Below are 57,671 nucleotides of genomic sequence, written 5' to 3' on the forward strand. Positions count from 1 at the left end.
TAATTAACAACAGTCTTATATTCATATAAACAAAAAAACATATGTCTACCCATATTATAGGGGCTATGATGCTTTTTATACAGTCATTATATAACTGGATTTGCTCTATGTTGATAGAGTAAAAAGGTATTAATCCACATGGGATCATAAGGCATGTTTTAATCACTTATTCTAGCATGTAAAATTATTTTTCCTTTTCCATTTTTACCTCTTAAATGAATTTGTAGACAAAACTCCTTATTTTCGTTGTTGCAAAATACTTTTAAATTCCGACCTCTCCTTGTCTCCTTCCTACTTTCCAGAATTTCTGCTAACAAGAAATCTGTATTTCTTTAAGGAATGACCTCCGACCCCTGTATCAAAACCATTGTTTCCAATCATCAGCGAAGCCATAACAGGAGGTAGAGATTTAGACAGCACAAAAATAAACAGAGAAATAAAAATTAATACCATGCAGTCATTATGCTTTAACACGGTGATACCATCCTCATAAAGTCGGGTTGCTTCAATAACATCATTAAGAATTCTGCAGCCTGCCTTAGTTATAATTAGAACTGTAATCAGTTCAAGCCCCTTTGAGATCAGAAGCTTCAGATAATTCACCGCAAGATATCTTGTGGACCTAAAACCACCGAAACCAAGTACAAATACACCGATTACACATAAGATCTGAGCTGTAAGATAAATACTGACAAAACGCAGGATCACAAAAAACATCACAACAGAAAAGACAATCATGCAGATGATGATCTGAACCTTAGAGACAAGACCTAAAACATTTGAGGTTGTAAGATTGGTGATCTGCCGGTCGATATTGAACACCAGATCAATAAGTTCCGATGGTCCCATATAGTCGTTATCAACCATGGTTACAAAGGAATCAATAATTGACTTACCGATTGCATAGTCATTACTCAGAAGATAAAAGAAGATTCCAGTAAAGAGTACCCCTGTAACTAAAGACAGAAAGAATTCCGACATATCCCCATTAAAGGCGCAGCGTATGCCAGTCATAACCAGACTCATTGGCACTAAAAACCAGAAAAGTCTCATAGCTGCCTGATGAATAGGAACTGCACTGTCATTTACACAGGAGACAAACTCATCGATAAGAGAATTTAGAATTCCGTCCGCACTAAGTTCAACGGCTGCACTCGCTGGACCAGATATAAAAAGAAGCAGGATCAATAAAGTCTTCACAAAGTCACGTCCCTACATGGTTACATCAAGATGACGCGATTTTGTCTTAGTCTCATTTCGTAAAAAGAGCTCATCAGCCTTCTCTTTTATCTTCTCCTTTTCATGAGCCTTGGTGATTTCACTTGAGGAAATTCTGTTGAGATCAGTTATCTGGGCTGTAAGTTGCACCAGAGCATTAGCCTGAGTAGCATTCACCTTTGAAAGAGTATCAATAGAATCATTAAGCCCGAGCGATTCCTCAGACTGCATAGAAAACTCATTAAGTCTGTCGATACTTTCAAGCAGAAGCTTCTGTGTTTTTACGGCATTCTCTTTTGTTCGGGCGGAGACAGATAAGGCCTCATTATCAATCATCTGATTTAGCTTTCTGAAATTACAGTTTTCGCTTTTAAGACACTTAAGCCAGGCCTCCGATCTGATTGCATCCTCTGAATAGAGCGCAGTTGATTCAGTATTCTTGGCAAAAGCATAACTGGCCTCTAAAAGCAGCATGGAGTTCTGATTGAGTTCATAAACCTCCTTCCAAGCCTCCTTGTTCTGAAAGCTGGAGTTATTCTCCTCTCGGGAATTCTCCTTTACAAAATAAGACTCAAGTCTGTTGGCCTTACGTGTATTATCCTCAGACCAGGACTTAATAGCCTGATAGGTTGCATTAAGCTTTTCAATCATCTCATTGCCCTGACTTTGAGAGATCCCTCTATCTTGAGCAACTGCCAAATTGATAAAAACAAAACCTGCAAGACACAGAATAATAAAATTAGTATTTAATAAAGTACTCTTCATGATTAGCTCCGTAAGGCTCCTTAAAAAAGATGTCCTTGGTAAGAGAAATGGTGAATTTGTAGCCCGGCTGAACCATCAGAGTCGGAGCGAGATTGATATTGCGCTCAATGATGCGGCTTAAAGCCTCAGAGACGTCAGAGGACAGCTCTCTTGCCTGAGTGTTATACAAGGTTCCGACTCCAGATGAGTTACCATAGGTCTGCTGTACTGAAGAGGCAGCCGTGGTAATTGAGGAGAGGAAAAAGCAGTTGCTTAAGATTCTGAAGAAATGATTGTCCACATCAGCATCAAAACCGGCAAAACCATCAGGTGACTGACCAGGCATTGAACCAATGTTAATAGAGAGCCCGTTAGGAAAAATAATACGGTTAAAGCCTAGAAACAGACGCTGAGAGCCGAAGGCGGCAGTAGAGCCGTACTGTCCTAGAAGCTTTGAGCCCTTTGGAATTAAAAGGAACCTGCCGCGGATACTGTCCTTAATATCACGGGTAACCATGGCACTTATCTGCCCTGGCAGCTCAGAGTTGATGCCAGTGGAGAGAACTGCAGGAATTGCAGTTCCCTGCATCAGCGCAAAAGGAGTCTTAGGCTTTATCACCTCATTATCAAGACTGAAGCTGTCACGTTCAAAAACCTCATATTTTGTGAGGGTCTGATTAGCCTTATCAAAGGATGAACTTCTCTCATCAGAAGTTGTAAAAACATCAGAATCACCTCTGTTAGATGAGGAGGAAGAAACTTCATCTCTACGACTTGCTGGTGCAGCCGCCTCATCATGATTAAAGCGAAGCTCCACTCTCGTTGGTGCCGCTTTGGCCTTGCGATATTCAGAAGCACGGTTTAGATCAAGCTCATTTACCTTCTGTCTCTTATCCTTTACTCTTTCCTCGGAGGCCTCCGCAGTATAGGAGTATTCCTCGTTTTTTTCATTTCTATCTAAAAGATTACCTCTCTCTCTGTACCTTATATACTCTCTTATATAATCCTCAGAGGATAATGGGCTTTCACGAGACGACAGTCTGTCATCCAGTGAAGCTAGAGACTTTGAGCTGTACCCTGAAGACTCTTTTGAATTATCCGAAAAGGCCTCTTTAGCATCATATTCTGCTGACTTTGTCCTGTTCTGTTCCTTTACTTTCTCTGACTCAAAGGCGGTATTTGCAGCAAGTCCAGAGGCGATCCTATCAGCATATTTAAGATTGTTCTCCACGCTATAGCGTCTCTCCTCAGCCTTTACCTCTATCCTGCGCTGATAGTTAAAAAAATAGCCGGAGAGAACGATCAAAAGAATACAGGTACAGGCGCCTATTATGATGATATAGCCCCATTTTTTTGAGACCTGACCGGTTCTGATCCTGTCAAACATACCCTAGCTCTCCTTAACAATATCCGCGCAGACGGATTTATCATCAGAACCGCTGACCAGTCGCAGATGATCGTATACACCGTCAATAACAAAGGTATGGTCCTCTAGTCGGAAATTCAGAATTGCGGTTTTCTCTCCTCCTATTAAAGGCATACCGTCAGATGTGACTCTGAATACTGTAGGCAGATCCTGATTATTCAGGTCTGAGGGGAGCTGAATATAGGTATTCACTCCATCATCAAAGGCGTTTAATGGTAGAAGAGAATCATCGCCATCTATGGAATAGGCATAGTTGAGTCGACCACCGGCAATATTATTACCTACGGATTTACCTCCCTCCACAGGATCATACTGATAGGAAACAGCAGAAACTCCAGATGAACTCTCTGAATTTGAAGCAAGCGAGTAATCAAAACGAGGTCTTGGTTCTGAGCCCTCATACAGAGGAGAATTAAGTTTGAGGCTTTGTCCCGGATAATTGAAGCTTACCGCCGGCATAAAATCTTTCTGGGAGGATTTTAAGGCAATATGATATGTACGGCGGTTAGTGGTGATGATAAGTGATGTTTTAAGTCCGTTATCCAAAGCCTTAACCACGATATGTTCAGTTCTCTGCGCTCCGCTTCCGGATACTGCGCTGTCTATAAGCCAGCGGGTAGAGTCTCCTAGCTGTACAGTAAAGACACGCTCCCCCTGCTCCATTGAGATATCCGTTATTTCAAACAGCGCACAGACCACTGTAGGTATACCACTGCCGAAGGTAAAGACTACCTGTCCTGGCAGTATCGCCTGGGCTGAAACCTGTCTTCTATCAAGAGAATCAAGTTTCTGTATGGTATTAAGATCACGCGCATCAAGATTACTATCCTCCATGGTATATTCATTGTAGTCCTGCGCATGACATGCAAAGGAGAGAGACAGAAAAGTCAGAACTGCGATTTTTTTATGCATGATTCATCTCCTTTACAAGCTTTTTTGAGGTCTTTATTTCATAAATAAGAACTGAAAGCGGATTGAGCCTTAACTCCTCCACATTCTCAAAGCTGATATTGCCTATTCGGTAGCTTAGAACCGTTTTGAAGTGCTTTTCAGTGCTCTCATCAAATCTCTGACTTATCACCGTATAATCCACCTGAAAGCTGTTGTCAGAAAGCCTTGAGACACTGTCGATTTTTACGGATGATAAAGTGTTAGCACCTGTCCTGAAAAGCTGTGAGTCATTGTAGTACTCATCAAGATAACGGCGGGCAGGACTCTCAAGATCAACCATGGAGTAGATCTTGCGGATGTACTCTCTTTGAAGATCGCCATCTTGGCATATAGAAAACACCTTTTCTGTAAACTCACACATAAAGGCTGCAAGTGCTGTTTCAGGAATACTCTGTGAAGGCTTAAGTACTTCTGAGGCTAGCACACTGCCCTGACGGTCCACGCTCACAATATAAGGCAGAACCTGTGGTTCTCTGTTTAACATCAGAAGATAACCTAAACAGAAAAATCCCATTGCCAGTCCGCCAAGCCCCAAAATCAGAGGCAGAGCATTTTTTGTATAATTAGCAGAGGCAATGGAGTACTGAGTTACAGAGGCTCTTTGCACCTTTTTCTGAAATAAATGTCTTAGAGTTCCCATATAAAATCACCTCCTTCATTGTTAAATCTCAAATCAAGCTTTTTCCTGTCTTTTGCTACAAAGGAAAGCAGCTTAAGCTCACTTTCAGACAGAGCAAGCTTAAAGGGCATAAAATTTCCTTCCTTATGTAAAAAGAGATCCTGTTTGGCTTTTCCCTTGAATATTTCTTCACGCTGCAACCCATTAAGACCAAGCTTTGAGTAAAGCTCCATTAAGGCAGGACTTTTAATATCCGCATTAGGCAGATAGATTCTAGTTTTAACGCAGTCGAGGATGTCCTCAAGCATCTGTGAACGTGCAAAGTCATTTACTGACTGAGTTGCAAGAATCACCATGGTATTGTGTTTTCTTACGGTCTTAATCCATGATAAAAGCTGAGCACAGAAATAAGGGTTAGAGAGCATCAGCCAGGCCTCATCAATAATGATGGCTGAGCATTTAACCTTCATAATCTCAGAGTTAATCAAACTAAAGATGCAGTCTAGAACCGGATAAAGATTCTTATTACCGCTCTCAAAAAAACTACCGCACTCAAATACAGTAAGAGCAGATTCAAGATCCGGATTGGCAGTACCGTCAAGCGGACTGTCAGGATTTACACTGACAAGATAGTTACGCAGAGAAAGCTTGAGTTCTCTGTTATTTAAAAGATTGTAAAAATCTGTAAGCGAGTGTCTTACTGATGGCTGCTGAGATAAAAGCTTAACCGTACTGAAGATTAGTTCACGCTCAGCGTCAGTAAGTTTTCTTCCGGTATATTCAAACAGTTTTTCAACAAATAAAGCTCCGGCACTTATCTTTGATGGCTCAGATAAATCATATAAAGGACAGAATCTATGAGTTGAGGTATCATCAAGACTTAAATGATTTCCTTTTAAATAACGGCTTAACGCATAGAAGGACTGGCCCTTGTCAAAGGCAAAGATCTTCATGCCGTCATACTTCAAAAGGCTTAAAAGCGTTGCTCCTAAGAACACCGATTTACCAGAACCGGGAGGACCTACCAGAAGACAGTTGGCAAGATCTTTTACATGCAGATTGAGATAGGCTCGCTCATGATCTTTTGAGACAACACTCATAAGATAAGGAGCTCCCTTTCCGTAATTCGGATTAGGTGAGACTCTCTCTCCACAGTAGTTTTTATGCAGAGGAAGTAAATCGGCTATAACCTCACCTGAAACCATGGCTCGTCTTAAGTTCTCAATACTGTGTCCAGGAAGTGAGCCCAGATAAGCATCCGTGGCATTTACCGATTCAACTCTACCGGTAAAGCCTAGACTCTCAAAAAGCTTAAGACACTGTCTTGCCTTATCATCTAAGGCTTTAAGAGATTCATCAAAGATTATCAGTGTTGAGGAGAGAGCTCCGAAATTATGCTCCTGCTGTGCCATGGATTTTCTGGCCTCATCCACATTCTCCACCATTTCCTCGGCATCTTTGTCCACCTCGGTATTAGAGGAGGATGAAAGCATGGAGAGAAAAGATTTACGTTTCTGAATCCACAGACGACGTAAAAGTGCCAGTTTAAGAGAAGACTCCACTTTTGAATAGGAGATAAAGCGGTTAGAGAAACGGTACTCAAAAGGTAGAGAGCAAAGAGCCTTAAGCATTCCAAAATCAGAAGCTAAAGGAAAACCGTCAATACTGATGACACCTATATATCTGTTTCCAAGTTTGGGACATAAGCCAGGAGTGAAATCCTCAGATGATAACAGCAAATCTAAAAACGGATGCTTTTTAGGATATAAAAGCTCTACCTTCACACCTTTTATACAACTAAAAAGATAGTTAACAGTCTCATGAGTCTGTCTTATCGGTAATGAAGGAACCTCTGACAATGAAAATCCTGATTCGTAAGAAGATCCCGATGTCTCTGATGATATATTCGAATCCGCACAAATAAACGGCCCCCCACACTCTCTCTTATCCATTTCTTTAAGATCTAATTCCCTTATCTCACAGAATGAGGAGAATCCGTCAATAAAGCTTCTGGCATCCTGATTAAAGGATTCAATTGAAGAAGAAAGACTGAATGGCAGCTTTTCATCATCTCCGAGAAGGGAGGCAATATCCTCTGAGGTAAGATTGCAGTTAAGCTTGGTGAAGCTTATAAAAAACTCATTGGAAAAGGTAGTGTTTTTCTCAAAGAACTCTACCCTTCTCTCATAAAGAGTACGGGCTTCATTAGAGCCATAAAAACACTCATCATTATTATGCAAATATGACATATCCTTAGAGCGAATCACATCACAGTTGAAGATGTAGGACTTATCCAGTTTTCTGATGCTTCTCATGATCATGGAGTGCAGTTTTTCAAGCTCCTGTTCTGATAAATAGGAGGTGCACCTCGGGGTGATTTTATAGCACTTCATCAGGGCTCCGTTTTTGAGGAGCACTGTATTCTGTGGACCGAGAATGGCGTAATCCAGAAGGTCGGTAAAACTGTAATTTCTGCAAAACTTTTTATAAGGCAGAAAAGTTCCTGCACTAAGGCTGATACAAAGCACGGTTAAAAGAACGCCTGTCAGCATAAAGAATGAAACAAGAAGCATAATCAGCGGTTATATTTTGAATGGTATTTTGAATATTCAGAGCCTTGAGCCTGATAAAAAGATCTATAGCGGATGTTTCTTACATACACCTGTCTGAACAGTGGATCAATTCTGCTCATACGTGCTATGACCGCCCAGCCTAAACCTAGCATTAAAAGAGTCTCTATGGAGCCTAAAAGCGAAATGTTCAGAATAAAGCCAAGCATACATAGCATCAGCCAGAGAAGAAAAAGAGTTCTCTCAGCACCGAAAATGGTATGAGTTCTTAATAGTGAAGGATAGAGCTGATGTTTTTTATTCATAACCTATGGAGAAGAAAACGAAGTCAGACTTTACCAAACTACCTCACACAAAAAAAATGCAGCCTGCCTGGAATAAAAACAGGCTGCAAAATTAATTTCCCTAAAGGAATCGGGACTTACAGGATGACAGGAATAATAGCTCCTGTAAAAAGTCCCTAGGAGGTATGTATATGTAAATAAGACTTTAAAGAAAAACGTTAAAACTAAGCTAAAGCCTTGTAATCATCAGCAGGCAGACAGATATTCTGTCTTTTAAAAGCTGAGCTTATATGGTTAAAAATGCATTGTCTTGAATAGTCAGAAAAGACTCTGTTGACCACACGATCCTTATTATCGGAGTTAGCTATAGTTGCCCCATTGAAGACACTGGACATAAAACTGTTGGCGCCCACAAGAAGAGTCATCACAAAAACAAGATAAACCACGGATTTCATAAAGCGATTAATCTCACCGCCGGTAAAGATCAGAGTCACTCCGCAGGAGATAATACCAATGATAGAAACAGAAAAAGCAACCGGACCGGTCAGTGATTTCTGAATAGTTTTAAGCCAGTCCTCATAAGGCAGAACTGCACTTGAGGCTGTATCTGCAGCATAGGCTGAAGTCATAACCGTACACAGTGAAACCAGAGCAACCAAAGTAATTAAAAATCTGTTCATTTCATACCTCTTAAAAAAAGGAGTCCTATCGTCATTAAGAAAAGTCAGATCTGATCTAAAACTTATTAAGTTTTTTCAATTAAAAAGGAAAATAAATGCAATCTTAAATATCTAAACCAGATTCTTTCTGTAGCTGCTAAGCCTACACTTCTCTAAAGACCTATCTCTTCAAGAACATACTGTCCCTGAGAATAGCCTTTGACTAAAACAATACTCTCCACATGACGATAAGGACGTTTCCCTAAAACAATGACTGCATCTAAAGACAGAGCAATAAGCTCGTCTATTCCCTTTTTAGGAGCATAAGGATGTCTTGAGATTAAAAGCTTTAATCTGTCCAGACACTGAAGGGCTGAACCTGCATGGATAGATGCAACTCCTCCCTTATGCCCAGTTGAAAAGGCATCAATCATATCTAATGCTTCAATGGAGCGGATCTCGCCCACGACGATACGGTCTGGACTTAACCTTAGGGAAGCCCGAAGAAGATCGCTCATTGAAGTTCTGTTACAGGTAAAAAGATTTACACAGTTATCTGCACTTAATTTCAGTTCTGGAGTGTCTTCAATACAAATAATGCGGCAGCTAGGATCAAATATTGCAATTCTATTTAAGATAGAATTGATAAAACTGGTCTTGCCACAGCCTGTCTGACCACAGATCAGAAAATTCATACGTCGCTCTATAAGAGAGTTTATTGCTCTTAACTGACTCTCATTCATAAAACCAGAAGAGAGCAGCTCCTCAAATGAGAGATTTAGAGCTTTAAGAACTCTTAAGCTAAAACAGGTGCCTCTGGATAAAGGAGGCATCAGTGCGGAGAATCTTGCACTAAAGCGTTCAAGCTCACACTCAAGCATTGGAGATGATTCATCAATATCTCTTTCATAAAGAGAAGCTACGGTTCTGACAACAATCTCGGCACGTGCCTTTGAAAAGTTATCCTCCTGCACAACATGTCCGTCGGTATACTTCACAAAGAGTCTGCCGTCAGGATTAAGCATCAGTTCTTCAACCTCTCCTGAATCAAGAGCACTGACAAATCTCTCCCCTAAGCTCTCATATAGAGAACTGTACAGATTTTCAGTAATTCTCATGTGGTCCTTATTCATTTTTACCTCGGGGCACATTATCAGGCATAAAAAAATGCACCTCCGCGTAAGGGGGTCCTTTTTTTCCGGAATTCCGAATAGCGCTTTGAAAATAAAGAAAAAAGATTTTTTTAAACAGGGGTATTTTTTGGATAAGTAAGTATACAAAAAGGTGATTCTAAGTCTGTTCTAAGTAACAAAAGAATATGCAATTTTTTCTCAGAAACGGCAGAACTAATAGAAAATGACTTAACAAAAGCTCATGCTTAGAGCCGCAGGGGGAGGCCAAACGTTTTCGTAACTTTCATAATAGTAATAGTTACTACTTTTGATAATTTTAGGCAAATTTATTTTTTTAATGCATTTTTTTGTATAAGGTATTTGTATAATATATTATTATAAATCCAAATACAGTATTTTAGATTTTGTTATATTTCAGTGCATTACTGCGTAAACATAGTGCAGACTTATAAAAAAATGAAATAATTATCCCAAACAACAAAAGTTTAAAAAATAGGATAAGGCAATTTTTAAAAACTGAACTATTCTTAAAATGCAAGGTGGAAATATTTTTGCTTTAGATTTTTTTGCTTTTAACTTTATAAGTTTCCACAGCAGTCAAACAAACATAAGTAGCTACTGGAGGTCGATATGACTATAACCAACAGATTAATTGCTCCAGAACACATGCAATCTTCTGACTGGCATTTTGAGATTCCTAAGAAGAAAGTTCAGATTGCAGGATATGACGATGATCCATTTGCAGACGATCAGTTCTTTCCTGATGATGAGAACGTCGACGTTATCGAGGACTACAGCTTCGTATTTGCCTTCTTCAGGAATCAGATCAGCTGGAGCGAGTTCAAGGCTGAGTTCAATAAGCTGAATATGTCACAGAAGCTAAAGGTACCATTTGTATACTGCGGTTCTATGATTCAGGACTTCGGATACATTATCAGAGATATTTTCTCCATTGCTGTACCTATCCTCTTGCTTGCATGTTTAGGCTACGTTGCATGGTCACTGATGTTACAGTATTTCTTCTGATATCTTCTAAAGGAGGATTATAGATGCACGGGAAAGAGCGAGAGTTCTTTCCCGTTTGCATTTATAAGGTGTGTTGAAAAATGACAGGAACTAACCTCTATAACTTAAGATTTGAAGAGAGAAAGATTCAGGAATTGAGGTTATACATTTACGCTTATGATTGCTACTGACTTACAGGCTTGCCGTCATCTCCAATCTGCATGGATTTGGCAGTTCCTAGATTGCTCTCTTCACTCTTCTCCTCAGTAGTCATGATTGGCTTACCATCTTCGCCAATTGAAGCGGCACCGCCACCTGGTTCAAATGGTTTTATTGTAGGTTCTGGTTCAGGTTCTGGCTCTTTCTTCTTCTCGGGTTCACTTACAGGCTCAATAGAACCGTCATCCTCATCTTCCGTAGCAGTTAAGCCGTCAGAACCTGGCTTAGGTTTTACAGAGTAATCCTTAGGAGCAAGGCCTTTAGGTTCTCTTGAAATATAGTCTGGAAGCAATGCAACCGGACCACGGTGATCTTTTGCCAGTGAACTTAAATTCTTACAGTCATCCAGAACAGTTTTGGAAATATCAAAGAAGCCTTCAAGAGGGATCTTATAGATTCGAGGATCGGTATTCTCTCCCTGCAGCACAGCAATCTTAAGATGACCGCCCTCGGAGATCTGTAAAAAGAGATCGGAGAGTTTCTTTTCCTGAGCGGCGGTTAGAGGTGCAAATATTATCCTTGCAGGAGGAATGATTTCTCCTCGAAGAGAATACTCCTGACCACTGTCTACAATCACTCTGGCATAGACAAAGCCGCGCTCAAGATCACGTATGCCAATATCAAGAGTTGTCAGATCAAGTCCTAGTGCAGGAGTCTGACTCTGATACATACACCCTACTCTGAAGGAAAACTTTTTTGTTAAAGACTGGACAACATTAAGAACAGCCTGTCTATGACGGATGGTTCGGTCCATCTGCAGAATCTTAGCAGGAGAACCTTTAGTGAAAACAAAATCTGAATCGTCGTTAAGTCTCCAGATATATGAAGTTGACAGTTCCCAGCCAGACTGCATCGCTGCATATGAAGGAGACATACACAGTGCAGGAATTAACAGAATAGTTTTTAAAAATCTGGATCTGAACTTCATAATATTGATAAACCTTATGCTGCAGAAGAATAATCAGGCAGTCTGCAATAAAAATATCTGTTATTTTCAGAGCTAACTAAGGATACTGTTCTTGAGCTCTGATATTTTCATTATAGATGATAGAAAAAGTTTTTTGATAAAAATTGCTGAAATAACAATAAGAAAAAGAGAAGTATTACATTTTAAGAGGGATCAATACGTAGTATGCTCTGAGCATCGACATGACATGATCAGAGCATAAAAGCAATGCATTACTGTTTGCTGCCTAAAGCTTTCTGAATCTTCTTGTCGGTGTTATAGCCATTTAAAGCAAATACAGCCCAGATTGTAGCTGGCAGCCAGCCAATCAGTGTGATCTGCAGAATCAGGCAGATAATGCCGGATAATGGTCTACCGATTGAGAAGAAAGTTAGCCATGGCAGGATTAAAGCGATAATTAGACGCATAGTATTTTCCTTTTTTAATTCAAAAATAAAACAAGTTGATATTTTGATTTTTTTTAGATAATTCTTAATTCGTTTGAGTTCATAACATTAATGCCATCCATAATTGCACTCTTTAAGAAGCATTTGTTCTTCTATACATTTTTTTATACTCTGAAAGACTTGTTCAACAGTAGCCGAAGGACATATGTTTTCACATGGATACACTTCTGAGCAGAGGGTACCGATTATTCTGTATTTACATTTTTTTCTATCCGAGGCAGGCTCAATTTCCAGCGCAAGCTTTAATACATGACCGGGATCAAGTTCTATTCCATAGTTCTGTCTTACAAAGCCAGGATTAGTTGGAGTATGACCGCTGACTGAAAATACCTCTTTACCATTTAATATGTGTGGCTCATAAAAATACCTTTCTGCACTACACTTAGGTCGCCACCAGAGAAAAGAATCGTCATAGTTCTCGGTATCAAACGGATCTTCATAAAACTTAACCTCACCATGGAGAGGAATACCTGAATGCGTGCAAAGAATATTTCCGCAAAGATAATGAGACTGACATCTTCTGATGTATTCGTCATAGATTTTTGGAAACCTGATTTTGTTCTTGTTCTCGATGTAATCAGCACCTTCTGCAATAGCCTTTTCAAAGGAATCAAGAGTCTTATCTCCACCGTTTACGGTATGCCATAGCGGAGCCCCGTTTTTGTAGTAAACCGTCTCTGGATAAAGAGCTTCTAAGGACATGAATTCATGATTTCCAAGAATACACAGGGCATCCAGCTCCAGAAGTTTTTTAACGACACCGTAGCTGTCGGGACCACGATCAATTGCATCCCCTAGAAATACGAGCTTTGATTTACCGTCATAATGCTTAAGCAGACGTGACATAGCCTGACTACAGCCATGCAGGTCAGTCATAACAAAAAGTTTTTCTGTAGGACTGAAGCCTTTAACCTCGTAAAAAGGGGTAACAAATGTTTCTTTTTCTACTGTCATTTGCGCATTATCCTTTGTGTTTAAAACATCTTTTAATGCTATTTAGAGCAAACATCATTAAACTGTTTAACAAACTCAATTACTGTCTTAAGCTCGTAATGCAGCATCTTTTCATCAAGGCATACGCCTTTCTCTCTGTCATACATATGATTCAGATCCACTCCAAGAAAGATTAGGCCTTCAAAAAGATGCTCGTATCTCTTTAGTATCGGAGGAATCTTCTTCTCCCAGGTGATTTCAACTTCCTCTGGAAGTTCTCCGCTGTTCTCAATAGCAAGAGCAACCGCTGTACTGTATTCATTACCAAAAGCGACATATCCGATGTAATAGTCAACAGATCTGTTGGTAAGTCTGGCGGAAAAACATCTGAAACCGTCTATTGAGAACTCTTTGAACTCAGAAATGTCCTTTGCAAAACCGCCAAGTTTGCTGAAGAGAAAAAGCCGTTAATGCTGGCAAAAGGATTGTTCTTGCGTTTGTTTAGGTAATAGTAGAGGGAGTTAAATGCCTTTACTGTTAAACAGCTTAGATGAGCAGTAACACGGTACTGATAACCTAGAGTTGGTGAATTTCTTTTCAAGATACTGATAACCCTGCTCCATTACCTCCGCTGCAGATGCAAAACGCCCCGAGAATACAATTCCTCGACCGTAAGTTCGGGTAGCAGACAGATCAATCCATGATGCACAGTACTGGGAATTATTCTGTTCTAAGGTTGCAGCAATTAACTTGTCTAAACTTTCACATACAGTAATTCGTTGTCTTAGAACAGACGATTCTGTTTTCAACATTTTTATTGTCGCTGAAATAATAAGTCCTGTGAGCCCTTGCCCACCACAGGTAGCCCAGAACAAATCGCTGTTTTTCTCCGGTGTCACCGTGATCATTTCTCCTGATGCGGTCATAAGGTCAATGCAGGAAATGTGTTTTGATAACGTACCGTTTATGTGATGATCTTTTCCATGATTATCTCTCACCTTTCCACATTGTGGAATTGACTATAGTTCTTTGTATGTCAGATACAAATTAACAAGTTGAGAGATTATTATTTGTCTTTAAAGGGGGGATATCAGTACTGATCAAAGGCAAAGAAAATCATAAAAATAATCTGAACCAATCTGATTGTATAAGCTACGATGGTATAATATTTATAATGAATTTGATTTTAGGACGTGGTTATGAAGCTAATTGCTCAGTCAGAAAATATTGAGAACATTGTTGAAAAGGATTCAATATACGTTGATAAGACTGAATATATTTACAATCTGACTAAAGATTTTGACCGAGTATTTTTCTCTCGACCTCGTCGTTTTGGTAAATCACTTACCTTAAACACCATCGGCACTCTTTTTGAAAAAGGGGTTGACCCTTATTTCAAGGGAACATGGATTTATGATAAATGGGATCAGGATAAATATCCTGTACTTCATTTAAGTTTTCTCGAATATTCTGCAACTGATTTGACGGAATTTAAAAGACAGCTGTGTCTATCAATTTATAAATTCTCAAGAGCAAAAAAAATCCAGGATGTGCTTGAAGATAAAGAACCAAATGTTTATATAACAAATCTTTTTGACGCCATGTCAGATGGAGAACAGTTGATTCTTCTTATTGATGAATACGACCGTCAGCTGACCGCCAATATTAACAATCCTGAACTATATGAGAAATTCAGAATCTGTCTCAGAGATTTCTATGGAGCAATCAAAGGTAAAAAACAGATCAAATTCATGGCTGTTACCGGAGTAACCCGTCTTAAGGATGTCTCAATCTTCTCAGTTGGTTCAGATATTATGGATTTAAGCTATGAAAATGATTATTCATCCATGATTGGCTTTACCAGAGATGAGATAAAGAAATTCTATGACGATTATCTTAAGCTTGGAATCTCTACCGAGAAGGGAAAATCAGCCGATAGTGTTACAAATGAAGAAATTGAAGAGTTTATTGAAAGAATTGCTGATAATTACGATGGATTTAGTTTTGATGAGTGTCATAAGAATAAGGTATTCTCAACGTATTCAGTAAACGTTTTTCTTCAGTCCTTATACAGAAAAAAATGTGTGGAGTTCGGAGACTATTGGTACGATGTCGGTGGACTTCCATCTATTCTTATGAATTACATGCAGTCTCATAATCTTAATATCGAAAAACTTCTGACATCAGAGATTGAAATTCCATACAACGATTTTAAAAATCCAACTTCTCTTATTGACATCAACGAGAATGTACTGATGTGTCAGACAGGATACCTGACACTAAAATCTGAAATTGTTCCTGGATATGCTGTCACTTTAGGAACAGCCAATAGAGAAGTAAAATCAGCTCTGTTCATGCTGCTAGGTCTTAGAATCTTTGACACAACAACACCGGCATTTTCATTAAAAAACAGATATGTTATTGAAACCGGCAGTGTGGATGAAATTATATCTCTATTTAACGAGGTATTAGCAGCCTTATCCTATGACAAATATCCGGTAAAGGATGAATCTGTTTTAAGATCCCTGCTGCAGGTTTATCTCATTGGCAAGAATCATGATGTCAGAGTTGAACAGCATAACTACAAAGGCAGAAGCGATATTCTTGTTAACTTTCCTAAACGCAGAGTAGTGCTAGAGCTTAAATACACAGATAAAGTTAACGAAGAAAAAAATAAACTTGATGAAGCAGAACAGCAGATCATAGAAAAAGGTTATGGTCTTGAGAATCTTGGTGACAGAGAACTAATCCAGATTGCCTGCGTATTCAATGGTGATAAGAACAAACGTCAGATCACCATGTACAAGAAAGTTGAAAACTCTGTCATCGCTCTCGTTTGATGTTGAAAAGCTACTATATCGAGCACATTCTATCACTTCACTCAAGGACGGAAATTGATTTCACATCATCAACTAGTAACAACGAAACAGCGTTTATTTAGCGGAAATATGTTATAAAGTAAAAATTTCGAAAATGAAGGAATTTTTATGGCAGAAATTACAATTAACGCAGGCGTAACAAAAATTGATTATCCTACCGCCTATGCGCTTATAGAATCAGGAAAATGTATCCTTCTTGATATACGTGAGAAGAATGAATTTGAATCTGGTTTCATTCCAGGAGCCATTCACCTGTCTCTGAATGAAATGACTTTGGAAAATACAAAAAAAGTTGCGCCTGACTTTGCAACTCCACTAATCATATATTGCCGTACCGGAAGAAGAACCATAGAAGCAGGAAAAAAACTTAAACAGATGGGCTATTACTACATTCTTGATATGGGAGGTATTTCAAACTGGCCATATGAAAAAGAATATCCTCAAAACAGTAACTAGCAGTCAGATTTAAGATTTGGCTAAACTAATAGAACCATAATAATTAGAAGATTTCCCTCACGGTATAGACAGATTTATATTTTGGGTTTGCCTTAAATTCAGATTTCAACTGAGTAGAAATGGAACAGAGCGCAGATAGCGGAACAAATTATCCCCAGAAAAACTTCCTAAAATCAATCGGAATCTCATTCAGTTATCCTTTTTAAACATATATTCAGAATATAGGCTATCTTGCCTATACAGACGACAGAGTATATGTGCCTAATGAAGAAGTAATACTTACGCTTAAGGATGCAGTAGATACCTGCCGGTTCAGTGAATATCTGAACCTGATTAAGGCATCTGAAGAAATACTGGAAAAGACCTACGAAGGTGATGGAGACTATGTGTCAGAGTCCATCAGAAAATACCACTCAAAGTATTCATCAGTCATCAAATACAACTCTTATATCTTCTGATAAATTCATGGGAGGTAAGACCAAAAGTTTCCTGAAAACTCATATCGGTAATGGAAGTTAAAGGTAGAGCATCTGAGGATTGAAGATATGCCTCTAAAGACTTTACTTTCTCATCAACGCTTATAAACGGGCAGGTTAAGACTACAAAAATTACCTGATCGGCACTAAGTTTGTAGTCAATATCGTAAAGATACTGTCTTACATCTTTTGAGTTAACATACCTTATAAAGTCCATACTGAACCTCCGCATTTTTCTAATAGAATAAAAGATGTTCATTCCAGATTCTGATAGATACTGCGAAGACAACAAAAAAAGAAGAAAGTTTAAAGGAAAGATTTATATAACAGCTCAAAAAATATATAAAACTTTCAAATAAAAAAATCTTCCAGCCCTCAGATGCTCTTTTTTCAGAGCAGCCTTTTGAACCGGAAGATTTCTTAATTTAAATTGACTGTTTAACTAGCCTATTAGTACAGAATTCTGCACTTTAGAGTACCTTCAATGTTACGCAGTGAAGGTACAACCTCCTGAGGCTTGTCAGAGTGGATATCCATAACCACATAACCGATATCAGCGGTAGTCTGCAGATACTGAGCTGCAACGTTGATATTAAGCTTAGCAAAGGTTTCGTTGATCTGACGCATTACACCAGGAACATTCTTGTGAACGTGAAGAAGTCTTGAAACCTCGGCTCTCTTGGTTGGCAGAGATACCTCAGGGAAGTTAACAGCGGTAAGAGTAGAGCCGTTATCTGAATACAGAGCAAGCTTCTCTGATACCTCAGTACCGATGTTCTTCTGAGCTTCCTCAGTACCAGCACCGATGTGAGGAGTTAGAATTACGTTGTCAAACTCACGCAGTGGAGTTACAAATTCCTCACCGTTCTTTGAAGGCTCCTTTGGATATACGTCCACAGCAGCACCAGCTACCTTACCAGAACGTAAAGCCTCACACAGAGCATCAATATCAACTACAGTACCACGGGATGCATTCAGGAAGCGAACGCCATCCTTCATCTTGGCAAACTGAGCCTTTGAAATCATGTTCTTGGTGGTTGGTAACTCTGGTACATGCAGAGTAACAATATCAGAGTTCTCAAGTAACTCATCTAAGGTATTAACCTGTTTTGCATTACCTAAAACCATCTTGTTCTCTACGTCATAGAAAAGAACAGACAGACCTAAAGCTTCAGCCAGAATACCCACCTGAGTTCCGATATGACCGTAGCCGATGATACCGATAGTCTTGCCGCGAGCCTCATGACAGCCGGTAGCAGCCTTGTTCCAGCCGCCGCGGTGCAGAAGAGCGTTACGGGCAGGAATATCACGTAACAGCTGCAGATATTCACCGGTTACCAGTTCAGCAACAGATCTGGTATTTGAGAAAGGAGCATTAAATACAGGAATACCCAGTGCAGCAGCTGCATCGAGATCAACCTGATTTGTACCAATACAGTAACAGCCGATACCGATCAGTTTCTTAGCATGCTGCAGAACTTCAGCTGTTAAATGAGTACGAGATCGAATACCGATGAAATGAACGTTCTCGATGGCATCTAAAAGCTCCTGACCGTCAAGAGCCTTTTTCTGATACTCAACATTTGTATATCCAGCTTTGTTTAATGCATCTACAGCACTTGGATCAACGCCCTCTAAAAGAAGGATCTTGATCTTTGATTTTTCTAAAGATAATGAAGGCTGCATGTTAACCTCTATGATACATACTTATTAAAACAAAATGCCCGTCAGATGGCGGGCACTAAATTCCTTTATTATTTCTTGTTGCGCTTTCTACGCTCTAAAACGGCTTCATTCAACATCGCACAGATCTGCTCTGTATCATCAATTCCGATGCACGCATCTGTAATTGACTGTCCGTATACAAGATTTCTTAAATCCTTAGGCAGATCCTGACGTCCCTCAACAAGATTTGACTCAAGCATCAGACCAAAGATTCTGTTGTCGCCTGAGGCAATCTGCTCAGCAACATCACGTGAAACATCCACCTGCTTCTTGTACTGCTTGTTAGAATTTGAGTGAGAAGCATCAATCATTACCATTGGCTTCAGACCTGCCTTCTCAAGAGCGACACAGGTTTTCTCAACATCCTTTGAGCTGTAGTTAGGCTCTTTACCGCCACGCAGAATCACATGACAGTCCTCATTACCCTTTGTATGAACAATTGCTACATGGCCCATTTTGGTAACAGACATGAAGGTATGCTCATTCTCAGCGGCAATTGCAGCATCAATAGCAATCTTTACAGAACCATCGGTAGCATTCTTAAAGCCGATTGGGCATGACAGACCTGAGGACAGCTGACGGTGCAGCTGAGACTCGGTGGTACGGGCACCGATAGCGCCCCATGAAATAAAGTCGTCAATATACTGAACGGTGATCGGATCTAAGAACTCAGTAGCAGCAGGCATACCAAGACTGTTGATGTCACAAAGAAGCTTACGGGCAATCTTTAAGCCCTGATTGATATCATGTGAATCATCCAGGGTAGGATCGTTGATTAAGCCCTTCCAGCCTACAGTGGTACGAGGTTTCTCAAAGTAAACTCTCATTACAACCACCAGCTGATCCTGATACTTCTGACGAAGCTTCATCAGTCTGTTTGCATAGTCAATGGCAGCTCTGGTGTCGTGTACAGAACAAGGTCCTGCAATCACAACTAGTCTGTCGTCTAAACCGTTGAAAATATTGTGAATCTCTCTTCTTGTCTGATCCACAACGTTATTTGTGAAATCTGTTGCCGGAAACTTCTCGATCACGGCAATTGGGGGAATTACCTGGTACATTTCGCTGATTCTCGTATCTACGATACCATGCCCCGCTTCATTAGGCGGGGTAAGGTTCAAATTCTTATCAATAGTCATATAAACCGCCTAATTATCTAAAGTTGTAAAATCGCCAATAATAATAGTTAAAAGAGGTCTTTGAAGCTGAAGGATTACTTTGCTTAAATATGCTGCTAGGAGCACTCCCTTTTAAAAATATATTATTAGTATTCACGATTTTCTTCCTAAAAATTACATGTTCAAAATATTGTTCCGAGGCAAACCTTACAATGCCCCGTTCATAAAAGTTCGTAGTTCATTATAAATACGGATTGAAAATTTATTCAAGCAAAATGGGGATAAAACGGTAATGAAAATTTTAGTGCTCAGAATTTGTGCAATGCTCAATATATGTGCAGAAAATGCCGGTTTTGTTTACTAGAATACAGAAATTCAGCAAAAAAGGGATTGTTTAATAAAATTTAGACAGGATTAAAGACAGAAATGGATGGTTCCAGCAAGGAAAAACCATCCAATTAACAAATGAAAAACTAGATGTCAATAACAAGAGTTACAGGACAGTGATCAGATCCCAAAACTTCATTTTCGATACGGGCATCGACGATGTTATTTTTCAGTTCATCTGAGACAAAGAAGTAATCGATTCTCCATCCGATGTTCTTGGATCTTGCAAAGGTCTTATAGGACCACCAGCTGTAGCAGTCAGGCTTGTCACCGTTGACATGTCTGAAGGTATCAACATAGCCCGCACCTACCATCTTATCTAAAAACTCACGTTCTAAAGGCAGGAAGCCGGTGTTGGTTTCATTGGTCTTAGGACGGGCAAGATCAATAGGCTTATGGGCAATATTGAAGTCACCGCAGACCACGATAGGCTTATCCTCACGAAGCTTCTGAGCATAATCAAAGAAGCAGTCAAAAAAGCCCATCTTATAAGGAACACGTTTAAATTCACCGGTAGGTCTGCCCTTCTCGTTTAAGATGGCAGCACCGCCGTTTGGGAAGTAGCCATTGAAGAAATGAAACTTCTCAAACTCAAGATGAATTATTCTACCCTCGCCCTGAAATTGTGGATCAGGCAGTTCATATTCAACTGAAATAGTTTTTAGCTTTGAAAATACTGCCGTACCCGAATAGCCTTTCTTTACAGTAGATGAGCAGAAAAAGCTCTCATAGCCAGGTTTTACCTTAAGATCATCATCAAGCTGATCTACGCTGGCTTTGGTCTCCTGAAGACCAATCACATCATAGGAAGAGTTACGGAACCAGTCAAAACCTTCTTTTGCGGCAACAGCTCTGATGCCGTTAACATTCCAGGAACTTAGGGTAATCTGCATATCAGTCCTTTACAATCTCATCTATTCTGTTGTCATTGTCACCACCGATGGCTGTCATAAGAGCCATTGTGGACTTGAGGTTATTAAGCTTGGCCTCAAGATAAGAAATCTTGGCATTTCTCATGGTATCGGCAGAGGTTAAAAAGTCGGTCAGAGCTACCAGACCAGATTCATATCTTACCTTGTAGCGCTCATAATTTCGTACAGCAAGTTCATAGGAGTGCTTATAGGTCATAAGAGATTTCTGGTAGTAATCCACATTGGAGATATCATCATAAACCTCCTGAACAGCCTTGACGTAATCAGCTACAAAGTTGATGTTTGCAAGATCGATATCCTTAAGCGCACTCTTTTTCTGCTTGGATAGTTTGTTGAAGTTTAAGAACGGGAAGGTTATGGAAGAACCTAAAGCACCTACAGGATTTGCTAGAAAGCGCCCGATAGAACCGGTATCTCCGGTGGTGATACCCGCTGTTAAGGTAAAGTCAGGGAAAAATGCCATTTTAGCTTCATTGTAGTTGGCATAGGCCTTTCTTAAGGAGGCCTCATCCTTCATAAGATCAGGACGTCTTGCCAGAAGCTCTGAAGGAACAGACAGCGAGAAAGCAGGAACCACAGAAGTATCCAGAGAGGCTATTTCAAAATCATGATCTGCAGTTGTACCTAGCATGGTGGCAAGAGCTGTTCTTGCTTTCTTAAGATTGTTTCTGCGAGTATCAAGCGTTGCCTGAACTTTTAAATGATTAATATGAGCATCATCCACATCCAGAGAGTCTGCTGCACCTGCGGAGAATTTGTTCTGCACCAGGGCAAGACGCACCTGAGAGTCTTTTAAATCCTGCTCACCAATAGCAACAGCCTCCTTTGCGTAGGCATACTGCCAGTAAGCAGCCGCAGTGGACTCAATCACAGTAAGTCTCATTGCTAGATAATCAAAGGCGGTTGCCTGATAATTTGCAAAAGCGGCTTCATCTGCAGCCTTGAGCTTACCGAATAAATCCAGCTGATAGGACAGTGAGAAGTTACCGTTTGAACTCTTGTGGATTGAGTCATGATAATCAAGAGCTCTCTTTGCTGTTGAACCTATTGAGGCAGATGCAGTTGGATGATTGTCAGTTGCAACGATATCCACATTGATAAGAGCCTTTTCAACATTAACATAGGCGGTTCTCATATCAAAGTTGTTCCTAAGAGCAACCTCCATCAGAGTATTGAGCTTTTCATCCTTAAACTGTTTCCAGTAATCAGACTCGATCGGAGCTCCAACAAAACGGTAGGCATCATGATAAGAGGCCACCGTAGGGAAATCAGGTGCCTTATAATCGGTAAAAAAAAGACTGCAGCCGCACAGGCAGGCACTCAAGCATACAACAGAAAGCTTCTTTAACATTTACAGACCTCTGAGGGTTTCTTCCAGATATTCACGCCAGTCTGGCAGGTCTCTGTGGAATGTCTTAGCAAAACTACCACAGTTCATGCGGGAGTCAGCTGGTCTTTTTGCCTTAGCACCAAACTCCTCTGAGGTAATAGGAAGAACATTAACCTCATGATCAACAATACCGATGGCGCGGGCCTTATCAAGAATAACTCTGGCAAAATCATTTCTTACAATGGCAGGATAACCACAGTAGTTATAGACACCGTATGAGTCGAAATCTTTGCTTAAAATGGAATCGGCAATATAGCAGATATCATCAGACAAAGCTCTTGCAGGTGTAGGATTGCCAAGCTCGTCACAGACAACTTTAAGAGTATCTCTTGATGATGCCAGATTAGCCATAGCTTTAACAAAGTTCTTACCGTAGCGACCGAAAATCCAGCTTGCACGAAGAATTACCGCACGACAGCCGCTGTCAAGAATAAAGCGTTCGCCAAAGAGCTTAGTCTTACCGTATACGCAGCGGGTATTTAAAGGTTCATCCTCAGTGTGCTGTCCGCTTTTACCATTATCATAAACATAATCTGTTGAGATATGAATCAGAGGAATATCCTTTGCACGACACTGTGCAGCAAGGAACTTTGGTCCTAGTGCATTTACGGCATAGGCTGACTTTTCCTCGTCCTCTGCCTTGTCAACTGCAGTATAGGCGGCACAGTTTATTACAAGATCAATCTGAGCTGAATCAAAAAGAGAGGAAACCTCATTCTCAGAGGTGATATCAAGCTCTGCATGTCCGCAGGCAATAACTCTGTATCCTAAAAAAAGCAGTCTTTCACATACTTCAAGACCAACCTGACCTTTTGCTCCGGTAACTAGAATCTGTTTCATAAAAATAACCTATTTCTTTGACTTTGTATTTTTTGTTTTAGACATTCTCTTTACAAGTGCCTCAACCACCCTGTAGGAACTGTTGAAGGAGTCAACAGGCAGACACTCATATGGGCCATGGCAATTCAGACCTCCAGTGAAAATATTCGGAGTTGGAAGTCCCTGATTGGATAGATTTGAGCCGTCAGTTCCACCGCGGACACGGTTTAATATCACCTTAACTCCGGCATCCTTAAAGGCTTTTGAACAGATATCAAGAAGTTCCTGATTCTGCTTTAAGACTTTCTCCATATTGGAGTACTGGAACATAATCTCGAGATCAACTCTGCCCTGACCATATTTATTATTTAAAAAATCAACTGCAGATTTTACAAAATCAAGGCGCTTTTTCATACCGTCCTCAGTAAAATCACGAATAATCATTTTAACTCTGGCGTTTTCAACTTCGCCATCAAAGCCGTGCACATGATAAAAGCCCTCATCACATCTGGTGTTCTCAGGCTTTTCATCTCGAGGAAGCATGGAGATAAACTCATTTGCTAAAGTAATGGCATTTACAAGATTCTTGTATGCGACAGCTGTATGCACAGAGGTACCGTGAAATTTAAGTAAAGCACCGTAGGCATTAAAGGTAGCCACATCAAGCTCACCAAGCTCAGTACCGTCAACCGTAATACCGTAATCGCAGGCTATATCCTTTATATCAAGATATCTGGTGGAAAGTCCGATTTCCTCATCCACTGAAAAGATGATCTTAAGGGGACCATGCTTTAGAGAACTGTCGGTTTTAAGATTTCGCAGCAGCAAAAGTAGACAGGCTATGCCGGCTTTATCATCTGCACCTAACAGCGTAGTACCGTCGGTGACAATGATATCTTCGCCAATATGAGAAGCAAGCTCTGGACAGAAAGTTGGGGTAATGGCAAGGCCATTATCAAGCTTTATGCCATCGCCGCTGTACTTTCTTACAAGTCTTGGTTTTATATCAGCACCGCTGCAGTCAGGAGCAGTATCCATATGTGCCAGAAGACATAGGGATTTTGCCTTTTCACAGCCTTCTGAAGCAGGAACCTTTACCGTAACCACGCCATGCTCATCCTGCTTTGAGTCATAACCAAGCTCAGAGATGGCTGAGGAGAGATAGGCTCCGAAGCGAAGCTGTCCCACCGAGGAAGGAACTGTTTTAGAGCTGCCGTCAGCTCTGGTATCAAAGGCTATTAGATCAGAAAAAATCTTAACTAAAGGATCAACTCCGCAAAGATTGTCAAAGTCCTTTGAAGTTCCTGTCTGCATATCTACTCCTTATTCTCTACTCACGAGCCAGCGCATCGATAGGATTCAGTCGTGCGGCCGAGCGGGCTGGCATATAGCCAAACACAATTCCTATTATAGACGAAGTAATTACTGCAACAACAATAGAGGTCACAGAGAAGGATAAAGGAATTGCCGGCATTACAATCGAAAGCACAAAGCCCAGGATCATTGAGAAAATCACACCTAAAAGACCGCCGATGATACATACCGTAATCGACTCAATAAGAAACTGCGTCATGATATCAGAGCGTCTTGCTCCAACTGCCACACGAATACCGATCTCACGGGTTCTCTCGGTTACAGACACCAGCATAATATTCATAACGCCGATACCGCCTACCACCAGAGAAATAACTGCAATAGCGGAGATTAAAAGAGTAAAGGTTCCGGTGGTCTGGGAAATAGACTTCATAATAGTGTCAGAGGACTGCAGGAAGAAATCCTTGCGACCATGTCTGGTCTTTAAAAGATTGGTGATGGAAGCCTCAGCAACAGCAGGCGAGAAACCGTCCTTGGTTCTGACAATAATGGATGAGATATAGTTCTGCTTGATGATTCGGTTCATAAGCGTGGTGTATGGAATATACACATACAGATTGTCAGATGGTCTGAAGGCAACTTCCTTGTTTACCAGCACACCTATAACTGTAATTGGCTTACCTTTTACCAAAATTCTCTTGCCAATAGGATCTTCATATGGGAAGAAAGTCTTCTTGGTATTGTAGTCAATAACACCGACCTGAGGAGACATCTCAGACTCATCCTTGCTGAACATTCTGCCCTTGTCTATCTCCATACCGTATACACGGAAATAATCCTCACTCACACCGTATACGGTCACACTTGCCTCCACATTCAGACGGTTGACTGTGGATGAGGTCTGAACAGTAGGAGAAGCTGAATCACAGTAAGGCTGTCCTTTTAAGGCTTTAAGATCTTTAACGCTTAGGGTACGAACCTTACCGGAACGCATATCGCCCATTTTCTCTCCGGGCATAATGGTGATGGTATTCGTACCCATGGAGGAGATATTCTCAATAACCTTATCTGAAGCACCGCGAGCCAGAGCCACCACGCAGACCACCGACATAATACCGATGATGATACCGAGCATAGTTAGAAGAGTACGCATACGGTTGGAAATCATAGCTCTGATGGCCATGACATAGGCTTCACGGAAACGGTCAAAGTAGGCATGAAACGAATTTATCTCATCTCCTAGGGAGATATCTTTTTGCTCAGCCACGTCCTGATGATCTGATACCGCGTCATTGATACTGTCAGACTCAACATTACCGTCCTTGATGGTAATCACACGGTGAGCATGAGCTGCAATCTTAGGATCATGGGTCACGATGATGACGGTATGTCCCTGTGCATTTAAAGAGGTTAGAATATCCATAACCTCGGCACCGGACTTCGAATCAAGTGCTCCGGTAGGCTCGTCAGCCAGAATGATCTGACCACCGTTCATTAAGGCACGGGCGATGGAAACTCTCTGCTGCTGACCTCCTGAAAGCTGGGATGGCTTGTTTAAAGTCTTATCCTCAAGGCCCAGTCTTGTCAAAAGTTCAACTGATTTTTTTGAACGGGATTCTTCCTTGATACCTGCATATATGGATGGTACCTGCACGTTCTCCTGTGCGTTAAGATGACCTAAAAGATGATAGCGCTGAAAGATAAAACCGAAGAAATCACGACGTAGTGCAGCAAGTTCATCTGGCAGCATATTAAAGGTATCATTACCGTCTACCTGATAGCTTCCCGTAGTTGGAGTATCAAGACAGCCAATGATATTCATTAGAGTAGACTTGCCTGAGCCTGAAGGACCTACAATGGCCACAAGCTCTCCGCGGTTTATGGTCAGGTTGATACCGTGAAGGACTTCAACCTTGGCCACGCCACTACCATAAGATTTGGTAATGTTCTCAAGCTTCAGAATAGGCTGTGCCATTAGAATGGACCTCTTCTGCGTCTGCCGTTCTCTGCAGCTGCAGCTTCAGCTGTCTTAACATCATCTCCGATTACAACCTTGTCATCAGCTGTCAGTCCGGAGAGCACCTCTATATACTGATCATCCTTAAGACCGGTCTTGATGGTCTTCTCAACCACCCTGTCGGCACCTTCTAGGACATATACAGTTGCCACATCTTCACGGGAGGAACGCAGTGTTGATAAAGGAAGAGCCAGAACTCCTTTCTTGTCGGCAATATCAATCACAACATCTGCAGTCATATCAATACGCAGCGTCCTGTCCTGATTGTCGGTCAGAATATCTGAGTTGTAGTAGATCGCAGTTGAAGAACTTGAAGATGAGGATGAGCTTGAGGATGAAGAGGTACTTGAAGACTCATAGCTCGATGGTGCTGGAGCAATTGACTCTAAGGTACCCTTAAAGGTTCTGTATGGAAGACCTAAAATTGTAAAGGTACACTCCATACCAGGCTTTACATTGACCACATCAGCCTCGGAAATCTCAGTTTCCACCTTCATGGTGTCAAGATTTGCAAGTCTTAAAATTGTTGGAGTGGTCTGATTGGCATTAACAGTCTGACCTTCAGAAACAACGGTTGCATATACGGTTCCATCCATAGGAGCTAAGATCTTGGTATAACCAAGATTGGTTACAGCCTCATCAACGGAGAGCTGAGCCTTTTCCTTCTGAGCCTTAAGCTCATCCAGTGCAGCCTTGGCCATATCATAATTCGCAAGAGCAGCTTCTGCATCCTGCTTTGAGGTGGCATCCATTTTCACCAGTCGTTTCTGACGGGAATTCTCCAGTGAAAGCTTTTTAAGCTCTGCGTTCTTTGAGGCAATCTGAGCATCAATAATATCTACAGAAGCCTTGGCTGTCTTAAGAGAAGTCTCTAAAAGCTTAGGATCAATTTCACAGAGCAGATCGCCTGCCTTGACCTCATCACCGGTTTTTACATAAAGCTTAATCACCTGTCCTGAAACCTGTGCGCCCACATCTACCATGGTTGAGCCTTCAATAGTTCCGGTAGCGTATACCTTCTTGGAGATATCACGAATCTGAGCAGAGGTGGTCATGTAGCTTACTGTTGATTTTGAACAGGATGAAAATACAAAATAACCGCCTACAAGAATCAGAGCTGAAACAATAATTGCGTTTCTTTTTAGATTTCTTGAGTTTTTCAGGGAGTTGAGAGCAATCATATGAAACCGTTATTTAACCGAAAAATGTGAGATAATGACGCAGAATATATGTACATTCACTTAGTGCAAACTTAGTATCCATAATATATTATTCGATAGAATTAACTAACAAACTTTTTTTTAATTTTTGATTGTAACCATAACTATTTAAAGGCAATTTATGACCGATTCATCTTCAAAAGCTGTAGTAAAACTCAACGCTGACAGACAGAAATCTCTACTGCGTCATCACCCTTGGGTTTTCTCAAAGGCAATTCAGTCTGTTACCGGCGATCCAAAGAACGGAGAAACCGTAACCATAGTTGATGATAAGGATAATTTTCTGGCTTACGGACTGTACAGTCCACGCTCTCAGATCCGCATCAGAGCTCTGTCCTTTGATGAGAACATTAAAATCAGCTCAGAACTGATTCATGATCGTATTGTTCAGGCCAATCAGCTTAGAGCTAGAGTATTTGCCCGTGGCAATGACGGTGTTCGTCTTATCTCATCTGAAGGTGATCTGCTGCCAGGTCTTATTGCCGATAAGTACAATGAATACATTGTGATCTCAATTTCCTCCTGCGGCATGGAATACTACAAAGATGTAATCGTATCTACTCTGCATGAGCTGTATCCTGAGTGCTCCATCTATGAGAGATCAGATACCAAGTCAAGAAGCAAGGAAGGCCTTGAGGAACATAAAGGTGTAATTCTGGGAAAAGAGCCTGAGGATACCATTTATGTAAAGGAAGAAGGTCAGGTTTATATTCCTGTAGACATTAAGAACGGACATAAGACTGGAGCCTATCTTGATCAGAGACTGAGCCGTATCAAGGTCGGCTCTCTATCAAAGAATGCTACAGTTCTAAACTGCTTCTCCTATACCGGAGGCTTTGGTCTGTGGGCCTTAAAGGGTGGCGCATCCAAGATTGAGAATGTGGATGTTTCTGAACATGCCCTAAATGCAGCTAAAACAGGTGTAGCTTTCAACCACCTCGATCCTGGTCGCTGCAAGTTCTTAAAGAAGGATGTGTTTGCCTATCTGCGTGAGCAGGTTGAAAAAGGAACCAAGTATGATCTTGTTGTGCTTGACCCTCCAAAGTTTGCTGAATCTGCTGCAAATCTTAAAAAGGCCTGCCGAGGCTATCAGGATATCAACCGTTTAGGCCTGATGCTGGTTAAAAAAGGAGGCCATCTTCTGACTTTCTCCTGCTCAGGGCTTGTTGATCCTGCCCTGTTCCAGAAAATCGTTGCTGATGCTGCTCTTGATGCCAAGGTAGACGGCAGAGTAGTAGGAACCCTCCGTCAGGATGAGGATCATGTGGTATCCCTGCCATGTCCTGAGACCTTCTACCTAAAAGGTCTTGATATTGCTGTAATGTAGAAAGCAGAAGAATTATATAAGGAGTTTACCGTGATTGATTACAAAACAGTTTTCGTTTCCCCTTTTATGCAGAACTGCCGAATCTTCTATAACGAGGAGACTTTAGAGGCCTGTGTAATTGATCCGGGTGATAACGCCGACAGAATTATGAGTGAGCTTAAGGAAAGGGATTTTACCCTAAAGGCAATCCTTATCACCCATATGCATCTTGATCATGTCGGTGGTATTCCTGCTCTGCTTTCTATGCAGAAGGTTCCTGTCTACGGCAGCGCAATTGAAGACAGACCTTTATATGAAACTCTGGATAATCAGGCTGTAGCCTTTGGTCTTAATAAACCAGAGCAGTTTGATACACAGTGGGTTTCTGATGGACAGATTCTAGAACCAATTACCGGGCTTAAATTTAAGGTAATCACAACTCCTGGTCATACTCCTGGTGGAGTCTGCTATTACTGTGAAGAGAAAAAGCTTTTAATTAGCGGAGATACTCTTTTTGCAGGATCAATCGGCAGAACCGATTTTCCTTTAGGAGATTTTGACGATCTGATTGATTCTATTAAGAACAAGCTTTTCAAGCTGCCACCACAGACAGATGTACTGTCAGGTCACGGACCAAACAGTACCATCGGCGATGAAATGGAAGGAAATCCTTACACAGTCTGATTCTTACTTAAAAAGTTCAGACAGCTCTTCCTTAGACAGAGGTTCTAAACCTCTGTACTTTCTTTCCTGATTGATAAGGTTCTCTTCTACATCCTCAAGATCAATTCTCAGAAAATATCCCTTTGTATCCAGTGCCTCTTCAAGATCTTCAACCTTTACCTTAGGCAGGGATTTGTGTTTTGATAAAGCAAACATCATTACAAACTCAGGAACACCAAAAGCATCAAGAAGTCCTGCTGGAATATGAGCAAAAACATCCTTCTCTTTTAGATAAAGATAACGTCCCTGTTTATTTCTGCTTTTATATACGAATACCAGTCTATCTGCCATTTTTTATCCTTAATAATTAGGCTGAAAGTCGCTCTCTTACCATCATCAGAGAATAGCCAAGAAGATTCTTTCCGTTCCATTTTTTTTTGTCAAATCTGTTGGGATCAGTCATAGAAAGTCCGATTCCCCAGATAAGATCTCTTACAGCACACTCAGCCAATACTGAATTGCCAGTTGCTAGAAGAGACTTCTTAAGATTTTCATTCTGCTGAAATTTTGCAAGAAGACCTTCGTAAACAATTATCTGTCTAACTCCGTTCCATACATGATCATCATAGTTGTGAACCTCACGTCCTAACTTCTTTATTTGTGCAACATTGTCAGTTGTCAGGATTTTCTTTGAAATCTCGGTATCACAAAAGCATTCTGCTTTTTTGTACATCATGTACTGTTCCATTGAAGAAAAAGAATTGCCCAAAACAGAGAATTCAGACAGATACCAGTTACTGAAGATTCCATTTTCCTCATCTGGATTGTGAAAACATACAACAGACATTCGAGAGCCTTTTTATTTATTTTTCAAAAAGAAACAAGTTCTTTAGTATTCTATAAGAAAAGCGACAACAAAACAAAAAAACACAAAAAAAACGCCACCAATGAATTCTCACTGACAGCGTTCTTTGAAAAGAGAAGATTAGGTCTTACTTACTGTGACAGAAGCTCTGAGCCTTCTCTCTTTTAACACGGGAGTGTTCCCATGAAGCCAAGGCTTCATCACTAGGCTCTTCTCCTAATCCTCTTAGGTATTCTGCCTCATTACCCCAGGAGTGAATGCCCTGCTGAGAAGGAAGAATAGAAGGTGAGAACTCCGGATCCTTAATACCAAGTGACTGCTGAAGCTTGTAGTCCTTTAGGGCAATGAAAGCAAATTTTGAAAGCTTAACAATTGCGTAAAGGTTGGTAATGGTTAAAAGGGCCATAAATAAATCGGCAAGATCCCATACAAGTGAAAGACTTGCATATGAGCCAAAGAATACCATTGCAACAACAATGATACGGAATACACTCATGATGAATGGATTTTTGGTTAGGAACTGAATATTAACCTCACCATAGTAGTAGTTACCGATAATGGAGCTGAAAGCAAACAGCACAATGGTAAAGGTCATAAAGTATCCAGCCCAGGCACCTAACTGAGAAGTCAGAGAAGCCTGAACCAGATTGATACCAGTCAGCTCACCGCCAATCTCGTACTGATTTGCAAGCAGGATAATAGCTGCAGAGGCTGTACAGATAACCAGAGTATCGATGAACACACCAAAAGCCTGAATAAGTCCCTGCTTTACAGGATGAGAGGTGGTTGCACATGCTGCGGCATTTGGAACAGAACCTTCACCAGCCTCATTTGAGAACAGACCTCTCTTAACACCAGTCAGAATTGCAGCACCGAAACCGCCGGCAACAGCCTGCTGAGGATGGAAGGCATCATGGAATATCAGATACAGCACATCAGGAACAGCAGTAATATTCATACAGATGATTACAATGGCAATCAGGATATACAGAACAGCCATAATTGGAACCATAAACTCTGTAACTCTTGCGATTCTCTGAACACCGCCAAAAATAACCATTGAAACCAGGACACACAGAACCAGACCGGTAATGTAGTTGGCATAGCCATCTAAGGATGTCTGAAGATCAAAGGCAACAACAATAGCACTGGTAATAGTGTTTGACTGAACTGAGTTGTAGGTCAGAGAAAAAGTGATACTGATGAGAACTGCGAAGATAGCGGCAACAAATGGCTGACGCAGAGCATTCTTGATGTAGTAGGCAGGACCACCGTGATAACCGCCGATTCTGTAAGGAACCTTGTAAATCTGAGCAAGAGTACTCTCAATAAAGCCGGTTGCACTACCGATAAGAGCAATCACCCACATCCAGAAAATAGCTCCTGGGCCGCCTAGGGTAATAGCAATAGCAATACCTGCAATATTACCAACACCGACACGAGATGCTGTACTGATACAGAATGCCTGGAATGAACTAACTTCTTTTCCTTTCTTCTTCTGACCGGTAATACCGTGCTTTAATACACGGAACATCTCAAAGAAATATCTGATCTGAACCAGACCGGTACTTAAGGTAAAAAACAGGCCAATGACAATCAGCAGGGTTATGACAATATATGTCCATAAAAATCCACTGACATCGTTAACCAATGAATTCAATATATCTAGCATGTTAAAAATCTCTTGTAATAATAGTTAGCAGTTAACTCGCCGTAGTTTACCATCTTATTTTTAATATTTAAATTTTCACTAAAAAATGGCTTTTTCACACCATTTTGGTGAGAAAAAATCCAACTGTTAAAAAAATTGAATAATTGATTTTTCAAAAATCGGACCTACCCATTATTTTTTATATTCAGCAGTATAAAAAATGAGATTCAGACTGTCTTTAACAATACATTTTCCGACCATTATGGTAAGATAGTTTTTTGATAAGGAATTATAGATAAATAAGGCAGGTAAATGGACTCTTTTGCAGATACTGGCGATACAACAATAAGCGCCAGCATTTCAAGAACAGGATATTCTTTTAACACTATTGAGATGCATAAAGGAACTGTAGAGGAGCTTACCGAACTGTTAGAGCAAAAAGTTTTGCCTCGAGCAGAGATTTACAAGAATTCGCCTGTGGTTATTGACGCGGCAAATATAAACTACCTTATGGATCTTGATTACGATCAGTTAGCTGCAACCTGTAAGAACTACGGATTGTTTCTTATTGGTATTTCAGGAATCCTTACAGAGGAACGCGCCGATATCCTTTTAAAAAGGAACATTCCGGTAGTCAACTCTACTAAATTCGCCAGAATGCGCGAGGAAAACTTTAAGCCTAGAGTTATTACCAAAACTGTAGAAATACAGGTTCCAATACATATTCCTGAGCCTTATGAAGTAAAGGTCCCATACGAGGTCCGTACTCCTGAGCCTATGATGGTGATATCACACTCTCTACGTTCAGGTGAATGCATAAGTGCTCCTGATACTTCAGTTTTGATTTTAGGTAATGTGGCCAGAACAGCCAGAATTATTGCAAGCCATAATGTGTTTGTATTTGGAGATATGCATGGAGAAGTCTATGCAGGTTCCCCAAAAGATAAAGATACAGATGGTTATGAGAAAGGCATAATCTACGTCAGCGGCGTATTTGCCCCTACTCTGGTTGCAATTGCAGGTAATTATCAGACAGCTGATGATATGGAGAATAACCAGTCCTTAAAATCATTATATGGAGAAGACAGTTCAGTAATAGTTTCACTAAACGGCAGAAGTTTAAACTACTGCCACGTAAAAGACGTACAAACAATTCAATCGAGATTCTAACAAGGATTAAAATAATATGGCAGATCAAATCATTAAGAAAGAAGATGACGCTGAAAAGAAAGTTGAAGAAGTTTTAGCGGCAAACGATTCTGATAAGGAAGAAGCTAAGGTTGAGGAGACCAAGGCTGAAGAAAAGAAAGAAGCTAAGCCTGCTATCAGCAAGGAGCCTTTCAAGAACCTGCACGTTATCGTAGTTACCTCAGGTAAAGGCGGTGTAGGTAAGACCACCTCATCAGCAGCTATTGCAACCGGTCTTGCTCAGAAGGGCCACAAAACCGCAGTTCTAGACTTCGACGTAGGTCTAAGAAACCTTGACCTGATCATGGGCTGCGAGCGTCGTGTTGTTTATGATTTCATCAACGTAATTCAGGATGAAGCCAAATTAAACCAGGCTTTAATCAAAGATCGTCACGTAGAGAACCTGTTCGTTCTACCTGCTTCCCAGACCAAGGATAAGGATGCTCTGACCCTTGAGGGTGTTGAGAAGGTATTCCGTGAACTTGACAGCATGAACTTCGAATACGTTGTCTGCGATTCACCTGCTGGTATCGAAACCGGTGCTCTGATGGCTCTATACTTTGCCGATGAAGCAATTGTTACCACCAACCCAGAGGTATCATCTGTTCGTGACTCAGACCGTATCATCGGTATTCTGAATGCAAAATCACGCAGATCAGAACTTGAAATGGAACCAGTTGCAGCAAAACTACTGTTAACCCGTTATGTTCCAAGCAGAGTTAAGAGATCAGAGATGCTGTCTGTTGAAGATGTTCAGGAGCTTCTGACTATTCCTCTATTAGGTGTTATCCCTGAGTCAGAGGATGTTCTAAAAGCATCTAACTCTGGTAACCCAATCATTCTTAACGAAACTTCAGATGCCGGTAAGGCATACGGTGATGCCGTAGAAAGACTTCTTGGCAACGAGGTTCCTCTAAGATTTGTTACCGAGAAGAAAGGTATTTTCGCTAAGATCTTTAAAAAATAATAAATAAGGAGATAGCATGTCATTATTAAAGGCAATCTCCGATGCCATTTTCGGAGACAAGAATGAGAGCTCAGCAGAATCTGCAAAACAGCGTTTAAGCGTTGTTCTGATCAGTGATAGAGCTGGCAGAGATACTCCTGATTACATGCCAAAACTAAGACAGGAAATCTTCGAGGTCCTAAAGAAGTACATCAAAATTGACTCTGAACAGGACGTTGAATTCAACATTGCTAACAAAGACAACACTTCCATCATGGAAATGTCTGTTTCTCTGAAAAGAGATTAGCTTCTAAAAAACGTCCTCATAACGAGGACGTTTTTTCTGGGTGAAAAGAAATTTTCGCCCCCTCTATTTATTTTCTATAACCAAAGTTCTAAAAAGCAGACTCTTTTAAACAGGAGAATGCCTGATATATTTACAATCGGACAAAATAGAATGAAATATTCAAATCTTATTGCTTCAGCTCTAATAGGCTGTGCTCTTCTAACCTCATGTGCCCAGACCACCAAATCAATGTTCGGTGAAGACAGAAATCAGTTCATGCTGGTATCAGAGGATACTATTAACGCACAGTCAGCTAAAGAATATTCACAGGTAATTGCTGATGCAAAAAAGAAGAACCAGCTAGATACCACCTCTGATTATGCAAAGAGAGTTACAAAGGTATCAAAGAAGCTGATCAAGGTTGCTCCAACTCTTCGACAAGACTGCAGCAAATGGCAGTGGGAAGTAAATACCATCAAGGATAACACCGTAAATGCCTGGTGTATGCCTGGCGGTAAAATTGTTGTCTACACTGGTCTTATCAAGGAGCTGAATCTTAATGATGACGAACTTGCAGCTATTGTAGGTCATGAGATTTCTCATGCCCTAAAGGAGCATTCAAGGGAGGCAATGAGTAAGCAGGTGGTACAGTCAGGTGTTACCTCTGTTGCGGGTCTGTTCGGTGTAAGTTCAACTATTACTGATTCAGCAAATGCTGTTTACAATGCCACAGTTGCCCTGCCATTCTCTCGTGATCAGGAAAGCGAGGCTGACAAATACGGTCTTGAGCTGATGTACAAGGCAGGATTCAATCCTCAGGGAGCTGTTAGTGTTATGAAGAAGATGGATGCCTATGAGAAGAAGGTTACTGCAGCATCAGGTGCTGGAAATTCACAGGCAGCAGCGCTTCTGAACTCAATTACCAGCACTCATCCAACCTCAGAGAAGAGATACAAGGATCTTCAGGCTTTAATTGACAAATACGGTCTGAAATCTGAAATTTAATGGATTGAGATTAGGATATCCGGGAGCAAATAAGCTCTCGGATCTTAAGATTAGGCCTGAATTGAATCGATAACGATGATGTCACCGTCATCAAACTTGTCTGCATGAGACTTGTAGCGCTCAAGAATATAATCAACAGCATCAGTTGTACATTTACTTAATGAAGTAATAAGCTGCGAGCCAGACTGATGTTTCTCCTTAATCTGATTTACATTTTCAATAAACTCATAGCCACGCTTGTCAACCTTGAAATTCTTAGCATCAAATCGTACTTTGACACTGGTTTCCCCTCCGTCCATCTTCACGCGATATAAATCAATATCTATACCTTCGACAAACTTTGAATGGGAAATAATCTCTAAAAGCAGGATCAGATAAGCTTTTGCCTTGTTGCGAATTTCTGCTTCAGAGTTTGAATCAAGAATAACAAATCTTAATTTTTCTTCGAAACATTTCTGAATATGCTCATAAATTGAGGCATCTCTTGGTACCTTATGCTCAATTACATCGGACAGAAACTCATACACAACCATTGTCATGATTGGTGAAAGATTAGATTCAATCAGCAAATCCTTAAGCTGTGTAGCACATTCATAAGGATTGTATGCTTCATTATCAGAAACTTTTCTACGATTCTTTAGCATAATTATTCCTTGGTCTATATCTTTCTTATAGTTGAAAAATCAGATAATGATGGATAAATAAACTGAAATTACAGCAATAAGCACAACTACTGATAAAGACATTTTACAAAGAGCAGCGATGATCGCAAAAATTGCCCCAATATAGCCAGCATACTGACTGTTTTCGATGCAATAGAAAATTCCAGGGAAAACTAAAGCTGTAAGAGCTGTATATGGAACCAAATCAAGAACACGCTGCCAGTATGAACTCAAAGTCAGTTTTGAGATGAACAAAGCAGGAATAGCTCTTATTGGATAGGTAACCAGAAAAGAGATAAGAATAATATATAGGTAGTAATTGCTTTCCATTTCTAACTCTCCCCTGCCTTGACTTCGTTTTCATCCTTGGCTGCAGACTTTTTATTATCCATGAACAGAGCACCGATAAGTGAGCAGCAGACGATAGTCACCAGAATCGCCCAGCAGGCATTCATAACTGAGGTAAGAATAATGTTCATGACAGCTGCGCTGAGAATTATCAGCATCAGCTTAAAGTTAACCTTGGCTGGAGGCACAATAATGGCAATAAACAGAGCATATAAAGCAACATTCATCGCATTGACCAGATCAACAGGCAGATAATCATTGGCAGTAACACCGATTACCGCACCTAAAATCCATGATGACCAGGAAGTCAGAACCAGTCCGGCAAAATAAGAAAGTTTCACCAGATCCTTTGGAGCAGTTGTAAATATCGCGAAAGGCTCATCGGTAACCCAATGAGCAAAGATAGTTCTGTAGAAATTGGAGAGCTTTTCAAATCTGGAGAAAATACAGGTGCTCATAATGAAGTATCTGAAATTCAGCAGAAACAGACCTAAGGCAATAGCTACTAATGATGAGTGCTCCTTTGCCATGGTTACAGCAAAGAACTGACCTGAACCGCTATAGCTTAGGACAGACATAAGAATAGTTTCAAACTGGGTATACCCCGCCTGCAGAGCTATCACTGCATAAGCAGTACCAACAGATATATATCCAAGACAAATAGGTATGGAATGTCGGGCACCTAACAGAAAAAGTTGTTTATTATTCAATTTAGCTTCCACTTTTTGTTCATTCTGCTCATTTAAGGTGCCATTATGCACCATTATAGACATAATGTATATTACAATTGATAAAGATCTTAAGTCTTTTTAATATGTACGTATGCAAGTTTTTTTCGATAACAAATTTTGGATACACAATAATATATGGAAAATTTAGATATAGCAAAGTTTGGTGGAACTTCTGTAGGTAATTTTGAAGCAATGTCTTCAAGCTACAAGGTTGTCATCGGCAATAAAAAGTCACGTGTTGTTGTAGTCAGCGCATGTGCAGGTGTTACAAATCTTCTTGTGGAACTTGCATCTGGTAAATGCAATGAGACAAGAGTTGAAGAGATTATTACTAAACTTCGCGATATCCATGAAGATATTATTTCCCATTTGGACAATCAAGAGGAACTTAGGGAGTTCGTAGAAGGACACATTAAGGAGATTAGAGAACAGACTGCTCAGGCAGCAAAACAGACATCAGATCAGTTAACTGACAGTCTAGTTTCTCACGGTGAGTTAATGTCATCTTACCTGTTCGTCGCTCTATTCAAGCACTTCGGAACCGACGCAACATGGTTTGATGTAAGAGAGGTAATGAGAACTGACTCTAAGTTCAGCAGAGCTAAGCCTCTAACTGATGATATCCGCGTTTTAACACGCGACAAACTGATGCCTTTAATCAATGACTCAACTGTTATCATCACTCAGGGCTTTATCGGTTCTAATATCATCGGTGAGACCACAACCCTAGGTAGAGGCGGTTCTGATTACTCCGCTGCTCTACTGGGTGATGCTCTTGGCGTTGCCACTATCTCTATCTGGACTGATGTTCCAGGTGTATTTACCACCGATCCACGCATTGTTAAAAATGCACGCCCAATTCCTGAGCTTACATATATCGAAGCTGCAGAAATGGCAAACTTTGGTGCAAAGGTATTGCATCCATCAACAATGTTGCCTGCTGTAGAGAAGAAGATCCCTATTTTCGTAGGTTCATCTCGTGAACCAGAAAAAGGCGGTACCTGGGTTAGATATGAAACCTCTTATGAGCCTAACTTCAGAGCCCTGGCTTTAAGAAAGAATCAGACCCTGATTATTCTGTCTTCTCCTGTTATGGTTGGTGCAACAGGTTTCTTGGCAAATGTATTCGCAGTATTTGCAAAATACAATCATTCAATTGATTTGGTCTCAACCTCAGAAATTTCAATTGCAGTAACTATTGACGGCGGAACCAGTACCTCAGGTTCAGCACTGATTAGTGAAAACATGCTAAATGAATTACGTCAGTTCTGCCATGTTAAGGTTGAAACAGGATTGCCACTTATTGCCATCATTGGCAATAAGATGTCCGAGAATGCAGGCGTTATTACCAGAGCTTTCGACTCAATCAAGTCTTTCTCTGTAAGAATGATCTGCTACGGCGCATCTAAGCACAACCTGTGCTTCCTGCTTAAGGACGGCGATACCTCTGATGCTCTTATAGCATTACATGAGCAGTTATTAGAAGATTAAAGTTTTCTGGCATAACTATTGCAAAGCTTTTCTCCACAAGAGAAAAGCTTTTTTTTATCCCAAATGTAAAGAAGTGGGATTCATTTGCCGTTAAATAATGAAGAGAGGGATTAACCTATAATTGTTTATAGGGAATACAGAGGTTAACAGTTATGGCATCAATAGTAACAAATGCAGGTACAGGTTCAGGAAATGATTTTGAATCAATCATTTCTGCTATGGTTTCATCAAGAAAACAGCTTCTAAATAAAAGAGTAACTGTAAAAAAGGCAGAGACTGAAATTGAACAGGATGGTGTAGCAAAGCTTACATCAGCCTTAAAATCATTTAAATCAACCATTGATAATTCAAAGGGTATTGATGTATTGAATACCCATAAGATTTCTACCTCTCAGACCTCTTCTTATACTGCATTTTCTATTACCGCAAAATCAGACTGCTCTAATACCAGTATGTCTGTTCAGGTTAACCAGCTGGCAAAGGCTGAATCCATCGCTACAAAAATAAAAGAAAAAGACGAGAGTGGAAACAAAGTTTTTAATAATTCCTTCTCTGCAGGAACTCTGACTATTAGTCTAGGTAAAGATGAAAATGAGAACGAGCGTAAGTTTGATATTGAGATATCTGAAGGCGATACTCTAGAGCTTATCCGCCGAAGAATCAATACTAGTGCAGAAAACACCTATGGTGTCAGCTGTAATGTTATCAAGACTTCAGATGGATATTCTTTCTCCCTGGTTGCAGGCGAGACCGGTCAGAATTCACAGAATCTTTCTATTTCATTTTCAGGTTCTGAAGCATCAGAAGGACATGACAGCCTGTCTTTACTCGCATTTGATCACGATAGTAATGTAACAACAGATGAGAATGGCAAAAAAATTGCCTCAAAAGCTAATTGGACCTATTCTGATGGTCAAGATGCCATAATTACAGTAGATGGCAACGAGCTTACCTCAAAAACGAATGAATTTAAAGATCAGATAGCTGGTGTTGAAATTGTTGCTCAGCGAGTATCAGAATCAGAAACAGAAAACGGTGAAACTGGACTAAAATCCTATCAGGTAGATATCACCTCTGATATTGATGCTGCTGCAAACAAAATTCAGACTTTTGTAAACGCTTATAACAGTCTGATTTCTACCTTCAGTACACTGACAGCAAGAAACACCTATACAGATGGAACCAACAACTACGATGGTGGAGATCTTGCAGGTGACTCGCAAGTAAAAGGCCTGCAGAACAGCCTGGTAGCTTTGATTACCAAAGGTAATGTCGAAGTATCAGGAATGAACTACTTTACCTGTGGTCTTGAATATAATAAGGACGGAACTCTGTCTTTGAATACGGAAAAGTTCAGTAAAGCTCTTGAAGAAAATTCCGCAGCTGTACAGAAACTTTTCACCGACAGTGACGGTCTGATTGATAAGGTATCTGATGAAGTTTATGAGTACACCAAGTTCGGTGGTCTGTTGTCTGCTCGTGAGACTCAGCTGAAGTCCCAGATGGATTACTGGACACAGAAGGAAAACAGAAACAACGAGCTGCTTGAGCAGTATGAAGCAAGCCTTAGAACCAAGTATGGTAATCTTGATTCTCTAATGGCAAGCTATCAAACCTCTTTATCCTACCTGTCAAGTGTAATTTCAAGTGTAAGCACTTCGAGCAAGAGTTCATAAGAAATTCCATAAAAGATTTGATGGAGGCTTTAGGCCTCCATTTTTTTTCTAGACTTTTTAATGCATACTACTGCTTTATTAACACTGACACAGGTAATATACCGGTAAATTGCTATTTATTTACAAAATTAAAAAGGCACAGACTCACATGAATCTGTGCCCTTCCATCTTTTACAGCAAATGTAAAAGACTTATGATCTCAAAATTATAGAGAATCCTTTGAACCTAAGCGCTCAAAAGCTTCCTGTAATCTCTCAACCATTGATTCCTGGCCCTTACGTAACCAAACACGTGGATCGTAGAACTTCTTGTTTGGAACGTCTGGATCGGTACCATCACCTAACTGGCCCTGTAGACGGTTCTCGTTCTGCTTGTAGAACTGTAGGATACCATCCCATGTTGCCCACTGAGTATCGGTATCGATGTTCATCTTGATAACACCGTATGATACTGACTCACGGATTTCCTGCTCAGTTGAGCCTGAACCACCGTGGAATACTAAGTTTAGAGGCTTCTCTGACTCAGTGTGGAACTTGTCGTGAACATACTTCTGAGAGTCACGTAGAATGGTAGGCTTTAACTTAACGTTACCTGGCTTGTAAACACCGTGTACGTTACCGAATGAAGCAGCGATAGTGAAGTTAGGAGAAATAGCTGATAACTTCTCATATGCATATGCAACGTCTTCTGGCTGGGTGTATAGAGCTGACTCATCCTTACCTGAATTGTCAACACCGTCTTCCTCACCACCGGTGCAGCCTAACTCTAACTCAAGAGTCATGCCGATCTTTGACATACGCTCTAAGTACTTGCAGCAGATGTCAACGTTGTCCTTTAATGATTCCTCTGAAAGGTCGATCATGTGAGATGAGAATAATGGCTCACCGTGCTCTTTGTAGTACTGCTCGCCAGCATCTAGAAGACCGTCGATCCATGGTAATAACTTCTTAGCGCAGTGGTCAGTGTGAACAACAACTGGAACACCGTAGTACTCAGCAACGTTACGTGCGTGTAGAGCACCAGAAATAGCACCCTTGATAGCAGCGAACTGAGGAACGTCTGACTTCAAGCCCTTACCAGCGATGAACTGAGCACCACCGTTTGAGAACTGAACCATAACAGCTGAACGAGCCTTTGCACCAGCCTCGATAACAGCGTTGATTGAATCAGTACCAACACAGTTTACAGATGGGAATGCATAACCATTCTCACGTGCTAGTTTGAATAACTTCTGAAGATTCTCACCAGTTACAACACCTGGCTTGATAACGTCTAAAATCTTAGTCATAAGATTATTACCTTTTTATAAAAAAATAAGAAAAATTCTACAGACAAATGCCAGTCAAATAGACTGGCATTATCATGAAAAGCTATTATTCAGCTGCTCTCTTCTCTAGGATTTCAACAGCTGGTAACTTCTTGCCCTCAACGAACTCAAGGAAAGCACCGCCACCAGTTGAAATGTAAGAGATCTTGTCAGCAACATTGAACTTCTGGATTGCGTTGATGGTATCACCACCACCAGCAACTGAGAATGCAGCAGACTCAGCGATAGCCTGTGACATTGACTTGGTACCAGCAGCGAACTGCTCGAACTCGAATACGCCTACAGGGCCGTTCCAAAGAATGGTCTTAGCCTCTTTGATAACCTTGTTGATGTTAGCCATGCTCTTAGGGCCTAGGTCGAAGATCATATCGTCATCAGCGATATCCTTCAGATCCTTGGTAACAGCAGGAGTCTTCTCATCGAACTCTTTGCCAACTACAACATCAACGAACTCAGGTAACTGAGTCTTTGAAGCTAGTTCCTTAGCATTTGGAATTAAGTCTTCTTCACATAGAGACTTACCAACCTTGTTGCCAGCTGCAGCGATGAAGGTATTAGCGATACCACCGCCAACGATTAACTGGTCACAAACCTTTGATAAGGTGTCTAAAACGGTCAGCTTGGTTGAAACCTTTGAACCACCAACGATAGCTACCATTGGACGAGCTGGGTTATCCATAACCTTGCCTAGAGCCTCTAGCTCAGCAGCTAGTAGAGGACCAGCACATGCAACTGGAGCAAACTGTGCTACACCATAGGTAGTAGCCTGTGCACGGTGAGCGGTACCGAAAGCGTCCATTACGAATACGTCACATAGAGCAGCGTACTTCTTAGATAGGTCTTCAGCGTTCTTCTTCTCGCCCTTGTTGAAACGGCAGTTCTCTAGAACAACTAACTCGCCTTCTTTAACATCAACACCGTTTAAGTAATCTTTTTCTAAACGAACATTTACACCTGGAAGCTTAGTAGCGATGTAATCTGCAACAGGTTTTAGAGAGAATTCCTCAGCATAAACGCCCTCTTCAGGACGGCCTAAGTGAGAGATAACCATTACCTTAGCGCCCTGCTCTAGAGCCTTCTTGATTGTAGGTAATGTAGCCATAATACGTTTATCTGATTGAACCTTGCCATCCTTTAAAGGTACGTTAAGATCAGCACGGATTAGAACGCGCTTGCCTTTTAGGTCAAGGTCGGTCATCTTTTTGATTGCCATAGTTCGTTTTTCCTCGTATATAAATCGTCTTTGTTAGACTTAAAACTAAGCTTTAACAGTCTTAGATTTTAGCACATGTTTACAACATTTCAATTTTTAGAGCGTATTTTTAGCTATTTTGAAACAAATTTTCTTTAATTGTATATAAGCGTTAACATGATCACCTTTTTTATCAGCTTTTTCTGGGGTGCTGAACCAAAAACTTCCATCAGAAATTATGATCAAATTCGATCCTTTTTATATGCTCCAAGACAGCTTTTGATATCGTTTACACTTTGAAACAGAATCAACGGATAGTTTAATAGCTAGCCACAGGATAGGTCTTTAAAGAATAATCCTTAAAGTCAGAGAATTTTACAAAAGGAATCATTACACTTTTGTTTTTTATCTTAAACCAGATCTTTCTAGTGAGCTCTTCCTCATTAGTGGAACTTTCAGTTGACAGAATACTTGCAACCTTTGCAAGCGCGGAGAAATCAGCAAAGATAGTTCCTGTCATTTTCTTCTGCCTAATTAGATCAATTGCCTCAGGAATTCCGTCAACACCAAACACGGGAATATAGTTGTCAACAGATGTGGATTCTCCGGTGTTATAGCCGATGGTGTTTAAAAACTTCACCGCACCGGTGGCCATAACATCATTATTGGCAATTATCATGTCAATATTGCCCGCTCCAACTTTTGCAATCTGACTTTTCAAATCATCAAAAGCATCCTGAGCCATCCAGTTGTCATGGTTTTTAGAAATAACATTTATTTTTATATTTCTTTCGGCAAAGAGTTTAAGAATTCTGCCGGTTCTACCGTCCGCATCAGGAGAATTCTTCTCTCCCTTTAGGAAAACAACATCAAGATAGCCGTTCTTGTTACGATCATGGTCTTTTTCGTATTCAAGATAATCCTCAATAACCTCAAACTGAATCTGACCGGAGAACTCACCGTTAGTTCCTACGTAAAAGACATTGTCATAACTGTCCAGAACCTGCTGAGAAGGCTTACGGTTAAAAAATACAATTCTGTTTCCATACAGCTTTACATGATCAATTACGTCCTGAGCAAGATTTGGATCAATAAGGTTAATAAGCAGAGGATCACGTGAGGAAATAACAGAGTAAATCTGAGATAACTGTAGATTAGACTTGGTCTTGCCGTCGTATTTTTCAAGCTCAATCCCGTGTCCTTTAGCATAGGCATCAAGGCTATGGTCAAATCGCTCAACAAACTGGGAACGGAAATCAAAATAGAAGGTGTGAATAGTGTCTGTGGCCAGTGCTGCCGACATAATGGAAAAACAACCACCTAACAGAAGCAGCTGTGCCAGAAGATTTTTTGTATGTAACATAGTTCTTACAAGTAGCATTTATTTTAATTATGATGACGCATTATAGAGTCAATTCTAATAATTGTTTACTCTGCTCCAAAATAGGTCTCCAGATTGAAATGTTTTTTTCTGAAGATCTGCTTAAGACGCTCTCTGTATTTATTAGCTTGCATATCTGATAATTACTGATACAATCCCACTCCATAGAATTTAGAGGCATTTTATATAAGCTACCATTATGTTTGTTCTTATTATTTTAATTTCCTACTTTGCAATTCTTTACACCTACAGCTATTTTCACGGTGCAAAAAACTCCAATGAAACATTTTTCAGAGGAGACAGAAATTCTCCATGGTATCTGGTTGCCTTCGGCATGATCGGAGCTTCCCTATCAGGAATAACCTTTGTTTCAGTACCAGGTATGGTTATGTGGTCTGATATGACTTATCTTCAAACCTGTCTTGGATATATTCTTGGATATTTTATTGTTGCCTTTGTCCTGCTGCCAATCTTTTACAAAAATAACCTTACTACCATCTACTCTTTTCTAAAGATTAGACTTGGTGATACCTCCTATAAAACCGGAGCCCTATTCTTCCTTATATCCAAACTTATAGGTGCTGCCGCAAGATTCTATGTAGTGTGTCTGATCCTAGACAGATTCGTATTTCAGGAATTCAATATACCTTTCTTTGTTACAGTTCCATTCCTGATGACCCTTATCTGGCTTTATACCAGAAATGGAGGAATCAGAACCCTGGTTCATACCGATGTGATTCAGACCTTCTTTATGCTGCTCTCATTAGGAGTAATCCTTTACGGAGTAATGGATGTTCTAGATTTCAGTGTAATGGATGCATATAGAGAAGTTGTTGCAAGTGAACACAGCAGAATCTTTGAGTTTTCTGATCTTAAATCACCACAGAACTTTTTTAAGCAGCTTATCAGCGGTGCATTTATTGTTGTGGTTATGACAGGACTTGATCAGGACATGATGCAGAAGAATCTAACCTGTAAAACACTGCATGAGGCAAAAAAGGATATGTGTACCTACGCCTTTGCCTTTACTCCTGTAAACATGCTGTTCATGGTTTTAGGTATTCTCCTTATCTGCGCCTTTACCTCAAAGGGAATTGCAATTCCAGAGAAGTTCGACAGTCTGCTGATTGAAGCTATATCCAACGGTACACTTGGTCTTGGTGCAAAGATATTCTTCGTCATAGGAATTGTATCGGCCGCCTTTTCAAGTGCAGATTCATCACTGACAGCTCTTACAACCACATACTGTGTGGATATTAAAGAAAAAAGCAGTGATGTTCGCCTGAGAAAAAATACCCACGCCATGATGGCGGTTCTGTTCTCTCTTGCAGTACTGATTTTTAACTATTTCAATTCCACAAGCCTGATTGATGCCATCTTTATTCTGTGTGGATATACCTACGGTCCGCTGTTAGGACTGTTCACCTTTGCTATTTTCGGCAGAAGAGCTGTTGCAGACAGATTTACACCATATGTAGCAATGCTCTCTCCGGTTGCATGTTTTGTAATCTCTCAGCTGACACTAAAGCTTTTTGGTTATAAATTCGGTTATGAACTCCTGCTCTTAAACGGAGCTCTGACCTTTGCAGGACTATATGTATTCAGTACACAGAAAAAGAGCGTATCCGTAGAAGGTTAGAAAAGATACGCTCAATAGACAAACTTAGGGAAATAACCTCTATTCTGAGATATTTCCCTTTTTTATATTGTCTTTAAGGATACGATCGGTAAGCTCAAAGAGAATTTCTGAACCTTCACGGGTTTTATTGTGTCTACCGTATACAAGATCGGCCTTCACCTTATGCTCTCTCCAGTCTGCACCATTATTACTGTTATTTAGCATCAAAGGCTGAAGATTATCCATTGCCTTGGCAAACTTAGCCTCCGGAGTCTTTCCTGCCTCAAACTCATCGAATAGAGCAATCAGCTCCTTTTTCTGATCATCAGGAAGCATGGAGAAAATACGTTCCTTAGCAGCATCCTCACGAGCCTTCTGGGATTCCTTGCTCTTAGAGTCATATGCATAGGTATCACCTGCATCAATCTCCACAATATCGTGAATAAGACACATCATCAGAACTCTTGAAATATCAACCTTCTCATTGGCATGTTCCTTTAAAAGATAAGCCATGATAGCCATGTGCCAGGCATGTTCGGCATCGTTCTCTCTACGGCCGTTTCCTGATAAATGAGTCTGACGGAATATATTCTTTTCCTTGTCTATCTCTAAAGCAAATTCCATCTGCTTTTTTAGTCTTTCATTCATTATCCATTTCTCCACATTATGGTTTTAAGTCAAAAGACAAATACAGCGAGAACTATTGTATTAGCAAAAAACAAAAAATCCATCCGTTAGTAAAATTGGATGGATTCTTAGGGATTTCTCGGACCAATTCCAAAGGAGCAAGAAAAGGATCCGAGAAACTTATTGAACTAAATGTTCAAATTCTTACTATTTGATTACCTTCTTTGCTGCTGCAACAACGTTGTCAACAGTGAAGCCATACTTCTCAAACAGCTGACCTGCAGGAGCAGAAGCACCATAGTGGTCAAGACATACTGTTGTTCCGTCAAGACCAACATACTTGAACCAGGTGGTTGAGATTGCAGCTTCAACAGCGACACGAGCACGTACTGACTTAGGTAATACAGACTCTTTGTATTCCTCTGACTGACGGTCAAATACGTCAGTGCTTGGCATTGAAACAACACGAGCCTTCTTGCCCTCAGCTGCCAGCTTCTCAGCTGCGTGGTAAGCAAGAGCAACTTCTGAACCGGTAGCCATCAGAATTACATCAGGAGTACCATCGCAATCCTTTAATACGTAACCACCGCGGGCAATGTTGTCAACCTGCTCTGAAGAACGTGGCATCTGCTCTAGAGTCTGACGTGACAGAATGATTGCACTTGGGCCATCCTGACGCTCGATCATCTTAGACCATGCAGCACCGGTTTCAACCATATCACATGGACGCCACTCGTCGAAGTTAGGAATTAAACGTAGAGTTGCGATCTGCTCGATTGGCTCATGGGTAGGACCATCTTCACCAACACCGATAGAATCGTGGGTAAATACGAACAGTGTAGGAATCTTCATCAGAGCAGACATACGTAATGCATTCTTAGCGTAGTCAGAGAAGATCAGGAAGGTACCGCCGTATGGACGGAAGCCGCCGTGCAGCTGCATACCGTTCATAGCTGCGCACATAGCGAACTCACGAACACCCCAGTGGATGTAGTTACCGTTCAGCTCATGAGGCTGTACTGATTTTGATGACTGGTTGATAGTCAGATTTGATGGAGCTAAGTCAGCTGAACCACCAACAAGCTCAGGAAGAACTGAACCGAAGAAGTTCAGAGCTAACTGACCTGCCTTACGGGTTGCAACCTTTGGATCCTCAGCCTTCTGAAGTGACTGAACCCAGTCCTTAGCCTTAGCAGCGAAGTCAACTGGTAGCTTGCCTGACATACGACGCTCAAACTCTGAAGCTAACTCTGGGAACTGAGCCTTGTACTTAGCAAATAGAGAATTCCACTCTGACTCTAGTTTTGCACCTTTCTCAGTTGCATCCCACTCTTTGTAGATATCCTGTGGAATCTCGAATGGACCATACTTCCAGCCTAAAGCAGCCTTGGTTGCAGCGATTTCTTCATCACCTAAAGGTGCACCGTGAGAAGCTGAAGTACCAGCCTTCTTAGGAGAACCAAAACCAATAGTAGTAGGACAGATAATCAGAGATGGACGCTTGGTATCAGCCTTAGCCTGCTCAATAGCTACACGAACCTGGGCACCGTCGTTACCGTTGGCAACTTCAATTACCTGCCAGCCGTAACCCTCAAATCTCTTCTTGGTGTCATCTGCAAACCAGCCCTTAACAGAACCGTCAATAGAAATACCGTTTGAATCGTATAGAGCAATCAGCTTGCCTAAACCTAAGGTACCTGCTAATGAACAAGCTTCGTGAGAAATTCCTTCCATTAAGCAGCCATCACCCATAAATACATAGGTGAAGTGGTCAACAATGTTTAAACCATCACGGTTGAACTCATTTGCAAGCATACGCTCTGCCATTGCCATACCAACAGCATTGCCGATACCCATACCTAGAGGACCGGTTGTGGTCTCAACACCAGGAACCTCGCCATATTCTGGGTGACCAGGAGTTTTTGAACCTAACTGACGGAAATTCTTCAGATCTTCAATTGATAGATCATAACCGGTTAGGTGAAGTAAAGAATAGATAAGCATTGAAGCATGACCATTAGATAAAACAAAACGGTCACGGTTTACGAATTTAGGATTCTTAGGATTGTGATTTAGGAATCCACGCCATAAAGCTTCAGCCATATCAGCCATACCCATAGGTGCACCTGGGTGACCTGACTTAGCTTTCTGAACGCCATCCATGCTCAATGCACGAACTGCATTGGCAAGCTCTCTGTAATCTGCCATACAAACTCCTTGGACAAGATTTCTATTTGTATTGTTTATTGTTAAGCGGCATAGTTATGCACTGCTGGATCTAACCGTCTGTTTAGTTTACTTGGTTTATACGTCAAGTCAAAACATTTTGAATTTAAAGAGGAATTAGTTAATTTATTGAACAGAACAAACCATCAAAACGATTAGATATGTTAATTTAGTGTTCCATATAAACCAATGCCGGATAAAAATCCGGCATCAGAAAGAATATTAACCGAATACTTTCTTGTAGTCAGCCTGGAACTTAGCGATACCCTGATCGGTCAGAGGGTGCTTAATCATGGTCTGGATTACGCTGTATGGAACAGTAGCGATATCAGCACCAGCTAATGCACACTGCATTACGTGGATTGGGTTACGAACTGAAGCACAGATAATCTGAGCCTTGATGTCGTTAATTGCAAACATCTCTGAAATAGTTCTGATTAAATCAAGACCATCCTCAGAAATATCATCTAGACGACCGATGAATGGAGAAACATAGGTTGCACCAGCACGAGCTGCTAATAGAGCCTGGTTAGCTGAGAAGATCAGAGTAACATTGGTCTTGATGCCTTCCTTAGCACACTGATGACAAGCCTTTAAGCCTTCCTCAGTCATAGGAATCTTAACAACCATGTTAGGGTGAATAGCTGCAATTTCGCGAGCTTCCTTCATCATCCCCTCAAAATCAAGAGTAGTTGGCTTAACCTCACCTGAGATTGGGCCGTCAACAATTGAGGTGATCTCCTTGATAACCTCATTGAAATCTAAACCTTCTTTTGCGATTAGTGATGGATTGGTGGTAACACCGCAAATAACGCCTAAATCATTAGCCTTACGAATATCTTCTACGTGAGCTGTGTCTAGAAAAAAGCGCATGATAACTCCTTTTTTTAATTTAATTTTTTTCTTGTTTAAGAAATGACCTCTAAACAGAAAAGAATTTTACACTTTTTTATTTCGTAAACGTTTGTAATTTTTCAAATGTGTGATGTGTTTCATTATTTTTTTATTTGAAAGGTATTGTTTAAAGCGAATTGTTGAAATCTCAAAATAGATACGAAAATATAGTTTTTTGAAAAAATTTACAATAATTAAAAAAAATATTAATCCCCTTTGTTTAAAAAAAATTAATCCCATAATTAATTGATATTTTTATATTTATATTTCAGTAGGTTAATTGATATTTTTGAATAATTTTTGTTAAAAATAATTGTTTATTTTTATAAAAAATATAGAAATTACGATTAAATAGACTATAATCAAAAGATATATTGGTAAGGTTAAATTTTAAGGAATAATATTCATGTCAAGATTATTTACCTCTGAGTCAGTATCAGAAGGACATCCAGACAAAATCTGTGATCAGGTCTCTGACGCAATTCTTGATGCAATTCTAGAACAGGACAAATCAGCACACGTTGCCTGTGAAACTTTAGTAAAAACCGGACTGATTCTGGTTGCAGGTGAAGTTACAACCACAGCTAACGTTGATTTTGAAGCTGTTGCCCGTAAGACTGTATGTGATATCGGCTATAACAACTCTGAAGTTGGTTTTGACGGTCACTACTGTGCCTTCCTAAATGCATTAGGCAAACAGTCACCTGACATCAATCAGGGTGTTAGCCGCACTCTTCCTGAGGATCAGGGTGCAGGCGACCAGGGCCTTATGTTCGGTTATGCAACTGATGAGACTCCACAGTTCATGCCTGCTGCTATCACCTATGCTCACGAGCTGATGAAGCTTCAGGCAAAGCTGAGAAAATACGGCACCATTTCATGGCTGCGTCCTGATGCTAAGAGCCAGGTTACCATTGCCTATAAGGATGATGGTTCAATTGACTACGTTGACACCATCGTTCTATCAACACAGCACAACGAGGACGTTTCTCAGGAAACTGTTCACGAGGCTGTTTATGAGGAAATCATCAAGAAGGTTATCCCTCCAGAGTATCTGAAGAAGGAAACAAAGATCTTCATCAATCCAACAGGCAGATTCGTAATCGGCGGTCCTGTAGGTGATGCAGGTGTTACCGGAAGAAAGATTATTGTTGACACTTACGGCGGTGCAGCAAGACACGGTGGTGGTGCTTTCTCAGGAAAGGATCCATCAAAGGTTGACCGTTCTGCAGCTTACGCAGCAAGACATGTTGCCAAGAACATTGTTGCAGCAGGTTTAGCTCACAAGGCAGAGGTTCAGGTTTCATACGCAATCGGTGTTGCTCAGCCTGTATCAATTGCTGTTAACACCTTCGGTACCGGCAAGATCGATGACAACAAGATTGCAGAGATCGTTCCACATGTATTTGATTTAAGACCATACGGTCTAATCAAGGATCTGGATCTGATTCGTCCTATCTATCAGAAGACAGCAACCTACGGTCACTTCGGAAGAGATGAATTCAGCTGGGAAGCTCTGGATAAGGTGGATGCTTTAAAGCAGGCACTATAATCAGAAGATACTGATTACAGGATCCTCAGATTCTATTGAGTCTGAGGATTTTTATTTTTCATCGCATTCACAAAGATTCAGATCAACACAGGACAGAAGTTTCCTGGTGTTTTCAGAAGAGATTGAATACCAGATAATATTACCCTCTCTCTTACCCTCAATAATTCCTGCCTCCTTAAGAATCTTCACATGCTGAGATACCAGAGCCTGTCCGATATTAAGTCGCTCTGACATGGTATTCACATTGCATTTGCCATTACGGTAAAGACCGCAGGCTATATTTAGTCTTATAGGGTGGCCTAAGGCGGAAAAAATCTTTGTATATTCTTCTATATTTAATGTGTTCATGGCGCGAATGTTAACAGAAATATAATGAATTGACAATATAACAATATTGTAATATTCTAATATTGTTATATTTAAGGAGGATTTCATGAAAACATTGATTATTGGCGGTGGAGCAGCAGGAGCAAGCTGTGCAGCAAGACTGCGCAGAAATGATGAGAATGCAGAAATTACAGTTTTAGAACAATCAGATGAAATATCTATAGCCAACTGCGGACTCCCTTATTACATAGGCAATGTAATCAACTCTGAAGAAACGATGCATGTTTCTGACGTAAACAAATTCAGAAACTGGTTCAATATCAATGTTCTTTTAAATACAAAAGCGGTGGCAATCGACAGAAACAGAAAAGTCGTAAAAACAGCAGACAATAAGGAATTTGGCTACGACAGACTTGTTATTGCCACAGGTGCATCCCCTTTTGTTCCTGACTTTGAGGGTATGAACAGGGATAAAACCTTTACCTTAAGAACACTCTCAGATGCCAACAGAATTAAGGCATACATCAGAAACAACCAGGTCTCCAGAGCGGTGGTTGTAGGAGCTGGTTTTATCGGCGTTGAGATGGCAGAGAATCTCTCAGAACTTGGTATCAGCACCACTATTGTGGAACTGTCTGAGCACATCATGCCTAACGTTGACATTGAGGTCGCAAAGGTTGCTCAGAATAAACTGAAAGAAAACGGTATAGAGATCATATTAAAGGACGGGGTTAAAGGCTTCTCTGAGGACAAGGTCATATTAGACTCAGGAAGGACTGTTCCGTTCGACATCGTGGTCATGTCAATTGGAGTCAAACCTCAGATTGAGCTTGCTAAAGATGCTGGTCTTGAGGTTTCAAGAGGAATTATTGTCGACAGCACACTAAAGACCTCTGATGAAAATGTGTATGCGGCAGGAGATAACGTTGAAATTACCGACTTTGCAACAGGAACACGTGCTCTGATTCCTCTTGCTGGTCCTGCGAATCGTCAGGGAAGAATCATTGCAGATAACATCTGTGGTAAAAACGAAACCTATAAGAATACCCAGGGTTCCTCAGTTGTCAAAATCTTCAATCTGACTCTTGCAGCAGTTGGAGCAAACGAGACGAGATTAAAGAAACTTGAAATTCCTTATCTTAAGACATTTATCTATGCTAATTCACATGCAGGTTACTATCCAGGAGCAAACCAGATCCTCTATAAGATGCTTTTCACAAAGGAAGGCAGAATACTTGGTCTACAGGCCATTGGTATGGATGGTGTTGAAAAGAGAGTTGACGTGGTGGCTACGGTGATGAGACTTAACGGCACAGTTCACGATCTTCTGGACTCAGAGATGTGTTATGCCCCTCCATTCAACTCTGCTAAGGATGCTGTAAACATTCTGGGTATGAATGCGCTTAATATCATAGAAGGCAAAGTCAAAATGGCTTTTCCAGAAGATCTTAAGGAAAGCTATCTGATTGATGTAAGACCAAAGGCTGTATTTATGAAGCAGACAATTGAAGGAGCTGTAAATATACCTGTAACCGAGATTAGAAATCGTCTTGATGAGATTCCTAGGGATAGGAAAGTGGTAATGTTCTGCAACACAGGATATACCAGCTATGTTGCATCAAGAATTGTAAATCAGAATGGCTTTGATAATGTTTATTCCTTCGGAGGTGGAATAGAGTTATACAAGACACAGAATTGACATTTTTTAGAGGATTTTTATAAAAAAACTCGGAAAATCCATGACATACACAACACTTTTTAACAAATGATCGCTACACAGTTAGCAACTTTTGTACTTTCATTTTTATTTATAGAAATGATTCTGATATTCTTTCGTCATTGTTAGTTGTCCTAGTTGGATAAAATCTAACTGATGAATTTGATGTTGTGATTGGATATTGCAGTGCCGATTTTGACACTGCAATTTTTTTGTAATTTTTCAGTGCATTATCCTGCCTACGAACACATATTTTATAACTGAATCACAAAATTCAATTTTCCTACCTTTTTCTGTTATTCAAAAAAAGCTTTGAGAATCAATCAGTATATTTTCAAACAAAATTAACCTCCGGTATTCTGCTAAGCCTAGTCAATATTTGTATAGTATATTATCTACATTTTGACTAATTTCAGTCACGACAATTAAATCAGTCATATAAAACAATCATAAAAATGCGCATAAACACCTTTTAAAACACATTTATCACTCTTATTTACAAATAGTTTTTCTTAACATCTAAGATATACTTAAAGTAGATTTAAATCAGTCAATATAACTAAATATAACCATCAAACAAACATAACGGAGACAATATGACACAGTGTGTTGTTATTGCGGATGATCTGACGGGAGGAAACGCTACTGGTGTTCAGCTCAAACAGAGTGATTTCAAATCCATAAGCGTTCTCAACGCCTCAATGATAGATAATATGAAATCAGATGATATTGACTGTATTATCTATCCTACAGACAGCCGTGCAATTCCAAAGAAAGAAGCCTACAGCAGAATATATGAGGTCTGCGAAAAACTTAAAAGCAAAGATACCAAGGTATATTCAAAAAGAATCGACAGTACTCTAAGAGGAAATATCGGAGCAGAAACCGATGCAATGCTGGATTCTTTAGGAGAACAGTACACAGCCATTGTGGTTCCCACCTTTCCCTCCTCAGGCAGAACAGTAGTAGGAGGATATCTGCTGGTAAACGGAGCCCTGCTGCACAAAACAGATATAGCCATTGATCCTAAATGCCCTGTTAAGGTAGCTAAAGTCTCAACAATCATCAAGCAGCAGTCCAAATACAGAACCACCAATATCTACTCTGAAGACATGATGAACGGCAAACATCATCTGGCCGACATAATCAAGGAAAAAATCAGTAAAGGAAACAGAATAATCATCTTTGATGCGGTAACACAGGAAGATCTTGATCTGATTGCTGACGCAGTTATGACCAGTAAACAGAAGGTTCTGGCTGTAGACTCAGGAGCATTCACTGCAGCCTTAGCCCGTAAGGCTATAAAACCAAAGAACCAGATTGCAAAAAGTCACGTGCTGGTGGTTGTAGGAAGCGTCCATCCAACTACTGCAAGTCAGGTGGACAAACTGAAGATTATGCAGAGAACCGTAAGCGAAACAGTGGTTACAAAGGAATTTTTAGAATCTGACGAGCGACGTGAGAAAGAAATAACCAGAGTTGTCGAAGCTATTGTTGAGAACTACGACAAATTCCCTATCTCAACAGTTATCGGAGATGGACTTGATCTTAAGAAAAGAATTGATTTTAAACCTTATATGAAGAAAATGAATCTTTCCTTAGATGAAGTATCCGCAATCATCAATGATGCCTTTGCTGAGATTACCATCCGAATCTTTGACAGAGTTAAAGCCTTCAAGGGACTCTACTGCTGCGGTGGAGACATTACCGTTGCTGTCTGTGAGAAAGTGAAGGCAGCTGGTATCACTCTTGAGGATGAGGTTCTTCCACTTGCAGCCTACGGCTATATCAAGGGAGGTCCTCTTGATGGCTGTCAGATCGTTACCAAAGGCGGAAGTCAGGGAAATCAGGACGCGCTCATAGACTGCGTCAACTACCTGAAGAAGAGATTATCAATTTAACGTAAAGTTTAGGAGAAACAGGAAATGACAAAACCACTAATTGCTGTACCAATCGGTGATCCGGCCGGTGTCGGTCCAGAGATTGTTGTAAAGACTCTGGTATCCGATGAAGCAATGAATGTTGCTGATGTAATAGTTATTGGTGATCATCAGATCATCGAGCAGGCAATTAAAATCACAAAAGTAAATCTGAGTGTAAATATTGTTAACTCTCCTAAGGAAGGAAAGTATCAGAAGGGAGTTTTAAACCTTATTGATCTTAATAATATAGACATGTCCAAATTTGCCTTTGGAAAAGTCAACGGCATGTGCGGAAAGGCAGCTTATGAATATATCGAAAAATCAATTGAGCTTGCCATGAACCGTGAAGTACTTGCAGTGGCAACACCTCCTATCAACAAGGAATCTCTGCGTGCGGGCAATATCAATTTCATAGGTCATACCGAAATCTTCGGTGCGCTCACCAAGACACCAGATCCTCTGACCCTCTTCCAGGTTCACAAGCTTCGAGTATTCTTCCTGACAAGACATGTCTCTCTTCTTGAAATGCTGGGCATGATCAAAAAGGATCGAATCAAGGATTATGTAAAACGCTGCACCGATGCGCTTAAGAAACTTGGTGTAACCGAAGGTACCATGGCTGTTGCAGGTTTAAATCCTCATTCAGGTGAACACGGACTCTTTGGCTGGGAAGAAGTAAACGTAATTGCACCGGCCTGTAAGGAACTTCAGGATGAGGGCTTCAACGTGGTTGGACCTGTTCCTGCAGATTCAGTTTTCCACCAGGCTCATCAGGGAAGATACAACAGCGTTCTGTCTCTGTACCACGATCAGGGACATATCGCCACCAAGACACTGGACTTTGAAAGAACCATTTCCATCACTGCAGGAATGCCTATATTAAGAACCTCTGTAGATCACGGTACGGCATTTGATATTGCAGGAAAGAATATTGTTAGCGAGGTAAGTATGGTAGAGGCCGTTAAACTGGCCGCTGAATACGGACCAAACTATAACAGGTAAAACACCACTAAACACAAACAAACACAAAGGAGTTAATTATGATTGAAGGACTAAACGGAGGCCAGATGCTGTTAGGTCTGTTTATCGGACTTGCAGTTCTATTCTTCCTGGTACTCAAAACCAAGGTTCACAGCTTTGTAGCTCTGATTATTGCAACTGTAATCATAGGCGTTGTTGGAGGAATGCCTGTTAACGCAACAAAACTAGCTGACGGAAATACAATCGGCATCATCAAATCCATTACCTCAGGTTTCGGAGGAACTTTAGGAGGAATCGGTATCATCATCGGTTTTGGTGTAATTTTAGGACAGATCTTTGAAATGTCCGGTGCAGCAAAACGTATGGCCTATACCTTTATCAAGCTGTTCGGTAAAAAGAAGGAAGAAGAGGCAATGGCAATCACCGGCTTCTTCGTATCAATTCCAATTTTCTGTGACTCCGGTTTCGTGATCCTCTCACCTATCGCCAAAGCCATAGCAAAAGTTGTAAATAAATCAGTTGTAGCTCTAGGTGCAGCTTTAGCAGCAGGTCTGGTTATCACCCATACCATGGTGCCACCTACTCCAGGTCCTCTTGGTGTAGCTGGTATCTTTTCCATTGATGTCGGTACCTTCATTCTGATTAACCTGGTTCTATCCATCCCAATGGTTCTAGGTGTACTGTTCTATGCAAAGACCTACCTGAACAAGCACTTTGATCTGGTTCCAAATGACAAGGGCTTTTTGGAGAAGATTGTCGGCGACTACAATCCAGATGCAGCCTTAAATGAGGATGACTCAAATCTGCCAAGTGCATTCATGGCATTTACTCCTCTGGTACTGCCAATTCTCCTGATTCTGATGAATACCATTCTTTCAGCACTGGGATTAAAGGAAGGTATCTTTAATATCATCATCTTCCTAGGTCAGCCAATTATCGCTGTAGGCATAGGCTTACTGGTTGCTATCGCAACCCTGATTCCAACAGTTGATAAGGAAACTGCCGTAAAAGAGATGGAAAAAGGCATGGCCTCTGCAGGAATCATCCTTCTGGTTACCGGAGCCGGTGGTGCCTTAGGTCAGATTATCAAGGACTCAGGACTTGGTACCTATATTGCTCAGGGCTTTGCAGCAGCAAGCATTCCAGTAGTTCTACTGCCAATGATTATTGCAACCTGTGTTC

General features: G+C 40.6%; 53 protein-coding genes (1 of these 53 running past the window's edge). 18 read left to right on the plus strand and 35 right to left on the minus strand.

All coding sequences use genetic code 11. The annotated features are described in order from the left end of the window. Window positions 1-291: 291 nt before the first annotated feature. The 9 genes from BM308_RS05060 to BM308_RS05100 form a co-directional block, all read right to left on the minus strand. A complete protein-coding gene (locus tag BM308_RS05060) occupies window positions 292-1,200 on the minus strand; it encodes a type IV secretion system protein (RefSeq protein ID WP_074943375.1) in 909 nt (302 codons plus the stop codon). Between the two features lie 12 nt (window positions 1,201-1,212). Next, window positions 1,213-1,983 (minus strand): hypothetical protein, encoded by a 771-nt coding sequence (locus BM308_RS05065; RefSeq protein ID WP_074943376.1) that lies wholly within the window; start codon window positions 1,981-1,983, stop codon window positions 1,213-1,215. Then, the gene (locus tag BM308_RS05070) at window positions 1,958-3,349 is read right to left on the minus strand and encodes a TraB/TrbI/VirB10 family type IV secretion system protein (RefSeq protein ID WP_074943378.1); all 1,392 of its coding nucleotides are present in this window, start codon (window positions 3,347-3,349) and stop codon (window positions 1,958-1,960) included. Before BM308_RS05070 ends, BM308_RS05065 begins: the two co-directional genes overlap by 26 nt. Before the next feature lie 3 nt (window positions 3,350-3,352). After that, window positions 3,353-4,300: a TrbG/VirB9 family P-type conjugative transfer protein gene (locus tag BM308_RS05075; RefSeq protein WP_074943380.1), complete on the minus strand. Its 948-nt coding sequence runs from the start codon at window positions 4,298-4,300 to the stop codon at window positions 3,353-3,355. After that, window positions 4,293-4,979 carry a VirB8/TrbF family protein gene (locus BM308_RS05080; protein ID WP_074943382.1) on the minus strand — a complete coding sequence of 229 codons (687 nt, stop codon included), beginning with the start codon at window positions 4,977-4,979 and terminating at the stop codon, window positions 4,293-4,295. The genes BM308_RS05075 and BM308_RS05080 overlap by 8 nt, the downstream gene beginning before the upstream one ends. Next, the gene (locus BM308_RS05085; RefSeq protein WP_074943384.1) at window positions 4,967-7,531 is read right to left on the minus strand and encodes a VirB4 family type IV secretion/conjugal transfer ATPase; all 2,565 of its coding nucleotides are present in this window, start codon (window positions 7,529-7,531) and stop codon (window positions 4,967-4,969) included. The genes BM308_RS05080 and BM308_RS05085 overlap by 13 nt, the downstream gene beginning before the upstream one ends. Window positions 7,532-7,533: 2 nt before the next feature. Continuing rightward, complete coding sequence (locus BM308_RS05090) at window positions 7,534-7,833, minus strand: VirB3 family type IV secretion system protein (RefSeq protein WP_074943386.1); 300 nt, start codon at window positions 7,831-7,833, stop codon at window positions 7,534-7,536. Between the two features lie 203 nt (window positions 7,834-8,036). Further along, complete coding sequence (locus BM308_RS05095) at window positions 8,037-8,492, minus strand: TrbC/VirB2 family protein (protein ID WP_074943388.1); 456 nt, start codon at window positions 8,490-8,492, stop codon at window positions 8,037-8,039. A 152-nt stretch (window positions 8,493-8,644) separates the two neighbouring features. Beyond that, window positions 8,645-9,589, minus strand: coding sequence for an ATPase, T2SS/T4P/T4SS family (locus BM308_RS05100; protein WP_074943390.1), 945 nt, complete (start codon window positions 9,587-9,589; stop codon window positions 8,645-8,647). 645 nt (window positions 9,590-10,234) lie between these two features. On the opposite strand from BM308_RS05100, the gene BM308_RS05105 reads away from it, so the two are divergent. Further along, the gene (locus tag BM308_RS05105) at window positions 10,235-10,630 is read left to right on the plus strand and encodes a hypothetical protein (protein WP_074943392.1); all 396 of its coding nucleotides are present in this window, start codon (window positions 10,235-10,237) and stop codon (window positions 10,628-10,630) included. Window positions 10,631-10,793: 163 nt separating this feature from the next. Here the strand turns inward: BM308_RS05105 and BM308_RS05110 are convergent, their stop codons facing one another. From BM308_RS05110 to BM308_RS05125, 4 genes are all read right to left on the minus strand, one after another. Continuing rightward, window positions 10,794-11,756, minus strand: a complete 963-nt coding sequence (locus tag BM308_RS05110) for a hypothetical protein (RefSeq protein WP_074943394.1) — start codon at window positions 11,754-11,756, stop codon at window positions 10,794-10,796. Between the two features lie 251 nt (window positions 11,757-12,007). Further along, complete coding sequence (locus BM308_RS05115) at window positions 12,008-12,202, minus strand: YqaE/Pmp3 family membrane protein (RefSeq protein ID WP_074943396.1); 195 nt, start codon at window positions 12,200-12,202, stop codon at window positions 12,008-12,010. Between the two features lie 87 nt (window positions 12,203-12,289). Continuing rightward, a complete protein-coding gene (locus BM308_RS05120) occupies window positions 12,290-13,195 on the minus strand; it encodes a metallophosphoesterase (protein WP_074943398.1) in 906 nt (301 codons plus the stop codon). A 500-nt stretch (window positions 13,196-13,695) separates the two neighbouring features. Next, a complete protein-coding gene (locus BM308_RS05125) occupies window positions 13,696-14,172 on the minus strand; it encodes a hypothetical protein (RefSeq protein ID WP_143098568.1) in 477 nt (158 codons plus the stop codon). Window positions 14,173-14,373: 201 nt separating this feature from the next. Here BM308_RS05125 and BM308_RS05130 point away from each other — a divergent pair, with 201 nt between their 5' ends. The 3 genes from BM308_RS05130 (at window position 14,374) to BM308_RS05140 (ending at window position 16,967) form a co-directional block, all read left to right on the plus strand. Continuing rightward, the gene (locus BM308_RS05130; RefSeq protein ID WP_074943402.1) at window positions 14,374-16,014 is read left to right on the plus strand and encodes an AAA family ATPase; all 1,641 of its coding nucleotides are present in this window, start codon (window positions 14,374-14,376) and stop codon (window positions 16,012-16,014) included. A 147-nt stretch (window positions 16,015-16,161) separates the two neighbouring features. Then, the gene (locus tag BM308_RS05135; RefSeq protein WP_074943404.1) at window positions 16,162-16,509 is read left to right on the plus strand and encodes a rhodanese-like domain-containing protein; all 348 of its coding nucleotides are present in this window, start codon (window positions 16,162-16,164) and stop codon (window positions 16,507-16,509) included. Between the two features lie 257 nt (window positions 16,510-16,766). Next, window positions 16,767-16,967 (plus strand): hypothetical protein, encoded by a 201-nt coding sequence (locus BM308_RS05140; RefSeq protein WP_074943407.1) that lies wholly within the window; start codon window positions 16,767-16,769, stop codon window positions 16,965-16,967. On the opposite strand, the gene BM308_RS05145 is transcribed toward BM308_RS05140, so the two are convergent. The 9 genes from BM308_RS05145 to BM308_RS05185 all read right to left on the minus strand — a co-directional run bounded on the left by BM308_RS05145 (window position 16,942) and on the right by BM308_RS05185 (window position 27,868). Beyond that, complete coding sequence (locus BM308_RS05145; protein ID WP_074943409.1) at window positions 16,942-17,202, minus strand: hypothetical protein; 261 nt, start codon at window positions 17,200-17,202, stop codon at window positions 16,942-16,944. The two genes, BM308_RS05140 and BM308_RS05145, sit on opposite strands and share 26 nt — an antisense overlap. Window positions 17,203-17,435: 233 nt before the next feature. After that, complete coding sequence (serA, locus tag BM308_RS05150) at window positions 17,436-18,671, minus strand: phosphoglycerate dehydrogenase (RefSeq protein WP_074943410.1); 1,236 nt, start codon at window positions 18,669-18,671, stop codon at window positions 17,436-17,438. A 68-nt stretch (window positions 18,672-18,739) separates the two neighbouring features. After that, on the minus strand, window positions 18,740-19,849 hold the full coding sequence (locus BM308_RS05155; protein ID WP_074943412.1) for a 3-deoxy-7-phosphoheptulonate synthase: 1,110 nt from the start codon (window positions 19,847-19,849) through the stop codon (window positions 18,740-18,742). Between the two features lie 452 nt (window positions 19,850-20,301). Then, window positions 20,302-21,108 (minus strand): exodeoxyribonuclease III, encoded by an 807-nt coding sequence (locus BM308_RS05160; RefSeq protein ID WP_074943414.1) that lies wholly within the window; start codon window positions 21,106-21,108, stop codon window positions 20,302-20,304. Window position 21,109: 1 nt separating this feature from the next. Further along, window positions 21,110-22,498 (minus strand): efflux transporter outer membrane subunit, encoded by a 1,389-nt coding sequence (locus BM308_RS05165; RefSeq protein ID WP_074943416.1) that lies wholly within the window; start codon window positions 22,496-22,498, stop codon window positions 21,110-21,112. Then, the gene (gene rfbD / locus BM308_RS05170; protein ID WP_074943418.1) at window positions 22,499-23,377 is read right to left on the minus strand and encodes a dTDP-4-dehydrorhamnose reductase; all 879 of its coding nucleotides are present in this window, start codon (window positions 23,375-23,377) and stop codon (window positions 22,499-22,501) included. Window positions 23,378-23,386: 9 nt separating this feature from the next. Next, a complete protein-coding gene (gene pepT, locus BM308_RS05175; RefSeq protein ID WP_074943420.1) occupies window positions 23,387-24,670 on the minus strand; it encodes a peptidase T in 1,284 nt (427 codons plus the stop codon). Between the two features lie 16 nt (window positions 24,671-24,686). Next, complete coding sequence (locus BM308_RS05180) at window positions 24,687-26,645, minus strand: MacB family efflux pump subunit (protein WP_074943422.1); 1,959 nt, start codon at window positions 26,643-26,645, stop codon at window positions 24,687-24,689. Further along, entirely contained in the window at window positions 26,645-27,868 is a 1,224-nt protein-coding gene (locus BM308_RS05185; protein ID WP_074943424.1) for an efflux RND transporter periplasmic adaptor subunit, read from the minus strand. The genes BM308_RS05180 and BM308_RS05185 overlap by 1 nt, the downstream gene beginning before the upstream one ends. 160 nt (window positions 27,869-28,028) lie before the next feature. Here BM308_RS05185 and BM308_RS05190 point away from each other — a divergent pair, with 160 nt between their 5' ends. Further along, entirely contained in the window at window positions 28,029-29,234 is a 1,206-nt protein-coding gene (locus BM308_RS05190) for a class I SAM-dependent rRNA methyltransferase (protein ID WP_074943427.1), read from the plus strand. 30 nt (window positions 29,235-29,264) lie between these two features. After that, window positions 29,265-29,897, plus strand: a complete 633-nt coding sequence (locus BM308_RS05195; RefSeq protein ID WP_083425453.1) for an MBL fold metallo-hydrolase — start codon at window positions 29,265-29,267, stop codon at window positions 29,895-29,897. 3 nt (window positions 29,898-29,900) lie between these two features. Here the strand turns inward: BM308_RS05195 and BM308_RS05200 are convergent, their stop codons facing one another. The 3 genes from BM308_RS05200 to BM308_RS05210 all read right to left on the minus strand — a co-directional run bounded on the left by BM308_RS05200 (window position 29,901) and on the right by BM308_RS05210 (window position 32,413). After that, window positions 29,901-30,227 (minus strand): YcgL domain-containing protein, encoded by a 327-nt coding sequence (locus BM308_RS05200; protein ID WP_074943429.1) that lies wholly within the window; start codon window positions 30,225-30,227, stop codon window positions 29,901-29,903. A 16-nt stretch (window positions 30,228-30,243) separates the two neighbouring features. After that, window positions 30,244-30,723 (minus strand): NADAR family protein, encoded by a 480-nt coding sequence (locus BM308_RS05205; RefSeq protein ID WP_074943431.1) that lies wholly within the window; start codon window positions 30,721-30,723, stop codon window positions 30,244-30,246. 145 nt (window positions 30,724-30,868) lie between these two features. Next, window positions 30,869-32,413 (minus strand): alanine/glycine:cation symporter family protein, encoded by a 1,545-nt coding sequence (locus BM308_RS05210; protein WP_074943433.1) that lies wholly within the window; start codon window positions 32,411-32,413, stop codon window positions 30,869-30,871. A gap of 291 nt (window positions 32,414-32,704) precedes the next feature. Here BM308_RS05210 and BM308_RS05215 point away from each other — a divergent pair, with 291 nt between their 5' ends. The 4 genes from BM308_RS05215 to BM308_RS05230 all read left to right on the plus strand — a co-directional run bounded on the left by BM308_RS05215 (window position 32,705) and on the right by BM308_RS05230 (window position 35,817). Then, window positions 32,705-33,562, plus strand: a complete 858-nt coding sequence (locus BM308_RS05215; protein WP_074943434.1) for a septum site-determining protein MinC — start codon at window positions 32,705-32,707, stop codon at window positions 33,560-33,562. A 16-nt stretch (window positions 33,563-33,578) separates the two neighbouring features. After that, window positions 33,579-34,547: a septum site-determining protein MinD gene (gene minD, locus BM308_RS05220; RefSeq protein ID WP_083425454.1), complete on the plus strand. Its 969-nt coding sequence runs from the start codon at window positions 33,579-33,581 to the stop codon at window positions 34,545-34,547. 16 nt (window positions 34,548-34,563) lie between these two features. Beyond that, on the plus strand, window positions 34,564-34,833 hold the full coding sequence (gene minE, locus BM308_RS05225; protein WP_031491435.1) for a cell division topological specificity factor MinE: 270 nt from the start codon (window positions 34,564-34,566) through the stop codon (window positions 34,831-34,833). Window positions 34,834-34,983: 150 nt separating this feature from the next. Beyond that, the gene (locus BM308_RS05230) at window positions 34,984-35,817 is read left to right on the plus strand and encodes a M48 family metallopeptidase (protein WP_074943435.1); all 834 of its coding nucleotides are present in this window, start codon (window positions 34,984-34,986) and stop codon (window positions 35,815-35,817) included. 50 nt (window positions 35,818-35,867) lie between these two features. Here the strand turns inward: BM308_RS05230 and BM308_RS05235 are convergent, their stop codons facing one another. From BM308_RS05235 to BM308_RS05245, 3 genes are read right to left on the minus strand one after another with little or no spacing between them, the layout of a single operon-like run. Next, window positions 35,868-36,461, minus strand: coding sequence for a hypothetical protein (locus tag BM308_RS05235; RefSeq protein WP_074943436.1), 594 nt, complete (start codon window positions 36,459-36,461; stop codon window positions 35,868-35,870). A 39-nt stretch (window positions 36,462-36,500) separates the two neighbouring features. Further along, window positions 36,501-36,809 (minus strand): AzlD domain-containing protein, encoded by a 309-nt coding sequence (locus tag BM308_RS05240; protein WP_074943438.1) that lies wholly within the window; start codon window positions 36,807-36,809, stop codon window positions 36,501-36,503. 2 nt (window positions 36,810-36,811) lie between these two features. After that, entirely contained in the window at window positions 36,812-37,537 is a 726-nt protein-coding gene (locus BM308_RS05245; protein WP_177214416.1) for an AzlC family ABC transporter permease, read from the minus strand. 156 nt (window positions 37,538-37,693) lie between these two features. Between BM308_RS05245 and lysC the strand changes: the two genes are divergently transcribed. Together lysC and fliD are read left to right on the plus strand one after the other, a co-directional pair. Then, window positions 37,694-39,049, plus strand: a complete 1,356-nt coding sequence (gene lysC / locus BM308_RS05250; RefSeq protein WP_074943442.1) for a lysine-sensitive aspartokinase 3 — start codon at window positions 37,694-37,696, stop codon at window positions 39,047-39,049. A 152-nt stretch (window positions 39,050-39,201) separates the two neighbouring features. Continuing rightward, window positions 39,202-40,725 carry a flagellar filament capping protein FliD gene (fliD, locus tag BM308_RS05255; RefSeq protein ID WP_074943445.1) on the plus strand — a complete coding sequence of 508 codons (1,524 nt, stop codon included), beginning with the start codon at window positions 39,202-39,204 and terminating at the stop codon, window positions 40,723-40,725. Window positions 40,726-40,930: 205 nt separating this feature from the next. On the opposite strand, the gene fbaA is transcribed toward fliD, so the two are convergent. The 3 genes from fbaA to BM308_RS05270 all read right to left on the minus strand — a co-directional run bounded on the left by fbaA (window position 40,931) and on the right by BM308_RS05270 (window position 44,607). After that, window positions 40,931-42,013, minus strand: coding sequence for a class II fructose-bisphosphate aldolase (fbaA, locus tag BM308_RS05260; RefSeq protein ID WP_074943447.1), 1,083 nt, complete (start codon window positions 42,011-42,013; stop codon window positions 40,931-40,933). A gap of 85 nt (window positions 42,014-42,098) precedes the next feature. Further along, window positions 42,099-43,265, minus strand: a complete 1,167-nt coding sequence (locus tag BM308_RS05265) for a phosphoglycerate kinase (RefSeq protein ID WP_074943449.1) — start codon at window positions 43,263-43,265, stop codon at window positions 42,099-42,101. A 298-nt stretch (window positions 43,266-43,563) separates the two neighbouring features. Beyond that, window positions 43,564-44,607: a galactose ABC transporter substrate-binding protein gene (locus tag BM308_RS05270; RefSeq protein ID WP_074943451.1), complete on the minus strand. Its 1,044-nt coding sequence runs from the start codon at window positions 44,605-44,607 to the stop codon at window positions 43,564-43,566. A 217-nt stretch (window positions 44,608-44,824) separates the two neighbouring features. Between BM308_RS05270 and BM308_RS05275 the strand changes: the two genes are divergently transcribed. Next, window positions 44,825-46,264: a sodium:solute symporter gene (locus BM308_RS05275; RefSeq protein ID WP_074943453.1), complete on the plus strand. Its 1,440-nt coding sequence runs from the start codon at window positions 44,825-44,827 to the stop codon at window positions 46,262-46,264. 39 nt (window positions 46,265-46,303) lie between these two features. Here BM308_RS05275 and BM308_RS05280 read toward each other — a convergent pair whose 3' ends face one another. The 3 genes from BM308_RS05280 to fsa all read right to left on the minus strand — a co-directional run bounded on the left by BM308_RS05280 (window position 46,304) and on the right by fsa (window position 49,969). After that, window positions 46,304-46,891 (minus strand): HD domain-containing protein, encoded by a 588-nt coding sequence (locus BM308_RS05280; RefSeq protein ID WP_074943455.1) that lies wholly within the window; start codon window positions 46,889-46,891, stop codon window positions 46,304-46,306. A gap of 186 nt (window positions 46,892-47,077) precedes the next feature. Continuing rightward, window positions 47,078-49,078, minus strand: coding sequence for a transketolase (gene tkt, locus BM308_RS05285; protein WP_074943456.1), 2,001 nt, complete (start codon window positions 49,076-49,078; stop codon window positions 47,078-47,080). Between the two features lie 240 nt (window positions 49,079-49,318). Further along, entirely contained in the window at window positions 49,319-49,969 is a 651-nt protein-coding gene (gene fsa, locus BM308_RS05290; RefSeq protein ID WP_031491420.1) for a fructose-6-phosphate aldolase, read from the minus strand. A gap of 427 nt (window positions 49,970-50,396) precedes the next feature. Between fsa and metK the strand changes: the two genes are divergently transcribed. Continuing rightward, window positions 50,397-51,542 carry a methionine adenosyltransferase gene (gene metK / locus BM308_RS05295; protein WP_074943458.1) on the plus strand — a complete coding sequence of 382 codons (1,146 nt, stop codon included), beginning with the start codon at window positions 50,397-50,399 and terminating at the stop codon, window positions 51,540-51,542. 51 nt (window positions 51,543-51,593) lie between these two features. Here metK and BM308_RS05300 read toward each other — a convergent pair whose 3' ends face one another. Continuing rightward, complete coding sequence (locus BM308_RS05300; protein WP_074943510.1) at window positions 51,594-51,890, minus strand: ArsR/SmtB family transcription factor; 297 nt, start codon at window positions 51,888-51,890, stop codon at window positions 51,594-51,596. Between the two features lie 85 nt (window positions 51,891-51,975). On the opposite strand from BM308_RS05300, the gene BM308_RS05305 reads away from it, so the two are divergent. From BM308_RS05305 to BM308_RS05320, 4 genes are all read left to right on the plus strand, one after another. Continuing rightward, entirely contained in the window at window positions 51,976-53,568 is a 1,593-nt protein-coding gene (locus BM308_RS05305) for an FAD-dependent oxidoreductase (protein WP_074943460.1), read from the plus strand. 614 nt (window positions 53,569-54,182) lie between these two features. Continuing rightward, on the plus strand, window positions 54,183-55,487 hold the full coding sequence (locus BM308_RS05310) for a four-carbon acid sugar kinase family protein (RefSeq protein WP_074943462.1): 1,305 nt from the start codon (window positions 54,183-54,185) through the stop codon (window positions 55,485-55,487). Between the two features lie 24 nt (window positions 55,488-55,511). Then, window positions 55,512-56,510, plus strand: a complete 999-nt coding sequence (gene pdxA, locus BM308_RS05315) for a 4-hydroxythreonine-4-phosphate dehydrogenase PdxA (protein WP_074943464.1) — start codon at window positions 55,512-55,514, stop codon at window positions 56,508-56,510. A 38-nt stretch (window positions 56,511-56,548) separates the two neighbouring features. Beyond that, on the plus strand, window positions 56,549-57,671 hold the 5' portion of the coding sequence (locus BM308_RS05320) for a GntP family permease (RefSeq protein ID WP_074943466.1). 278 nt of this gene lie beyond the right edge of the window; the window shows 1,123 of its 1,401 coding nt (coding positions 1-1,123); its start codon is at window positions 56,549-56,551; its stop codon lies off the right edge, out of view.

It is taken from the genome of Succinivibrio dextrinosolvens (assembly GCF_900116345.1).
In the GTDB taxonomy this organism is placed as follows: domain Bacteria; phylum Pseudomonadota; class Gammaproteobacteria; order Enterobacterales; family Succinivibrionaceae; genus Succinivibrio; species Succinivibrio dextrinosolvens_B.

What these genes read in the sequence shown, in the direction of transcription:
- fsa (WP_031491420.1), bottom strand. Translation starts at nt 49,969, where the DNA reads ATGCGCTTTTTTCTAGACACAGCTCACGTAGAAGATATTCGTAAGGCT.
- BM308_RS05300 (WP_074943510.1), bottom strand. Translation starts at nt 51,890, where the DNA reads ATGAACACATTAAATATAGAAGAATATACAAAGATTTTTTCCGCCTTA.
- BM308_RS05130 (WP_074943402.1), top strand. Translation starts at nt 14,374, where the DNA reads ATGAAGCTAATTGCTCAGTCAGAAAATATTGAGAACATTGTTGAAAAG.
- BM308_RS05230 (WP_074943435.1), top strand. Translation starts at nt 34,984, where the DNA reads ATGAAATATTCAAATCTTATTGCTTCAGCTCTAATAGGCTGTGCTCTT.
- minD (WP_083425454.1), top strand. Translation starts at nt 33,579, where the DNA reads ATGGCAGATCAAATCATTAAGAAAGAAGATGACGCTGAAAAGAAAGTT.
- BM308_RS05265 (WP_074943449.1), bottom strand. Translation starts at nt 43,265, where the DNA reads ATGGCAATCAAAAAGATGACCGACCTTGACCTAAAAGGCAAGCGCGTT.
- BM308_RS05190 (WP_074943427.1), top strand. Translation starts at nt 28,029, where the DNA reads ATGACCGATTCATCTTCAAAAGCTGTAGTAAAACTCAACGCTGACAGA.
- BM308_RS05200 (WP_074943429.1), bottom strand. Translation starts at nt 30,227, where the DNA reads ATGGCAGATAGACTGGTATTCGTATATAAAAGCAGAAATAAACAGGGA.
- BM308_RS05085 (WP_074943384.1), bottom strand. Translation starts at nt 7,531, where the DNA reads ATGCTTCTTGTTTCATTCTTTATGCTGACAGGCGTTCTTTTAACCGTG.
- BM308_RS05240 (WP_074943438.1), bottom strand. Translation starts at nt 36,809, where the DNA reads ATGGAAAGCAATTACTACCTATATATTATTCTTATCTCTTTTCTGGTT.
- pdxA (WP_074943464.1), top strand. Translation starts at nt 55,512, where the DNA reads ATGACAAAACCACTAATTGCTGTACCAATCGGTGATCCGGCCGGTGTC.
- BM308_RS05160 (WP_074943414.1), bottom strand. Translation starts at nt 21,108, where the DNA reads ATGCAGATTACCCTAAGTTCCTGGAATGTTAACGGCATCAGAGCTGTT.
- BM308_RS05115 (WP_074943396.1), bottom strand. Translation starts at nt 12,202, where the DNA reads ATGCGTCTAATTATCGCTTTAATCCTGCCATGGCTAACTTTCTTCTCA.
- metK (WP_074943458.1), top strand. Translation starts at nt 50,397, where the DNA reads ATGTCAAGATTATTTACCTCTGAGTCAGTATCAGAAGGACATCCAGAC.
- BM308_RS05065 (WP_074943376.1), bottom strand. Translation starts at nt 1,983, where the DNA reads ATGAAGAGTACTTTATTAAATACTAATTTTATTATTCTGTGTCTTGCA.
- BM308_RS05235 (WP_074943436.1), bottom strand. Translation starts at nt 36,461, where the DNA reads ATGCTAAAGAATCGTAGAAAAGTTTCTGATAATGAAGCATACAATCCT.
- BM308_RS05100 (WP_074943390.1), bottom strand. Translation starts at nt 9,589, where the DNA reads ATGAGAATTACTGAAAATCTGTACAGTTCTCTATATGAGAGCTTAGGG.
- BM308_RS05080 (WP_074943382.1), bottom strand. Translation starts at nt 4,979, where the DNA reads ATGGGAACTCTAAGACATTTATTTCAGAAAAAGGTGCAAAGAGCCTCT.
- rfbD (WP_074943418.1), bottom strand. Translation starts at nt 23,377, where the DNA reads ATGAAACAGATTCTAGTTACCGGAGCAAAAGGTCAGGTTGGTCTTGAA.
- BM308_RS05165 (WP_074943416.1), bottom strand. Translation starts at nt 22,498, where the DNA reads ATGTTAAAGAAGCTTTCTGTTGTATGCTTGAGTGCCTGCCTGTGCGGC.
- BM308_RS05070 (WP_074943378.1), bottom strand. Translation starts at nt 3,349, where the DNA reads ATGTTTGACAGGATCAGAACCGGTCAGGTCTCAAAAAAATGGGGCTAT.
- BM308_RS05120 (WP_074943398.1), bottom strand. Translation starts at nt 13,195, where the DNA reads ATGACAGTAGAAAAAGAAACATTTGTTACCCCTTTTTACGAGGTTAAA.
- BM308_RS05215 (WP_074943434.1), top strand. Translation starts at nt 32,705, where the DNA reads ATGGACTCTTTTGCAGATACTGGCGATACAACAATAAGCGCCAGCATT.
- fliD (WP_074943445.1), top strand. Translation starts at nt 39,202, where the DNA reads ATGGCATCAATAGTAACAAATGCAGGTACAGGTTCAGGAAATGATTTT.
- tkt (WP_074943456.1), bottom strand. Translation starts at nt 49,078, where the DNA reads ATGGCAGATTACAGAGAGCTTGCCAATGCAGTTCGTGCATTGAGCATG.
- BM308_RS05305 (WP_074943460.1), top strand. Translation starts at nt 51,976, where the DNA reads ATGAAAACATTGATTATTGGCGGTGGAGCAGCAGGAGCAAGCTGTGCA.
- BM308_RS05075 (WP_074943380.1), bottom strand. Translation starts at nt 4,300, where the DNA reads ATGCATAAAAAAATCGCAGTTCTGACTTTTCTGTCTCTCTCCTTTGCA.
- BM308_RS05135 (WP_074943404.1), top strand. Translation starts at nt 16,162, where the DNA reads ATGGCAGAAATTACAATTAACGCAGGCGTAACAAAAATTGATTATCCT.
- lysC (WP_074943442.1), top strand. Translation starts at nt 37,694, where the DNA reads ATGGAAAATTTAGATATAGCAAAGTTTGGTGGAACTTCTGTAGGTAAT.
- BM308_RS05110 (WP_074943394.1), bottom strand. Translation starts at nt 11,756, where the DNA reads ATGAAGTTCAGATCCAGATTTTTAAAAACTATTCTGTTAATTCCTGCA.
- BM308_RS05155 (WP_074943412.1), bottom strand. Translation starts at nt 19,849, where the DNA reads ATGACTATTGATAAGAATTTGAACCTTACCCCGCCTAATGAAGCGGGG.
- BM308_RS05180 (WP_074943422.1), bottom strand. Translation starts at nt 26,645, where the DNA reads ATGGCACAGCCTATTCTGAAGCTTGAGAACATTACCAAATCTTATGGT.
- BM308_RS05275 (WP_074943453.1), top strand. Translation starts at nt 44,825, where the DNA reads ATGTTTGTTCTTATTATTTTAATTTCCTACTTTGCAATTCTTTACACC.
- minE (WP_031491435.1), top strand. Translation starts at nt 34,564, where the DNA reads ATGTCATTATTAAAGGCAATCTCCGATGCCATTTTCGGAGACAAGAAT.
- BM308_RS05310 (WP_074943462.1), top strand. Translation starts at nt 54,183, where the DNA reads ATGACACAGTGTGTTGTTATTGCGGATGATCTGACGGGAGGAAACGCT.
- BM308_RS05090 (WP_074943386.1), bottom strand. Translation starts at nt 7,833, where the DNA reads ATGAATAAAAAACATCAGCTCTATCCTTCACTATTAAGAACTCATACC.
- BM308_RS05105 (WP_074943392.1), top strand. Translation starts at nt 10,235, where the DNA reads ATGACTATAACCAACAGATTAATTGCTCCAGAACACATGCAATCTTCT.
- BM308_RS05185 (WP_074943424.1), bottom strand. Translation starts at nt 27,868, where the DNA reads ATGATTGCTCTCAACTCCCTGAAAAACTCAAGAAATCTAAAAAGAAAC.
- BM308_RS05280 (WP_074943455.1), bottom strand. Translation starts at nt 46,891, where the DNA reads ATGAATGAAAGACTAAAAAAGCAGATGGAATTTGCTTTAGAGATAGAC.
- pepT (WP_074943420.1), bottom strand. Translation starts at nt 24,670, where the DNA reads ATGCAGACAGGAACTTCAAAGGACTTTGACAATCTTTGCGGAGTTGAT.
- BM308_RS05270 (WP_074943451.1), bottom strand. Translation starts at nt 44,607, where the DNA reads ATGTTACATACAAAAAATCTTCTGGCACAGCTGCTTCTGTTAGGTGGT.
- BM308_RS05205 (WP_074943431.1), bottom strand. Translation starts at nt 30,723, where the DNA reads ATGTCTGTTGTATGTTTTCACAATCCAGATGAGGAAAATGGAATCTTC.
- fbaA (WP_074943447.1), bottom strand. Translation starts at nt 42,013, where the DNA reads ATGACTAAGATTTTAGACGTTATCAAGCCAGGTGTTGTAACTGGTGAG.
- BM308_RS05095 (WP_074943388.1), bottom strand. Translation starts at nt 8,492, where the DNA reads ATGAACAGATTTTTAATTACTTTGGTTGCTCTGGTTTCACTGTGTACG.
- serA (WP_074943410.1), bottom strand. Translation starts at nt 18,671, where the DNA reads ATGCAGCCTTCATTATCTTTAGAAAAATCAAAGATCAAGATCCTTCTT.
- BM308_RS05210 (WP_074943433.1), bottom strand. Translation starts at nt 32,413, where the DNA reads ATGCTAGATATATTGAATTCATTGGTTAACGATGTCAGTGGATTTTTA.
- BM308_RS05145 (WP_074943409.1), bottom strand. Translation starts at nt 17,202, where the DNA reads ATGGACTTTATAAGGTATGTTAACTCAAAAGATGTAAGACAGTATCTT.